At 35.2% G+C, this 57,671-nt stretch carries 47 protein-coding genes and 1 pseudogene (1 of these 48 only partly in view); 26 read left to right on the top strand and 22 right to left on the bottom strand.

Going from position 1 to position 57,671, the window contains the following annotated elements; all coding sequences use genetic code 11:
* Window positions 1-38: 38 nt before the first annotated feature.
* The 4 genes from ACY9Z2_RS01245 (at window position 39) to ACY9Z2_RS01230 (ending at window position 3,431) form a co-directional block, all read left to right on the top strand.
* The gene (locus ACY9Z2_RS01245; RefSeq protein ID WP_463607777.1) at window positions 39-1,040 is read left to right on the top strand and encodes a rod shape-determining protein; all 1,002 of its coding nucleotides are present in this window, start codon (window positions 39-41) and stop codon (window positions 1,038-1,040) included.
* A 344-nt stretch (window positions 1,041-1,384) separates the two neighbouring features.
* Window positions 1,385-2,188 carry a flagellar hook-basal body protein gene (locus ACY9Z2_RS01240; RefSeq protein ID WP_463607776.1) on the top strand — a complete coding sequence of 268 codons (804 nt, stop codon included), beginning with the start codon at window positions 1,385-1,387 and terminating at the stop codon, window positions 2,186-2,188.
* A 10-nt stretch (window positions 2,189-2,198) separates the two neighbouring features.
* The gene (locus ACY9Z2_RS01235) at window positions 2,199-3,029 is read left to right on the top strand and encodes a flagellar hook-basal body protein (RefSeq protein ID WP_463607775.1); all 831 of its coding nucleotides are present in this window, start codon (window positions 2,199-2,201) and stop codon (window positions 3,027-3,029) included.
* A 36-nt stretch (window positions 3,030-3,065) separates the two neighbouring features.
* Entirely contained in the window at window positions 3,066-3,431 is a 366-nt protein-coding gene (locus tag ACY9Z2_RS01230; protein ID WP_463607774.1) for a DNA-directed RNA polymerase subunit beta, read from the top strand.
* A gap of 392 nt (window positions 3,432-3,823) precedes the next feature.
* Here ACY9Z2_RS01230 and ACY9Z2_RS01225 read toward each other — a convergent pair whose 3' ends face one another.
* Both ACY9Z2_RS01225 and ACY9Z2_RS01220 read right to left on the bottom strand, forming a co-directional pair.
* Entirely contained in the window at window positions 3,824-4,468 is a 645-nt protein-coding gene (locus ACY9Z2_RS01225; RefSeq protein WP_463607773.1) for a transcriptional regulator, read from the bottom strand.
* Window positions 4,469-4,810: 342 nt separating this feature from the next.
* Complete coding sequence (locus tag ACY9Z2_RS01220; RefSeq protein WP_463607772.1) at window positions 4,811-5,620, bottom strand: YihY/virulence factor BrkB family protein; 810 nt, start codon at window positions 5,618-5,620, stop codon at window positions 4,811-4,813.
* A gap of 130 nt (window positions 5,621-5,750) precedes the next feature.
* Here ACY9Z2_RS01220 and fabZ point away from each other — a divergent pair, with 130 nt between their 5' ends.
* Both fabZ and ACY9Z2_RS01210 read left to right on the top strand, forming a co-directional pair.
* Window positions 5,751-6,170 carry a 3-hydroxyacyl-ACP dehydratase FabZ gene (fabZ, locus tag ACY9Z2_RS01215; RefSeq protein ID WP_463607771.1) on the top strand — a complete coding sequence of 140 codons (420 nt, stop codon included), beginning with the start codon at window positions 5,751-5,753 and terminating at the stop codon, window positions 6,168-6,170.
* 187 nt (window positions 6,171-6,357) lie between these two features.
* Entirely contained in the window at window positions 6,358-6,681 is a 324-nt protein-coding gene (locus ACY9Z2_RS01210; RefSeq protein WP_463607770.1) for a hypothetical protein, read from the top strand.
* A 79-nt stretch (window positions 6,682-6,760) separates the two neighbouring features.
* Here ACY9Z2_RS01210 and ACY9Z2_RS01205 read toward each other — a convergent pair whose 3' ends face one another.
* Both ACY9Z2_RS01205 and ACY9Z2_RS01200 read right to left on the bottom strand, forming a co-directional pair.
* Window positions 6,761-6,949: a YjfB family protein gene (locus tag ACY9Z2_RS01205; protein WP_463607769.1), complete on the bottom strand. Its 189-nt coding sequence runs from the start codon at window positions 6,947-6,949 to the stop codon at window positions 6,761-6,763.
* Window positions 6,950-7,009: 60 nt separating this feature from the next.
* Complete coding sequence (locus ACY9Z2_RS01200; RefSeq protein ID WP_463607768.1) at window positions 7,010-7,138, bottom strand: hypothetical protein; 129 nt, start codon at window positions 7,136-7,138, stop codon at window positions 7,010-7,012.
* Between the two features lie 222 nt (window positions 7,139-7,360).
* Between ACY9Z2_RS01200 and ACY9Z2_RS01195 the strand changes: the two genes are divergently transcribed.
* The 3 genes from ACY9Z2_RS01195 to ACY9Z2_RS01185 all read left to right on the top strand — a co-directional run bounded on the left by ACY9Z2_RS01195 (window position 7,361) and on the right by ACY9Z2_RS01185 (window position 12,162).
* Window positions 7,361-7,867, top strand: coding sequence for a competence protein ComK (locus ACY9Z2_RS01195; protein WP_463607767.1), 507 nt, complete (start codon window positions 7,361-7,363; stop codon window positions 7,865-7,867).
* Between the two features lie 365 nt (window positions 7,868-8,232).
* Window positions 8,233-9,090, top strand: coding sequence for an efflux RND transporter periplasmic adaptor subunit (locus ACY9Z2_RS01190; protein WP_463607766.1), 858 nt, complete (start codon window positions 8,233-8,235; stop codon window positions 9,088-9,090).
* 6 nt (window positions 9,091-9,096) lie between these two features.
* Window positions 9,097-12,162, top strand: coding sequence for an efflux RND transporter permease subunit (locus ACY9Z2_RS01185; RefSeq protein WP_463607765.1), 3,066 nt, complete (start codon window positions 9,097-9,099; stop codon window positions 12,160-12,162).
* A 44-nt stretch (window positions 12,163-12,206) separates the two neighbouring features.
* On the opposite strand, the gene ACY9Z2_RS01180 is transcribed toward ACY9Z2_RS01185, so the two are convergent.
* Window positions 12,207-12,530, bottom strand: a complete 324-nt coding sequence (locus ACY9Z2_RS01180; protein WP_463607764.1) for a type II toxin-antitoxin system PemK/MazF family toxin — start codon at window positions 12,528-12,530, stop codon at window positions 12,207-12,209.
* A complete protein-coding gene (locus ACY9Z2_RS01175) occupies window positions 12,527-12,739 on the bottom strand; it encodes a hypothetical protein (RefSeq protein ID WP_463607763.1) in 213 nt (70 codons plus the stop codon). Before ACY9Z2_RS01175 ends, ACY9Z2_RS01180 begins: the two co-directional genes overlap by 4 nt.
* A gap of 221 nt (window positions 12,740-12,960) precedes the next feature.
* Between ACY9Z2_RS01175 and ACY9Z2_RS01170 the strand changes: the two genes are divergently transcribed.
* Window positions 12,961-13,269, top strand: coding sequence for a hypothetical protein (locus ACY9Z2_RS01170; protein ID WP_463607762.1), 309 nt, complete (start codon window positions 12,961-12,963; stop codon window positions 13,267-13,269).
* A 41-nt stretch (window positions 13,270-13,310) separates the two neighbouring features.
* Here ACY9Z2_RS01170 and ACY9Z2_RS01165 read toward each other — a convergent pair whose 3' ends face one another.
* From ACY9Z2_RS01165 to ACY9Z2_RS01155, 3 genes are all read right to left on the bottom strand, one after another.
* Window positions 13,311-13,757, bottom strand: a complete 447-nt coding sequence (locus ACY9Z2_RS01165; RefSeq protein WP_463607761.1) for a threonine/serine exporter family protein — start codon at window positions 13,755-13,757, stop codon at window positions 13,311-13,313.
* A gap of 15 nt (window positions 13,758-13,772) precedes the next feature.
* Window positions 13,773-14,516 carry a threonine/serine exporter family protein gene (locus ACY9Z2_RS01160; protein WP_463607760.1) on the bottom strand — a complete coding sequence of 248 codons (744 nt, stop codon included), beginning with the start codon at window positions 14,514-14,516 and terminating at the stop codon, window positions 13,773-13,775.
* Between the two features lie 314 nt (window positions 14,517-14,830).
* Window positions 14,831-15,256, bottom strand: a complete 426-nt coding sequence (locus ACY9Z2_RS01155) for a DUF2935 domain-containing protein (protein ID WP_463607759.1) — start codon at window positions 15,254-15,256, stop codon at window positions 14,831-14,833.
* 139 nt (window positions 15,257-15,395) lie between these two features.
* Between ACY9Z2_RS01155 and ACY9Z2_RS01150 the strand changes: the two genes are divergently transcribed.
* The 7 genes from ACY9Z2_RS01150 to ACY9Z2_RS01120 all read left to right on the top strand — a co-directional run bounded on the left by ACY9Z2_RS01150 (window position 15,396) and on the right by ACY9Z2_RS01120 (window position 25,384).
* Window positions 15,396-16,121 (top strand): ABC transporter ATP-binding protein, encoded by a 726-nt coding sequence (locus ACY9Z2_RS01150; RefSeq protein ID WP_463607758.1) that lies wholly within the window; start codon window positions 15,396-15,398, stop codon window positions 16,119-16,121.
* A gap of 3 nt (window positions 16,122-16,124) precedes the next feature.
* Entirely contained in the window at window positions 16,125-17,141 is a 1,017-nt protein-coding gene (locus tag ACY9Z2_RS01145) for an ABC transporter permease (RefSeq protein WP_463607757.1), read from the top strand.
* Between the two features lie 14 nt (window positions 17,142-17,155).
* The gene (locus ACY9Z2_RS01140; RefSeq protein ID WP_463607756.1) at window positions 17,156-17,752 is read left to right on the top strand and encodes a TetR/AcrR family transcriptional regulator; all 597 of its coding nucleotides are present in this window, start codon (window positions 17,156-17,158) and stop codon (window positions 17,750-17,752) included.
* Window positions 17,753-17,980: 228 nt separating this feature from the next.
* Window positions 17,981-18,670, top strand: coding sequence for a hypothetical protein (locus ACY9Z2_RS01135; protein ID WP_463607755.1), 690 nt, complete (start codon window positions 17,981-17,983; stop codon window positions 18,668-18,670).
* A gap of 318 nt (window positions 18,671-18,988) precedes the next feature.
* Window positions 18,989-19,981, top strand: a complete 993-nt coding sequence (locus ACY9Z2_RS01130) for a sulfotransferase family protein (RefSeq protein ID WP_463607754.1) — start codon at window positions 18,989-18,991, stop codon at window positions 19,979-19,981.
* Window positions 19,982-20,129: 148 nt separating this feature from the next.
* Window positions 20,130-23,756, top strand: coding sequence for a CDP-glycerol glycerophosphotransferase family protein (locus ACY9Z2_RS01125; protein WP_463607753.1), 3,627 nt, complete (start codon window positions 20,130-20,132; stop codon window positions 23,754-23,756).
* 170 nt (window positions 23,757-23,926) lie between these two features.
* A complete protein-coding gene (locus tag ACY9Z2_RS01120) occupies window positions 23,927-25,384 on the top strand; it encodes an APC family permease (protein ID WP_463607752.1) in 1,458 nt (485 codons plus the stop codon).
* Between the two features lie 38 nt (window positions 25,385-25,422).
* Here ACY9Z2_RS01120 and ACY9Z2_RS01115 read toward each other — a convergent pair whose 3' ends face one another.
* Complete coding sequence (locus ACY9Z2_RS01115; RefSeq protein ID WP_463607751.1) at window positions 25,423-25,596, bottom strand: hypothetical protein; 174 nt, start codon at window positions 25,594-25,596, stop codon at window positions 25,423-25,425.
* 238 nt (window positions 25,597-25,834) lie between these two features.
* Between ACY9Z2_RS01115 and ACY9Z2_RS01110 the strand changes: the two genes are divergently transcribed.
* Entirely contained in the window at window positions 25,835-26,887 is a 1,053-nt protein-coding gene (locus ACY9Z2_RS01110; RefSeq protein WP_463607750.1) for a glycosyltransferase family 4 protein, read from the top strand.
* 27 nt (window positions 26,888-26,914) lie between these two features.
* Here the strand turns inward: ACY9Z2_RS01110 and ACY9Z2_RS01105 are convergent, their stop codons facing one another.
* Together ACY9Z2_RS01105 and ACY9Z2_RS01100 are read right to left on the bottom strand one after the other, a co-directional pair.
* On the bottom strand, window positions 26,915-27,961 hold the full coding sequence (locus ACY9Z2_RS01105) for a hypothetical protein (RefSeq protein WP_463607749.1): 1,047 nt from the start codon (window positions 27,959-27,961) through the stop codon (window positions 26,915-26,917).
* Window positions 27,962-27,972: 11 nt separating this feature from the next.
* On the bottom strand, window positions 27,973-29,421 hold the full coding sequence (locus ACY9Z2_RS01100) for an MBOAT family O-acyltransferase (protein ID WP_463607748.1): 1,449 nt from the start codon (window positions 29,419-29,421) through the stop codon (window positions 27,973-27,975).
* A gap of 234 nt (window positions 29,422-29,655) precedes the next feature.
* Here ACY9Z2_RS01100 and ACY9Z2_RS01095 point away from each other — a divergent pair, with 234 nt between their 5' ends.
* Window positions 29,656-30,843: an acyltransferase gene (locus ACY9Z2_RS01095; protein WP_463608268.1), complete on the top strand. Its 1,188-nt coding sequence runs from the start codon at window positions 29,656-29,658 to the stop codon at window positions 30,841-30,843.
* 24 nt (window positions 30,844-30,867) lie between these two features.
* On the opposite strand, the gene ACY9Z2_RS01090 is transcribed toward ACY9Z2_RS01095, so the two are convergent.
* From ACY9Z2_RS01090 to ACY9Z2_RS01065, 6 genes are all read right to left on the bottom strand, one after another.
* The gene (locus ACY9Z2_RS01090) at window positions 30,868-32,679 is read right to left on the bottom strand and encodes an FAD-dependent oxidoreductase (protein WP_463607747.1); all 1,812 of its coding nucleotides are present in this window, start codon (window positions 32,677-32,679) and stop codon (window positions 30,868-30,870) included.
* 88 nt (window positions 32,680-32,767) lie between these two features.
* Entirely contained in the window at window positions 32,768-33,865 is a 1,098-nt protein-coding gene (csaB, locus tag ACY9Z2_RS01085) for a polysaccharide pyruvyl transferase CsaB (RefSeq protein ID WP_463607746.1), read from the bottom strand.
* The gene (locus ACY9Z2_RS01080) at window positions 33,865-35,760 is read right to left on the bottom strand and encodes a DUF5693 family protein (protein ID WP_463607745.1); all 1,896 of its coding nucleotides are present in this window, start codon (window positions 35,758-35,760) and stop codon (window positions 33,865-33,867) included. The genes csaB and ACY9Z2_RS01080 overlap by 1 nt, the downstream gene beginning before the upstream one ends.
* A 15-nt stretch (window positions 35,761-35,775) precedes the next feature.
* Window positions 35,776-37,332 (bottom strand): putative polysaccharide biosynthesis protein, encoded by a 1,557-nt coding sequence (locus ACY9Z2_RS01075; RefSeq protein WP_463607744.1) that lies wholly within the window; start codon window positions 37,330-37,332, stop codon window positions 35,776-35,778.
* On the bottom strand, window positions 37,329-38,060 hold the full coding sequence (locus ACY9Z2_RS01070) for a WecB/TagA/CpsF family glycosyltransferase (protein ID WP_463607743.1): 732 nt from the start codon (window positions 38,058-38,060) through the stop codon (window positions 37,329-37,331). The genes ACY9Z2_RS01075 and ACY9Z2_RS01070 overlap by 4 nt, the downstream gene beginning before the upstream one ends.
* Window positions 38,061-38,152: 92 nt before the next feature.
* On the bottom strand, window positions 38,153-40,507 hold the full coding sequence (locus ACY9Z2_RS01065) for an SH3 domain-containing protein (RefSeq protein ID WP_463607742.1): 2,355 nt from the start codon (window positions 40,505-40,507) through the stop codon (window positions 38,153-38,155).
* Between the two features lie 430 nt (window positions 40,508-40,937).
* Here ACY9Z2_RS01065 and ACY9Z2_RS01060 point away from each other — a divergent pair, with 430 nt between their 5' ends.
* The 3 genes from ACY9Z2_RS01060 to ACY9Z2_RS01050 all read left to right on the top strand — a co-directional run bounded on the left by ACY9Z2_RS01060 (window position 40,938) and on the right by ACY9Z2_RS01050 (window position 47,874).
* Window positions 40,938-42,329 (top strand): N-acetylmuramoyl-L-alanine amidase, encoded by a 1,392-nt coding sequence (locus tag ACY9Z2_RS01060; protein WP_463607741.1) that lies wholly within the window; start codon window positions 40,938-40,940, stop codon window positions 42,327-42,329.
* A gap of 67 nt (window positions 42,330-42,396) precedes the next feature.
* Window positions 42,397-44,040: a S8 family peptidase gene (locus ACY9Z2_RS01055; RefSeq protein ID WP_463607740.1), complete on the top strand. Its 1,644-nt coding sequence runs from the start codon at window positions 42,397-42,399 to the stop codon at window positions 44,038-44,040.
* A gap of 648 nt (window positions 44,041-44,688) precedes the next feature.
* Window positions 44,689-47,874 carry an S-layer homology domain-containing protein gene (locus ACY9Z2_RS01050; RefSeq protein ID WP_463607739.1) on the top strand — a complete coding sequence of 1,062 codons (3,186 nt, stop codon included), beginning with the start codon at window positions 44,689-44,691 and terminating at the stop codon, window positions 47,872-47,874.
* A 198-nt stretch (window positions 47,875-48,072) separates the two neighbouring features.
* Here the strand turns inward: ACY9Z2_RS01050 and ACY9Z2_RS01045 are convergent, their stop codons facing one another.
* The 4 genes from ACY9Z2_RS01045 to tagD all read right to left on the bottom strand — a co-directional run bounded on the left by ACY9Z2_RS01045 (window position 48,073) and on the right by tagD (window position 53,057).
* Complete coding sequence (locus tag ACY9Z2_RS01045; protein ID WP_463607738.1) at window positions 48,073-48,954, bottom strand: accessory Sec system S-layer assembly protein; 882 nt, start codon at window positions 48,952-48,954, stop codon at window positions 48,073-48,075.
* A gap of 17 nt (window positions 48,955-48,971) precedes the next feature.
* Window positions 48,972-51,356, bottom strand: coding sequence for an accessory Sec system translocase SecA2 (gene secA2, locus ACY9Z2_RS01040; RefSeq protein ID WP_463607737.1), 2,385 nt, complete (start codon window positions 51,354-51,356; stop codon window positions 48,972-48,974).
* 122 nt (window positions 51,357-51,478) lie between these two features.
* Complete coding sequence (locus tag ACY9Z2_RS01035) at window positions 51,479-52,546, bottom strand: CDP-glycerol glycerophosphotransferase family protein (RefSeq protein WP_463607736.1); 1,068 nt, start codon at window positions 52,544-52,546, stop codon at window positions 51,479-51,481.
* 112 nt (window positions 52,547-52,658) lie between these two features.
* Window positions 52,659-53,057, bottom strand: coding sequence for a glycerol-3-phosphate cytidylyltransferase (gene tagD / locus ACY9Z2_RS01030; RefSeq protein WP_463607735.1), 399 nt, complete (start codon window positions 53,055-53,057; stop codon window positions 52,659-52,661).
* A gap of 278 nt (window positions 53,058-53,335) precedes the next feature.
* Here tagD and ACY9Z2_RS01025 point away from each other — a divergent pair, with 278 nt between their 5' ends.
* The 4 genes and pseudogenes from ACY9Z2_RS01025 to tagH all read left to right on the top strand — a co-directional run.
* Window positions 53,336-55,297, top strand: a complete 1,962-nt coding sequence (locus ACY9Z2_RS01025) for a glycosyltransferase (protein WP_463607734.1) — start codon at window positions 53,336-53,338, stop codon at window positions 55,295-55,297.
* Window positions 55,298-55,336: 39 nt separating this feature from the next.
* Window positions 55,337-56,509 (top strand): annotated as a pseudogene (locus ACY9Z2_RS01020) (CDP-glycerol glycerophosphotransferase family protein); the annotation flags it as partial.
* 101 nt (window positions 56,510-56,610) lie between these two features.
* Window positions 56,611-57,435 carry an ABC transporter permease gene (locus ACY9Z2_RS01015; RefSeq protein WP_463607733.1) on the top strand — a complete coding sequence of 275 codons (825 nt, stop codon included), beginning with the start codon at window positions 56,611-56,613 and terminating at the stop codon, window positions 57,433-57,435.
* A gap of 15 nt (window positions 57,436-57,450) precedes the next feature.
* Window positions 57,451-57,671, top strand: the 5' portion of a protein-coding gene (tagH, locus tag ACY9Z2_RS01010) for a teichoic acids export ABC transporter ATP-binding subunit TagH (RefSeq protein WP_463607732.1). It continues 583 nt past the right edge of the window; 221 of the gene's 804 nt are visible here — the first part of the coding sequence; it begins with the start codon at window positions 57,451-57,453; the stop codon falls past the right edge of the window.

Here is a 57,671-nt window from a genome sequence, read left to right as displayed (position 1 = left end):
ATGTGAGAAAGTAATTGTGATAGGGAGGATCTTATGTAATGTTTTCTCGTGATATTGGAATTGACCTTGGAACTGCCAATGTTTTAATTCATGTAAAAGGTAAAGGAATTGTGTTAAATGAACCATCTGTTGTAGCGATGGACAAAAACACAGGAAAAGTTTTGGAAGTAGGGGAAGCGGCACGACGTATGGTTGGTCGTACACCTGGAAATATAGAAGCTATTCGTCCATTAAAGGATGGCGTTATCGCTGATTTTGACGTTACGGAAGCTATGCTGAAGCATTTTATTAATAAAATTAATGTTCGTGGACTTTTATCTAAGCCGAGAATGCTAATTTGCTGCCCGACAAATATTACGAAAGTGGAGCAAAAAGCAATTCGCGAAGCTGCTGAAAAATCAGGCGGCAAAAAGGTTTATTTAGAAGAAGAACCAAAAGTTGCAGCTATTGGCGCGGGTATGGAAATTTTTCAACCAAGCGGAAATATGGTAGTAGACATTGGTGGCGGAACGACAGATATCGCAGTACTTTCGATGGGTGATATCGTTACATCTGAATCGATTAAAATGGCTGGCGATAAGTTTGACGCGGAAATTCTTCAATACATAAAAAAGAAATACAAGCTGCTTATCGGTGAACGTACTGCCGAAGACATTAAGATTAATGTAGCAACTGTATTTAGAGATGCACGTAAAGAAGAAATGGATATCCGTGGTCGTGACATGGTATCAGGACTTCCTCGTACAATTACAGTGAAATCAGATGAAATTGCTGAAGCGTTGTATGAATCTGCTTCACTTATTACGCAAGGTGCAAAACGAGTGCTCGAGCGCACACCACCAGAATTATCAGCGGACATTATTGACCGTGGAGTAATTTTGACAGGTGGCGGCGCATTGATTCACGGAATCGATCAATTGCTTGCCGAAGAACTAAAAGTACCTGTATTTATTGCAGAAGAACCAATGAACTGTGTTGCAAGAGGCACAGGCATCATGCTTGAAAATATCGATAAAATCGAACGTAAGAAAGTAATTTAACTTTATTTGGCGGCGATTTTTGAAAACCTATAAAAAGTAGGACCCAACTAGCGGAAGAAATACACGAAGACTCCTTGAAAAAGAAAAGCACTTTTTCTGCGTGCGATGCCTTCCAGGGAAGCATTTCTTGTCCTGCGGGAAAGCGAAGTGTTGAGACCCCGCAGTGAGTGTTCTTTGATCACGAGGAGGCTCAGCGCAAGCCCGCGGAAAGCGTAGTGTATTTCTGGAGCGGTAGTTCAGGCGCTATAAGAATATAAAGCAACATTTTTCAAGAATAACCAAATCAAAAACTGATTTTTTAAAGATATTCGAACTTTTCTAGTCTAATAAGGGGGTTGAACGTTTTGCTTCGAGGATTTTATACTGCCGCAAGTGGAATGATTGCACAGCAACGACGTCAGGAAGCATTGGCGAACAATATTGCGAACGTGAACACACCAGGGTATAAGGCAGATCAACCAACACTACGCGCATTTCCTGAACTATTAATGAAACAAATGGGATCATCCGAACTACCGACAACTCGTGGATTTAACGTTCCAGGAAATAATACAATAGGAACAATGCATACGGGCGTTTACGTACAAGAGTTGGTACCCAAATTTGTTCAAGGAGATCTGCGGGAGACCGGTATTTCAACCGATTTTGCATTAATAAATGGTGTTATTCCTGACGAAAGTGGAGCACTATTTTTCACCGTGCAAAATGAAGCTGGTGAGCAACGCTATACTCGAAATGGTAACTTTACTGTTGATGGTCAAGGCTTTTTAGTGACGAATCAGGGGTATTATGTACTCGATCAAGCGGGAAACCCAATTCAGACTAACGGACTTGATTTTGCTGTAACGCAAGATGGAAACGTTCAAATAGACGGACAAAACATTCCCCTTGGCATTGCATACACTGCGGATGCTGCTCAAATGGCCAAGGAAGGTAATGGGCTATTTTCAGGTGAAGCAGGAGCAGTGCCAGCCGGAGCTACATACACGATCCAACAAGGCTTTTTAGAGCGTTCGAATGTTGATTCATTAGAAGCGATGACTCAAATGATGGAGTCATATCGAATGTTTGAAACAAACCAACGCGTACTAAAAGCTTACGATGAGAGCATGAGTAAAGCAGTAAACGAAGTCGGTCGATTACGCTAGGAGGGTTTACATGTCTAGAACAATGATACAAGCAGCAGTAACGATGAATCAGCTACAAAATAAGCTCGATATGATTGGAAATAACTTAGCTAACAGTCAGACAACAGGCTATAAAAGTCGTGAAGCGAATTTTTCATCCTTATTGTTTCAACAAATCAACAACATGACAGACCCTGCCAATGCAGAAGGTCGATTAACACCTGATGGGATACGAATTGGTACAGGTGCTAGACTTGGTGCGACGAACATCAATCTAGCGTTAGGTGCTATTACCGAAACTGGTCGTGGACTTGATACAGCACTGCTTGAAAAAAACCATCTATTTCAAATACAGGTGACGGAAAATGGTGTAGCTGAAACACGGTATACAAGATCTGGTGCATTTTATTTATCTCCAGTCAACAATAATCAAGATGTCATGCTAACAACAAATGATGGGAATCCAGTACTTGGTGAAAACGGTCCGATTGTAATACCAGCAGGTTTTGATAGTATTTCTATCCGTGATAATGGAGAAATTGTTGTCACTCGTGGTAACAATACACAGGTAGCGGGGCAACTAGCTATCGTTGAAGCAGTCCGACCGAGATTGCTTGAAGCAACTGGACAAAATGCATTTCGTTTACCAGATTTAGATGCTTTAGGTTATAATCAAAATGAGATTATACAAGCAACAGGACCTAATGATACACTAGTAAAGAGTGGAGCATTGGAACAATCCAATGTTGATATATCGAAAGAAATGACGGACTTAATTATGACACAGCGTTCGTATCAATTTAATGCTCGTACGATTTCTATGAGCGATCAAATGATGGGACTCGTCAATCAATTGCGATAACGTGAATTTTTGCAAGATAGTAAGGAGCAACAAATAATGCCTAACAGCCAACCAGTAAGAAAAGAAGCGAAAGAATCGCGGTCTAAGACTAATTGGAAAAACAAAATAAAGGAAAAGCTTCCGAAAAAGAAAGCGAAACCGGAACAAACATCCTCTGACAAGTTAACCCGTAAAGAGCAGAAGGCGAAACAAAAGGCAGAAAAACGAAAAGGTAAAAAACCAAGACGTCGCGCTTTTCCAATCTGGTTACGGATCATTGTAGTTCTACTTCTTTCTGCTATAGCCCTGATCGTAGGGGCAATGGTTGGATACGGTGTAATCGGTGACGGCAAACCGACCGACGCACTTGAAATGGATACATGGCGTCATATATTGGAAATTGTAACAAAAACACAAGAATAGAATGCCACATTCGGCATTCTATTATTTTTTGTATTTTTTCTACTAGCCAAGCCCTCATTGGCGTTCAGAGTTTAGCTAACGGACTGAGGATTCGCTATTTGCCCCAAAATGGGCTATTTGTATAGGGAAGTGGACTCAGGATCCGTTATTGCCATGAAAACACGTTTTTGTACGTGATTTTTGGCTAATAAGGTATCCTGAGTCCGCTAATGGCAGTTTAACATGGATTTTTTGGCTAATAAGGTATTCTGAGTCCGATGAGAGTGGTTGGGAATGGATTTTTGCCAAATAATGTAACGTGAATTTGATAACACGGGCTTTGGTTTTTGATAACAAGGTCTTTCCAAATAATGACAGTAATCAGGAGACCAGATGTCAGTCCAAAATTATCCTCAACGTAACACGTAAGATCTCGCGCGCTCACTTCCGCCGGCAATTCTTAAATAGTTTGAATCAACCAGATTATGTAAGACGCGTCTTGCATGACGATCACTTACTTTTAGATGTAAAGCAGTTTCTTGGGGAGTGATTGGACGAAGTAGACGACGAGCAAATCGTACAACTTCTGCTTCAATCCAAGGTAATTCAGCAGGTGTAGTGGTTGAGGAAAATTTTCCGATGAAGGCTAAAACGAGCTGTTGGCACATTTTTGGCTCATCATTTATAGACAAATAGGCAATTGGTAATAGTGTCCAGCCGTCGAGTGCCAGTAGTGAGTGGCGCCAACATAAATCTTTAAATCGTCTTACATCAAGATCTCTCGCATGCGGTCCGTAGCCCTGAATTTCAATACAGCCTTTCGCACCACCACGTCTATAAGCAAGGTCGAGGTACCGATAACCATTATTGAAATCCCGAACCTCCCATTCTGCGTACAAATCGTCAAAGTTCCCTACAGTTGGGAACCAAATTCTACGGAGGAATTCAACTGTACCGTGACCAATTTCCTTTTCTAATAAGTCGCGCCTCCTCGAATTCTTTTCTTCTTCCAGTTGATCTACTATCCATTTTTCGTATGCTTGGTCAAATTTGTGCATGATTTTTCTCCAATCTTTTTGTATGTTCCTTCTCCTTGAAGAAGCGCACTGGCATTATCGGACTTAGGGTTCTCTATTTGCTAAAAAAGATGGTAAAAATGCATTGTTGCGGACACAGAAGCCGTTATTCGGTGATATGACAGTTAAATTTTAGAGAATTAGGCTAATAACGAATCTGGTGTCCGATAAGGGTTGGAAAATGGTCTTTTTAGAGGAAATAACGGATCGTGTGTCCACAATATGCAGATGAAACATAGAGGAACCTCAGTTTGCCTGAATGCTCTCCAAGGCGAGGGGTACGTCCAGTATATCATCGATTATGCTTTTTCATCCACTAAAAAATTACCCTCGATTCTTCACAATCGCGTTAATTTCCCCACCAATTAAAATCATCAACGACGACAAATAAAACCAAATCATTAAAATGACAATTGTACCGAGGTTTCCATAAATTATGGAGTAATCACTAATTCCAACGTAATAGGAAAAACCAAGTGATGCTAGCTGCCAGCCGATCGTGGCAAAGACAGTGCCTGGGATAATATCACGAAACCGCAATTTTTCGTTGGGTGCAACGTAATATAAGCAAGCAAAAATCACCGCTAGAATGAAAAAACTCAATGACCAGCGTAGTGCGTTCCAATCCTGCAGAAAAGATGCTGCCAAGCTAAATTTTGAATAGGTGAACAGTCCGATTGAACGACCAAAAACAGATAATAGCATAGATGCGATGACACCAATAATAATACTGACGGTAAGCAAAATTGAAACACCAAGCGCTTTAAATAATGGTCTGCTTTCTTCCACACGATAAGCGCTATTAAGTGTACGAATAAGAGCGCTTGTCCCCATTGCAGAAAGCCAAACAGTGATCACCATACTTATGGATAATAAATCCCCACGCGTAACCTCTAGTACATGATAGAGATTTGTTTCAATTAACTCCATGGATCCCTGAGGTGCGTATGGTCTAACCAAATCCATAACAGACTCCGCTGATATCGGAAGAAAGCTTAATAAGCTGAACATTAAAATTAAAAATGGAAATAATGCGAGTAGTAAATAATAAGAAAGCTGTGCAGCCATATCAAATACTTTGTCATGTAATGATCGATATACTAATGTTTTAAAAAATCCATCTGATTGACTCATTGATTATCCCCGCCGGTTATAGGTTTACCTTCTTTAAATTCCTTTGTGTTGCCAAAACCAAACATAACTTTGATATAATACTATTACTATGTGCAATCATTAGATAAAATAACAAAGGAGCGGACAAGTAATGGATATACAAGAAATTAAAGAAACGATTCCACACCGATACCCTTTCCTATTAGTGGACAAAGTTATTGAAATAGAAGAAGGAAAAAGTGTTACTGGAATAAAAAATGTATCAATTAATGAACCATTTTTCCAAGGACATTTTCCTGATTACCCAGTAATGCCAGGTGTTCTAATTCTTGAAGCACTTGCCCAAGTGGGAGCAATTGCAGTGCTTGGAATTGAAGAAAATAAAGGGAAAATTGGGTTCCTAGCTGGAATTGATAAATGTCGATTTAAGCGCCAGGTTAAGCCTGGAGACCAATTGAAACTTCAGGTGGAGATTATGCGATTGAAAGGGCCGATCGGAAAAGGAAAAGCTGTAGCAACTGTTGATGGGGAATTGGCATGCGAAGCGGAAATTATGTTTGCCATTAAGTAATTATTGATGGAGTATTTCTGAAGGATAACATTGGTTAAAAAAATTCAATCTAATGCTCACAGCAAATGCTCTGAGCATTTTTTTATCCAACTCAAGACTACTCAATTTTTTTCTTCAAAAGGTGTATCACTTTTAGAAATATGGATAAGCTAATGGCGAAAGTGACATCTAAAGGAGGAAATTTATCATGAGAAGAAAGCTTTTAATAAAATTTGGTGCTCCAGTTTTGGCTTTGTCCCTTGTTACAGCTTGTGGTACTGATGATGGTGGAGATCCAGTAGAAGAAGAAGCTCCACTAAATCAAGAAGAAGAAGATGGCGGTAATGACACCGACATGGGAGAAAATAACGATGGTCAAATGCAGGAAGACCAAAACGGTACGAATGGTAATGGCAACGGCACCAATGGTAATGGAAATGGTGAAGGTGGCATGAATGGAAACGATAATGGCACTGGAACTGGTGACGATGGAGTAATCGAAAATGGCGATGAAGAGGACCAAAATCAGTAGTACTGATTAACCTTCTTTAATGCAAACTTTCTAAACAAAAAATGACAGGACGCTATTGCGTTACCTGTCATTTTTGTGTCTACGCCTGTAGATCGATTGATTTCCCAAGTGTTGGGTGTGGTGCTTGTGGAGCGCTTCCTTTTAGCATATCCAACAATTGTTGGTTTTGCTGTTCAGCTACGCCCATTGTTTTGTCCATAATTGCGAGACTTGCGCTTGAGCGAACGTGCTGGTTCGCCATTGCAATAGATAGTGCGGCAATATCCATAACGATGCCTCCAATTTTCAATCTTTTTAGCTAGTATAGCACAGATTATGGCAATACTATCTATTTATTTTTTGATTTTTCCTTCTTTGATTCATTTTTCTCTTCCTCTTTTTCTTGTCCCTGAGCCTTTTCCATTTCATCAGAATGAAGCTCCGAATGATAATTTTTCTTTTTATCGTTATCAGTCATACAAACATTCCTCCTTCGTGTATCTCCAGTACCCTTTTTTGGAGTAAAGTATGTGTGACAAGGGGGGGATTTTTGCTGTGAGCTATCGAGCTCAGTGCAAGCCCGCGGGATGTTGCAGTTTATACATTTTCACGCCAAAACATAAATTAAAATAAAAGAATGATAGAAAATAGTTGTGCGGCATAGTACAATAGTCATAAATTGGTATTTACGAGGTGTGCGATGGTACGAGTTATGACGTCGGTATTTATTATTACACAAGCAACAAAAGCAATCATATCAAAGGAAACTCCGTATTATCGATCACTAATCTTAGAAGGATCACATGAACGGCATTCCTTACATAAAGCTGAGCAAATTCTTGATAATAGTTGCTTACTGTATGGCTCTACACTTAATGGACGTAGAGCAGCAGTGAAGGATATTTTAAAAATAAACAATAAAATTCCAGTCCCAGTAATACCGGATAACGGTGTATACATGATGCCAACCGCTTCCGCCAAAAGCAAGGAATGTGTCTGGCTTTCCTATTATCACATTGACTTTTACGAACAGCGCGATGATAAGACGTACATTGCTTTTAATGACGGAACTGGTTTATATGTGAACGCATCCGAAAGTACCATTGATATGCAATATAAACGAACGAGTCAATTGATCGTCAGGCTAAACAGGTCTATTTTATTCGGACGAAAATCTGTACCGTTTTATCAAAATTTACATGGGTGAGAATTAGAGCAAAACCAAGTGGACACAGGATACCTTATTTATAGAAAAAAGGATCATTTTAGGGTGAATGCGGACACAGGATCCCTTATTCAACAAAAATGACTCTTTTTTCGACCATTTCGAGCAAATAAGGTATCTGGTGTCCGCAACCCAACCCAAAACCGATGTTTCGACTAAAATAAGGTCATCTGTGTCCGCAAAACAACACCTGGATTTTATCCAGGTGTTTTGTCATTTCAAGCGATGCACTTTTGCTTACGGCAACCATTACAGTTAAAATATAGTAACAACTAGATGAATCTTTTACATAGTAAATTACGTATAGAATAAAAATGAATATACTTGCCCGGGAGGAACTTTACATAATGAAAAAATTAATCGTTTTCGTGACGGTATTACTTAGCATCATTGTGCTCGCAGCATGCACAGGAGAGGAAGAAAAAAATGCGGATAAAAAAGATACCGTTACACCGGTTGAAACCGCAACGATAAAGCAAGGGGATATGGTGATCAACCATACCATTTATGGACACACAGCACCTTCAGAAACAACACCAATCCTAATCCAAGCACCTAGTGAAATTACATCACTTGAAGTAGAAAATGGAGAAAAGGTGGAAGAGGATGAGGCAATCGCAACAATCCAGTCTCCACAAGGAACACGAACCCTATATGCAGAAACATCTGGACAAATCGCACAATTAAATGCAACAGAAGGCTCTATCGCAACAAACGAAAAGCCGCTTGCTGTCATTGTCGATTTAGAAGAACTTGCACTCAATCTATCGGTAACAGCTGAATCAACGTCTTTATTTGAAGAAGGCGAAACATATCCCGTTACGATCAATGAAACTGAAGTTGAAGCAGAAATCACATCAATTGGTACACTACCAAACGACACAGGATTGTATCCAATTGAAGCAATTATTAATAATGACAAAAACAACTTCAAGCCAGGTGTGGTCGCAGAAATGAACGTCCCTGAGAACACAATTGCGGACGCACTAATTGTTCCAACCGAAGCTATTGTGGAAGAAGGCGGTAAAACGTTTATTTACACAATTAAAAACAACGAAGCAATGGAAAAAGAAATCACAGTCCTTGAAACGCAATCAAATCAAACTGCCATTAAGGGCGATGTGAAAAAGGGAGACACGGTTGTCACAAGTGGAAAGCTAACACTAACTGACGGCGCCAAAGTCGACGTGGTGAAAGAGGGGTAATGCATTTTGAAGTTAGTTAATACATCTGTCAAACGCCCAGTTGGCGTCATAATGATTGTGCTCGCTATTCTCGCATTGGGTGTCGTTTCACTACGCAGTTTAACGATTGATCTATTTCCAGAAATAGAATTACCGATTGCTGTTGTAGCAACCTCATACGAAGACGCCGCGCCACAGGAAGTAGAAAATTTAATATCTAGACCGATCGAATCAGCGATCAGTTCGGTGGAAGGCGTTGAGACGATACAATCGCAATCCCAATCTGGATCATCACTCGTCGTCATGATGTTCGCTAATGGCATAAATATGGATCAAGCACTGATCGACGTTAGGGAAAAAATTGACCAAGTAAAAAACGTACTACCACAAGATGCAGGGGACCCAAGTGTACTTCGTTTTAGTCCTGATCAATTGCCTGTCATGTGGATTGGTTTAACGGGAAAAGACCCTGCAGCACTTACGGCAATTGCAGATGATCAAATTGTACCTTACTTAGAACGACAAGGTGGGGTTGCATCCGTAACAGTTGAAGGTGGAAAAGAACGCGAAATTCAGCTTGTTCTTGATCAAGCAAAAATGCGTCAATACGGAGTTACTGCACAAACAATTGTACAGTCGTTGAACAGTACGAACCAGTCAGTATCGGCCGGTACCGTTGATAAGGGAAATCAGGACTTACAAATCCGGATTACCGGTGAATTAGAATCTGTTGAAGATATTAATCAAACGATTGTTCAAACGGAAACTGGTGCGACAATCCATATCGAAGACGTTGCTGAAGTGAAGGATACGTTTAAAAAATCAAATTCACTCACGCTCGTAAATGGCGAACCTTCCATAGTTTTATCCGTAATGAAAAAGTCAGACGGTAATACAGTTGACGTTGCAACGAATATTAAAGATGCAATGGCTGAACTAAACGAAAAACTACCAGATGACGTTGACTTAAACGTCATCATCGATACATCCGAATTTATCGAGCTTTCGATTAGCTCAGTTGTACAAAATATTATTATCGGAGGAGTTATTTCCTTCTTCGTATTACTTGTATTTTTGAAGAGCTTCCGTGCAACGATTGTTATTGGCTTATCCATTCCAATTGCCATCATTGCAACGTTTACACTAATGTATTTTACCGGTGAAACACTTAACGTGTTAACCCTCGGTGGTCTAGCACTTGGAATCGGTATGATGGTCGATAGCTCCATCGTTATTTTAGAAAACATTTATGCTTACAGGCAAAAAGGCTATAGTCTGTTTGAATCGGCTACAAAAGGCGCATCCGAGCTTGCGCCAGCAGTTATCGCATCGACTACAACTACACTGGTTGTATTTTTGCCAATTGTATTCGTAGAAGGAATTGCATCCGATTTATTCACGCCACTCGCACTCGCGGTATCCTTTTCATTAATCGCATCGCTTGTCGTGGCCGTAACACTTGTGCCAATGCTTTCATCAAAATTATTATCGAAAGCGATGGCAGACCAAGGAAGACGCTACTGGTTTGATCGTCTTATGGAACGCGTTTATAACAGTTATCGAAGTGTACTGAAGTGGGTATTAAAGCATCGTAAAACAACTGTTGCAGGAACGTTCATTGCGATTGTAGCAAGCTTAGCGCTTTTCCCATTAATCGGTGCTGAATTTATCCCATCATCTGACCAAGGTCAAATTGAAATCAAAGTGGAAACAGAAGCAGGTAGCTCGCTTGAGCATACGAGTGCAATCGTAGAACAAACAAACGAGACACTTGCAACATATCGTGATGTAATCGAAACGAACTATGTCAGCGTTGGTGGTGGAGGGTTCGATCCAACAAGCACCAACGTCAATACCGGTACGTTCACAATTCAATTAATACCATCAACCGAACGGGAAAAATCAACCGAGGATATCGTACAGGAAATTGATCAAGATCTGAAAGGTATCGCTGGAGCAGAAATCACCGTAAGTGCTGTCGGTGGTGGACTTGGTACGGGTGACCCAGTACAAATTCAGTTGAACGGTCCAGAGCATGAAGTATTAGCTGATTTGTCCAAACAAGTGGTTGGTGTTATCGAAGAAGTAGATGGGGTCTATAACCCAACGACATCCGCATCTGAAGGCGTTCCACAAATGAACCTTCATATTAACGAGGATAAAGCAGCAGTATATGGATTGTCCGAACAACAAATTATTAGCCAAATACAACTACATTTTACTGGCCAAATTGCCACTCAGTTCCGAGAGAACGGCAATGAAATGAACGTTGTTTTAATGTACCCAGAAGATGAACGAAGTACCATTAATGACTTACAGGATATGAAAATTCAATCACCGACAGGCGCGGCAATTCCGCTTGAAACAGTTGCGACATTCAAACAAGTCCAAGGGCCTGTCACGCTACTTCGCGAGAATCAACAGGCACAAATGAATGTAACAAGTGAAGTAGTGGATCGTGACCTGGCAAGTGTTGTCGATGACATAGAAGCAGAACTAAGTGGATTAAGTTTACCTGAGGGCTATAGCTATGAGATTGGCGGGCAGGCGCAAGATATGGCCGAATCGTTCCGCGACCTATCCATTGCCTTGATTTTTTCGATATTCTTAGTGTACGCAGTAATGGCTGTGCAGTTTGAGAACTTCCTATTCCCATTGATTATTATGTTTTCAATGCCAGCAACCGTTGTCGGTGTCATGGTTGGTCTGTTTATTACCGGTATACCACTAAGTATTCCAGCCTTCATTGGAATCATCATGCTCGCCGGAATTGTCGTCAACAACTCGATCGTGCTCGTTGACTATATTAATATATTGCGACGAAAAGGCGTTGATCGCTACGAGGCAATTCTAGAAGCGGGGCCAAGTCGTCTCCGTCCAATATTAATGACAACGTTGACTACTGTTCTAGCAATGATTCCTCTAGCACTAGCGCTTGGTGAAGGTGCAGAAACACAACAGCCGCTTGCTGTCACAATTATATTCGGTCTGAGTATTTCAAGTTTATTTACACTGTTACTAATTCCAGTTGTTTACACATTGCTGGATGATTTAACAGCGAAACTGAAACGGAAAAAGAAAGCTGTAGAATAATGAAAAATTGCCCACTCTCAGGTGAGGGTGGGCAATTATGTATATTACAATTGATGATAGTTTTGAAAAGCATTGACTATTCTCCTAAAATCATCATCACTAACAGTTCCTCTTGATTTTATATCTACATTATCAAAGAAATCAAACCGATCAACTTGGACATAGGATGTATGTTTTAAGTTAGAGTTAGGACTATCAATAATTTCAACTCGATGTGGATGGTGTTCTGTTGGACCGGTTTTGGTTACTTTTAAGCCAATTGCTTGGTTATATTCATTATTTATTACAATAATAAGGACAGGGCGATTTTTCGAGCCCTGCCCATCTTCATAAGGAAATGATAGTTCATAAAGGTTTCCAGGTTTCATTCATCATTATCATCCTCAGTCCAATACCGATAATTTGGATGGTTAGAATTAATGTCTACACGACCAAATCGATCTACACGAAGAGGATCCTTTTTTATTAATTTATTCATATCAATTGAAGAAGAAATGACATTCAATTTTCGTTGTCTAACATCTTCTTGCGTTTTTTTTGCAGATTCATGGCGATGACGGTTTTGAGTTATATGCATTTTTTCATCCCCTTTATCGCACATACATAACACCACTCTCTAAATTGTTGTGTTAATTAGTATATGCAATGTATTAAGAAAAGATAAGCTTTCTTATTTTAATGTTACCTAAAGTATATGGAACTTGTCAATTTCTAGAAAACAAAATTGTACATTATTTACACATTTATACCCTAATAATATAATGAGCATAACAGTATGAATGAACGGGAGGTAATACGATGTCAACTGCTAGAATTATGCGCCTCGTTACAGGGGCATTTGAAGGGTTTCTTGCTATTCCGCTTTTCGGGGGACTATTTATCGTGAGTCAGTTATATGTTCCACTTGTAGTAATGTTTATCCTTCATTTAGTAACCTATATTTTGTCCAAAAATGATGACAGTCCAACAATCGGGAGCATACTTGGAATGGTTACATCACTCATTGCTTGGATTCCGTTTGTAGGATTTACCATGCACGTTGTCAGCGCAATTGCTCTGTTGATTACAGGTGCGAAGTCAGATGATAATAGAGTAGAACGAAATTAGTAGCTAGAGAGGGCGGAACTTTTTCGCAATCTCTGGCTTTTTTATGAGCGTACCTTTCGCACCAGGTGTTTTCGAATAATCTGATTCGCCACCTCAGAAAACATTAAACCAATTGCGATTCCACCTGACAATAGCATCACTTTTGCCGACAATTGGACAGCGGTAAAATAATCGTTTTCTATAAAATTACGCATCGCATCATATGCAATTCCGCCTGGTACAAGTGGGATGATTCCTGAAACGATAAAAATAATAATCGGCGTTTTATAAACACGGGCACAAATTTGACTGAGTACCGCCACGAGCATAGATGCTAAAACGGTTGCCGGGACAACATCCATTCCATAATCAACAAGTACATAATATAAAATCCAACCAAACATACCGACTAATCCGCATTGTACCAATGATTTTCTTGGAGCATTAAACAACACACCGAATCCGGCTGCCGCGATAAAACTAGTAACAAGCTGTGCTACAATCATCATGATCATCATCCCTCCCTATATAAACGCAAATACAATCGCTATCCCGGCTCCAATCGCAACTGCAGTGAGAATCGCCTCAACGCCTTTTGATACACCAGCTACTAAATGCCCAGCCATAAGATCACGAACCGCATTGGTGATGTGCAATCCAGGGACTAGTGGCATAACAGCCCCAATAATAATTTTATCCAGCTCTACACCCGCACCAGTTTTGATAAAAATAAATGCGAGTATCCCGATCACTACCGATCCGATGAATTCAGCGATGAAGCGGGTTTCGACTAATCGATCAAACCAAATGGTTGCAGCATATCCGACTCCACCTGCAATTAATGCTGGAAGAAAGTCAGTCCACATTCCACCAAACATAATCGTAAAACAACCAGCCACAAATGCTGCAGCAATAACTTGTATCCATTCAGGAAACTCCAGTCGAGCTTGTTCAACTTCCTCTAATAACTCCAATGCTTCAGATAAAACAAGTTCATCACCAGTTAATCTCCGGGAGATACTATTTACCTCAGCTATTTTATGTAGGTCAGTCGAACGCTTGGAAATCCGAATAAAGTTTGTTTTCTCCACACGGTCAACGGAAAAAATAATTCCAGTCGGCGTCGCATAACTTTGCGCATTGGATAAACCATACGACAGAGCAATCCGATTCATCGTATCCTCCACCCGATATGTCTCCGCACCACTTTCCAGCATAATCTTGCCTGCAAGCATGCAAACCTTTGCAATCGAAACATCCATATTCATCCGCCACACCACCTTCTCCGAACAATTTGCTATTCCATATTATAAGGGTAAAGCGCTGGGAAAGAAAGTGCGGGAAGTTTCTTGCTTGTGGGGAGTGATAGACAGGTGGATATGCCGAACTTGGCTATATTAATGCTGGACCAGCATCACAAAATGCCGAACGGAACATAAAAATGCGACCAGCATCACAAAACACCGAACAGAGCACTAAAAATGCCGGACCCACACCATAAAATACCGAATCTCCATCCTAAGCTCTCCAACACTGCCATTGCATTTAAAAAGTGCCCCCACAAACGTAGCGGCACTCCAGCTTATTGTTCATATAGAATTGTTTGGGCAATGCCGATAAAGTATTCCGATTCATCGATGATATGATTTATCACGGTTTTCGCCATTGGATTATCGACCACTGTACTGCTTTCCGCTTTAATTTTCCGGCAAAATTGAATAAACGCGACGCTTTCTTGTAAACAAAAGGATACTAATTCGAGTACTTGTTGAATCAACTGTTGCGAGATTTGGTTTTTGCTCCGAATTACAGATTCGATAAAACGCTTCACATGCTGCTGGGTCGTTGTCAAAACCTCCTCCCAGCGCTTTAAGCTTTCAACAAAATCCTCCTCCAAATTTGGTAATAACTCCCGAATTACTACCGTGTGCTCAGCCTCCTGCTCCTTCCAAAATTCCGCCTCATCCAGTACCCGCAATGGCCATTGATTCCCATAATAAAATTGCACGCTGCCCACTCCTCGTATGTAAAATGTACATCAATAAAATGTATGTTAATAAATTGACTTTCATGTTTACAAAAGTGAGTACATAACATAAGATAAAAGTGAGTAATCACTCATTTTATATTTAAAAGGAGGTCATACCATGTCTGCCTTTATTGAATTAAGCAATATTCAACACCATTATGGCAAAGAAATCGTCTTAGAAAAAATTAACCTTTCGATTCCGCGTGGGCAGTTATTCGGCTTACTCGGGCCATCTGGATCTGGGAAAACAACCTTAGTCAAAATCATAATTGGACTATTGAATCCACCGAGTGGAACAGTTACCATCGACGGCACCCCAATGCCATCACTGAAACAAATGCAGAACATCGGCTATATGGCACAGTCAGACGCACTGTATAGTGAGCTAACTGCAAAGGAAAATCTAGAATTTTTTGCTAGTATTTATGGCATTCCGAAGAAAGAACGTAAAGAACGTGTTACCGAAGTGGCAAGCGTCGTGAACTTGACTGATCATCTAAAGAAACCACTCGATAATTTTTCTGGTGGTATGAAGAGACGTATGTCACTTGCGGCTGCATTACTCCATAAACCGACCTTACTCATATTAGACGAACCAACAGTGGGGATAGACCCAGTGCTTCGTGCGTCGATTTGGAATGATCTAAGAGAGCTGCAAAAGCAGGGGACGACCATTGTCTTAACAACACATGTAATGGACGAAGCGGAAAAGTGCGATAATCTCGCATTATTACGGGATGGATACATCATCGCGCAAGGAAGTCCGGAAGATCTTAAGCAGAAAAGTGAAACGAAAACACTAGAGGAAGCTTTTCTATACTACGGAATCAAAGAGGAGGTTTAAGGTATGCGAATCCGTGCTATTATTAAACGCATTGTTCAGCAATTTTTAAAAGATAAACGAAGCATCGCCCTCATGATGATTGCGCCATTATTTGTCATGACTTTGTTATGGCTTGTGCTTGATCTGGAAGAATACCACCCAACTATCGCTGTAGCGGACGTACCTGACCAAATGCAAAACATAATGGAAGACCAGGATGCAACGATGAAAGAAATGACTAAACCTGAAGCAGTCGAAGCAATGGAGGATAAGGAGGTTGATGCATTCATCCATCGGGAAAATAAAACGTTGAGCATCTTAATGGAAGGGAGCGATCCAAATGCAACTACTGCAACAAAGCATGTTCTCGATCAAACTTCCAAGCAATTAAATCCGAACACGTTAAATCCAAATATCTCCTTTTTACACGGTTCGCCTGAGTTAAATCTCTTTGACAATATCGGACCAGTATTAATCGGATTCTTCGTCTTCTTTTTTGTCTTTCTAATTGGTGGCGTGACATTTCTTCGTGAACGAACTCAAGGCACACTCGAACGCCTTCTTGCAACACCGTTAAAACGATGGGAAATTGTTGTTGGCTATATCATTGGATTTGGTATTTTCATTATCATACAATCAATCGTAATTACAACGTTTTCCATATATGTACTAGACATTTATATGGCTGGATCGTTTATTGCTGTATTAATCATCGCATTTTTATTAGCATTAACAGCATTAAGTCTTGGAACACTATTATCCGCCTTTGCCAAGACTGAATTCCAAATGATTCAGTTCATTCCGATTGTTATTGTTCCACAAGTATTTTTCTCTGGAATCTTTCATATTGAAGCAGGAAGTTGGCTTGCTTACATCGGTAAAATTATGCCGTTAACATATGGAGCAGATGCATTACGGGAAGTCATGATTCGCGGACAGGAACTCAGTACCATCATGTTAGATATCACGGTTTTGATAGCATTTTTACTCGTATTTATTATATTAAATATTACGGCCTTGAAAAAACATCGGAAACTTTAAAGGAGGCATCCAGCATGACACCTAAACAAGAAAAAATCATCGACGCAGCAATCAAAATTATTGCGGAAAAAGGCTATCACAATACCTCTACCAGTGAAATAGCGAAACGAGCAGGCGTAGCGGAAGGAACCATCTTCCGGCATTACAAAACAAAAAAAGATCTTCTCGTGTCGATTGTCACACCAGTGATTGTAAAGATGTCAGCACCAGTTTTCGCCGAAAAATTTGTAGATCAAGTATTTGACCAGAAGCATGTACATTTTGAGGACTTTTTGTATGCGATTATTAAAAACCGATATGAATTCGTAAAATCAAACGTAGAATTGGTAAAAATTTTAGCGCAAGAACTAGCATTTCACCCTGAAATCCAAGCGACGTATAAGCAAGTTTTCACCGAAAAAGTCTATCCAAACATCACCAAATCGTTGGATTACTATAAGGAAAAAGGCGAAATCAAGGACATCCCGAACGAAAGCATTATTCGCATGCTCCTATCAACGATCATTGGATTGATCGGAACGAGGTTTATTATTCAGCCGAATAGTAATTGGGAAATAGATGTGGAAATTAAACGGACGGTAGATTATATATTGAATGGGGTGGGGGTCTAGCATTTCTTCGTGAATTCGCACGAGATAACCAATTAAGCAAAGCCTGTCAATAAAATGACCCTTAGGAAAACTAAATTAAGAAGCGTAGAAATTTCCAAGAGATCATTCATTATCTCGATACCTTAAAAAATAAGTTGGAAAACTAAAGAAAGACCATTGACTTAATATTTTTGGGATTAGTGCCGATGTTTTTAATATACCAAAGAAACGTTTAACGGGAGGTGTAGTATGGAGAACCAATCAAATTGGAAAAAGGTATTAATTATCGCTAACGTCATAAGTGTAATTGCTATCATCTCAATAATTTTTTTACATAACGGTCAAAAAAATACCGTGCAAAAAGAACCTGTTGAAACAAAAAATGAAAAGATAACAAAAGATATATCGGATAATAAAAATTCCTCAAAAACAAACGATATAGCAAAATATAAGCTTTCTACCGAAAAAGGAGAAGAGGACTCTCTTGAAACGATGAATATAGAGGTTGAGGAGAAAGAACCTACAATAGAAATTTCAGAAGAAGACACAACAACAAATCACGAGACCTCAAATGACCCAACTAACGAAACTGTATATGATTACTATTCAGATGAGGAAGAGTCATATACAGATAGTAAACCAAAACAAACTACTGTAGATGAACATAAAGAACAGCAGGAAGATCAACAAAAAGAGGAAACGCAAAATAAAAAATCTGATACAAAGGATCAGGAAAAAACAGAAGATACAAAAATCGAACAGGAGTCTGATTCCGAGCCTCAGACCGAACCTGAAACAGAACCACAACCTGAACAAGAACCGGAGCCAGAATCAGAACCTGAATCTGATACTGATAGTGAGCAAGTAGATGAACCAGTAGTAGAACAACCTGAACCACCAACACAACCAACTAATCCAGAAATTGAAAAAAATGCTTAAAGTCATATTCCTTTAATATGGCTTTCTTTGTTATCACCCTCAAACTCTTACACCCTTTATCGAATAATTATCATAGCGGAGATTTTCAATTTGTCCAATTACAGAGCATCTGCTATGCGGGCTATATTAGAAACTGTTATACTACTTTAGAATCTCCCCAATCAAATAAAAGATTGATTAGAGGCACTAGTTATAAACACAGTGTTTATTTGAAATTATATAGTGACTGTGTATAATGAAGTAAGTATTTGGTTTCATAGGTAAAATGCTTCTCAAAATTAATTATTGAATAATGAAAATGAGAAAGGACGAGTTCTATTGGCCGTTAATGAAAAAAGTAACAAATCACATAAAAGATTTAAAACAACGTTAATAACAGTTAGTTCTTTGGCAGGGTTGTTCAGTTCATTACTAATTAATAAAAATAAGAAAATTAATATTAAAAATGAGACTAAAATAGATAGTAAAGCAGTTGTTATTCTAGGTTCTGGGCGTTCTGGTACATCCGTCCTTGCACGTGCTGTTAATATTGCGGGGGTAGACCTTGGTTCTGGGTTTATAAGAACAAATCAGACTAATCCAAAGGGCTTCTTTGAGAATAAAAAAATAGTTAATACACATAAAAAAATCGGTTCCATATTAACATACAGACCATTTCCAAAGGGATTTCCATATTTTAAAGAAGTTCTACCTTTTAGAAATGAACTCAAAGATTATGTGCAAAAAGAATTTTTCAATAGAAAAGTTTGGGGTTGGAAAGATCCACGTAATAATGAATTCCTAGAAATGTGGAAAGGAATCTTGAGTGATATAAACGCAGAAGGCCACTATTTGATAATAATACGCAATCCTGTTGATGTTATTGCATCATATAAAAGAGCATACGATAGAGACGAAGAATGGGCCAAAAGGCAGTGGCAGCTAAGAACGCTACTTGCATTGAAGGACACAAATAAAGAAAAGCGTATCATTATTGAGTATGATGAACTTTTTAATAAAAGTCTTCAATGTATGAGAAGGGTTGCAAATACTTTTGATTTGCCATGGCCACAAGATGAAACAAAGATAAAAGAAGATTTGGATGAATTTATTGATCCGAGCTTACAACATAGTAATAGTGGAACAGACTTAGAAGAATTTAAAAAACGTCAAGATGTTGAAGAAGAAATCAAGGACCTGTATATTCTTTCTTTAGAAGGTGCGCGATCTCAAGAGTATTTACAATCAAAATCATTTCAATCCCGTGTTGATAAGTTATACAAAGCATATTTAAAAAAGTTTGGAAAATTAAATGTTATGCCACCAAAATGAGATTTAAAACGTATTAAATAGCCAATGTAACAGGCTATTTAATACGTTTTAAACTATTGTTTTGGCATGTATTTTTATTGAAAAATAAAAAATTTGAATGTGTGAATACTATTAATTAGATGATTATACAATTAGGTGGGATTTCTTAATGAATAAAAAAGTATTAAAAAGAAGAATAAATTTTATAAAACAACCAATTACCAATTACTTATTTAAAAAAAATCATAGAATCGTCAATCAATATGCTAAATTTCATGAAAAAATGCAGGTGGAGAAAAACACAATTCTTTATGAGAGTAGAGATGGTAATAGTATTACGGATAGCCCTTATGCAATGTTTAAATATATGTTAAATAATCCTAGTTATAAAGATTACATCCATATTTGGGTTGTGAGTGATTTTGATGCATTATCGTCAGTAGTATCAAAATATAAAGGCATACCTAATGTTAAATTTGTAGAAAGGAATTCAAGAGACTATCTAAAATGCTTAGCGAGTTGCGAATATTTAATTAATAACTCTACATTTCAGTCATTCTTTATTCCCAAAAAAGATCAAGTTTATATTAATACGTGGCACGGAACTCCACTGAAAAACATGGGTTTTGATATCCCTGGAAACCCATCCCAATCCCAAAATGTTATTCGTAATTTCCTTAGTACAAGTTATATTCTAAGTCCTAATACGTATACAACAAACATTTTTAAAGATAGCTACAAATTAAATGGCTTATATTCAGGATCAATTGTAGAAGAAGGTTATCCTAGAATTGATTTAACGTTAAACACGAATCCTGACCAAGTAATTTCTGAGTTGAAATCATTAGAAATAAAAATTGACAAAGAAAAAAAGAATGTTCTATATGCGCCTACATGGAAAGGTACGGATATTTCCAAAGTTAATAATGATATTAATCAAATAATTGCCGACATGAAATATCTAGAAAATAAAATTGGTGATCAGTATAACTTTTTAATTAAAGTTCATCCATTTCTTTACAAAGAAGCAATTAAGCATAGAGATATAAATGATAAGTTGATTCCAGATTTTATTGATACGAATGAATTATTATCTACAATTGATGTGTTAGTGACCGATTACTCTAGTATTTTCTTTGACTATTTAGTGACAAATAAACCAATTATTTTTTACACGTGGGATAGTGATGTCTACGGAGAGGAAAGAGGAAAATACATTAACGATGAAGATCTGCCAGGACCGCTTGTTTATAATTGTAGCGAATTACTTGATGCAATTCAGAAAATCGATACCGTATCAAAAAATTATCGTAACAAATATGTAAATATGCAACAGAAGTTTACAAATTATGAGGATGGTAAAGTTACAAAAAGAGTTGTAGAAAATATATTTAATCAAACTACAGAAAAGTTAAACAAAGTAGATGAATTAAGTAACAATAAGAAAAAGATACTAATATACTCTGGTGGTATGAAAGATAACGGTATTACAACCTCATTTATCAATTTAATGAGTAACATTGATTATAACAAGTATGATGTTACCTGCTTTACTGGGACTCCTCATCACAAAGAAGCTCTGAAAAATATTTCGAAAGTTGATCCCAACGTTCGTTTCTTATTTAAACCTGGTTTACCTAGTTATAAAGTAACCGAAGTATATAAAGATAAATTTATCCATAATAGAGGAGTAAGGGGTAACTTTGCCAAAAAAGTTTTTCCTGAAAAAGCCTATAACAGAGAGCACGCCCGTCTGTTTGGTAAAACTAAGTTCGATTATGTAATTGATTTTAGTGGGTATAGTTTATTCTGGGCAAAATTACTTGTTGTAGCTGATGCAGAAAGAAAAATCTGTTTTATGCATAATGATCTACTTAGTGATAGCGAAAGGACAATTAAAGGAAGAAGACCTCATCGCATTAATTTGAGAGGGTTATTTTCGATTTATGATCGTTTTGATGTATTGGTTAGTGTTTCAAAAGGAACAATGGAGCTAAATAGAGAAAATTTAGCTAAATATGCGGACTATAGTAAGTTTGATTATGTAATGAACTCTATAAATCCTGATAAAATCTTAGATATGGCATACGAAGATGAGAAAGAAAATACAGAAGAAGTATCAACTAATCTTGACTTGAAGGTTGAAAATTATAAAGCGAGAGCAGTTATAACAAATTTTCAAAACCATATTGTATGGAATGTACTTGGTAAAGAAAATAATTCATCTAAAATAGTTTTAGATGAAAAGTTTGATAATCAGGAAGTTATTATTTCAAGGAAAGCATTTTTTGAAAACACAACGTACTATAAGTTTAGTTATAATGACCAAATTATAGGATGGATAAATGAAGAATCCATAACCATCATGCCAGACAGTATTATTTCTCTGAAAGAGGTTAATAAAATCGCAAGATTAAATAGACCTAAAGGGAATTATATATTTTCTAAACCTTATAAAGTAGAAGGCTATGAGAAGGTATCAAACAGCTGGGATTACAAAAATGTAATTGTTGATATTGATAAAGAAGCGGAAACGCAACATAGTGTATACAGTCGAATTTCTATTAACAAGACTATTATAGGATGGATAGATAATAGGGCATTACATTTTTATGAGAAATATACAATTGATGATAGTGCAGATAAAACATCTCAAGTTATGATCAGCTTTAGAAGATCGCTAATTAAGCTCTTGAAAAATAAGAACAAGAAAACATTTATAAATAATCTTGAGAACCGTACACTTAGAGAAATATATATTGAGGATAGGATTTATGCAAAGATAACGGATGTTGAAGATAAAGTAGTATGGTCAAAAGCTTATCCAAATGTAAATGTAAAAAAAGTTGGTGAGGCAAGCACCTATGAAGGTAATTTAGTTAGAATTAAGGCGATTCACGAAACGAGAACCGGGACGTATTATTTGTTTTATATTGATAATAATAAAATTGGCTGGTTAGATGAGGACGCATTTGAAATTTTGGATCAACCTACTAAAATTGAAGAAAAGAAAGTTTCGAGAGTAGGAAAAATTAATTTAAGAGATACTGATGGAATTTGGACTAAGCCTTATGGGTTAAAAGATGCAGTTCAAATTAGCAGTAATCCTTCTGAATATGAAGGAATTAGTGTAAATATCGATAAAGAAGTAACAACACAAAAAGGGGTATATTCCCATATTACAATAGATGATCAATCAATAGGTTGGTTAAATAATCAATCTTTAATCATTATCAAAGAATACGGCTTTGTAATAGATAATGAATATATCCCTGAACCTGATGAAAGTAATATCAATTTTGTAAACATGGGAAGATTATCACCTGAAAAAGGCCAGGATAATCTTATACAAGCTTTTGCTATGTTTCATAAGAAACACAGTAACAGTAAACTTTACTTCTTAGGGCAAGGTCCATTAAAAAATGATTTACAACAATTAATTAATGAATTGAATCTAAATGACTCTGTTCATCTCTTAGGGCAACTTGAAAACCCATTCTCATTTATGAATAAATGTGATTGTTTTGTACTTTCTTCACATTATGAAGGCCAACCAATGGTACTATTAGAGGCAATGACACTTGGGATGAAAATTATTGCAACTGATATTATCGCAAATCGAACTGTATTACAGGATGGTAGATATGGTTTACTTGTCGAAAACAGTATTAATGGTCTGGAAAAAGGATTAATTTATATGGCTGATAACGAGTCTACAAAAGTCCATGAACCTTTTGATTATAATGATTATAATTCTCAGGCAATGGGTACGTTCTATCAAACTTTAGGGGAATAACGAAATAAATAAGTGCCTTTCCATACGGATTGGCACTTATATTTGTATAATGGTCTAGAATCATTTGAGCGATTAACAATTAAATCAATGAGTGATAAATTCCCTTTGATGTTTAATTTGATCGAGTTAGGGAATAAAACTTAAATTAACTAAATAAAAGGAGACGAATCATGGAAGAACGAACGAAACTAAAGAAATCATTAAAGCCACATTGGGTATGGGCAATTGCCCTTGGATCATCAATCGGTTGGGGTGCATTTGTACAACCAACTGTTTGGATGGATGGCGGTGGACCACTTGGGGTTATTATCGGTTTCTTAATCGGTGCTGCGCTCATGATGTTAATTGCCGTGAGTTACGGATTTTTAATCAAAAGCTTCCCAGTATCAGGAGGGGAATTTGCCTACGCATTTGTTAGTCTTGGCCGAACCCACGCATTTATTTGTGGTTGGTTCTTAACTCTTGGATACATATGTATTGTTGCATTAAACGCATCAGCATTTGCGCTTATGTTTAAATTTATTTTCCCAAATATTATCGAAAACTTACATTTATACGAAGTTGCAGGTTGGGACGTTTATGGAATGGAAGTGTTAATTGCGTCGCTTGCACTTATCATTTTTGGATATTTAAATGTCCGTGGAACGGGCCTTTCGGGAAGAATGCAGTTTGTTTTTTGCGTCATCATGCTTGGAGGCGTTGCACTAATCACAACATTAGTTGGTGTAAACCCAGGAACATCTTTCGCGGATATCAAGCCATATTTCCCAACAGACACAACGACATTTGCAGCAATTATTTCGATTGTCGCGATTGCACCGTGGGCTTACGTGGGATTTGATAACGTTCCACAGGCAGCAGAAGAATTCAATTTTTCATCAAAAAAAGCATTTTCTTTAATCATATTAGCTATTTTATTCTCAGGTCTTTTATATAGCCTTATGATTATTGCAACCGCCATGGCGAGCCCTTGGCAAGCGATGGCAGATGCAGGTCATATTTGGGGGACTGCAGTAGCAATTCAGGAAGTACTTGGAACTTTTGGCTTGGTTGCTCTGGCAATCGCGCTAAGCATGGGTATCTTCACAGGACTAAATGGATTTATCATTTCAGCAAGTCGTCTACTGTTCGCCATGTCACGTGCGAAGATTTTACCGGAAGTGTTTTCAAAGGTTCATCCAAAATATAAAACACCGTATGTCGGAATCATATTTGCATCAATAGTGGCTATGTTTGCTCCTTGGTTCGGGCGAGAAGCACTACTTTGGGTAGTGGACATGTCATCAATTGGTGTATCGATTGCATACTTCTATACATGTTACACAGCATTTAGTATTTTTAAATGGAACATGTCTGGTGATTTTAATCCAGCCAAGCACGTTGTAGCACCTGGTAAAAAGTTTACTTCTATAGTTGGTATGTTAGCAGCTCTAACATTTGTCGGCCTATTATTAATTCCAGGTTCTCCAGCATTTCTTGGAATAGAGTCAAGAATTGCTCTTGTAGCATGGATCGTTCTTGGTTTTATATTCTATCTAGTAAAACGAACTGAGTTCAATAAAATACCGAAAGAAGAACTCAACTATTTGATACTAGGTAATAAAAAAATAAACGTTGAAGAAGAATAATAAAAATCCTTCGCCCCAATATTAGGGTGAAGGATTTTTTAGAATCCAGTATCTTCTCGTGCATCACACATATTATCGATTTCTTCCTGTGTTAAGTTACTGTTTCGATCATAATCTGGATCTGGTGTGATGATCATTGTCGTTAATCCAATGATTGCTAATGTATAAACAAAAAGAGCAATTCCCATGACAGTGTATTTGAACTTGTTCATGATGCGCCTCCTCAATTAATTTATTGTATTTCAAAGTTACCATAAGGTAGTTTAAATGAACAATTTTTCTTGGGCTAGTGAATTTGTAAAGAATGTAAAATTACTATGAATTTGTTGGAAAATCCTCTAAATTTGTCTTGTTTTTTCTATATAAATATTTATAATTAGGTAGAATGAAAAAATAAAACAATAGATTTGATTTTATATATTATTTTTAAATAGCAATAGGAGGATCTAAATGGAATACATCGCTCTACTAGTTTGCTTTGTCTTAGCTATTGTAATAACTCCGTTTGTTAAAAAATTGGCATTAAAAATTGGAGCAGTTGATCAACCTAATAATAGAAAAGTCCATACAAAAGTAATGCCAAGATTAGGTGGACTGGCAATTTTCTTGAGTTTTTTAATTGGTTTTCTAATTTTTCTTCCGAATACAATTGAAGCTTGGTCTATTCTATTAGGAGCCTTGATTATTGTTACAACTGGAATTATTGATGATTTAATAGAACTTTCAGCCAAAACGAAACTCGGTGGTCAATTAACTGCGGCTATTGTTACCGTAAGTGGTGGGGTACAGATTGAATTTATTACACTCCCGACTGGAGATAGAATAGAGTTTGGATATCTTGCAATTCCACTAACAATTATTTGGATAGTAGCAATCACTAATGCTATTAATCTATTAGATGGTCTAGATGGATTAGCAGCAGGAGTATCATCCATAGCATTAATGACAATATCTGGACTTGCTTTAACAATGGGTAATCCATTAATTGCGTTAATTGGATTTATTATGTTAGGAAGTACTTTAGGTTTCCTATTCTATAATTTTTATCCTGCAAAGATTTTTATGGGTGACACAGGTTCTTTGTTTTTGGGTTTCATGATAAGTACCCTAGCGATAACCGGTTTATTTAAAAACGTTGCAATCTTTTCTTTAATAGTTCCAATTATTATACTTGGTGTTCCAATTTTGGATACAGTGTTTGCGATAATTAGAAGAATTATTCATAAAAAACCGTTGTCATCCCCAGATAAATTGCACTTACACCACTGCTTAATTCGATTGGGTTTTTCACATCGCCAGACAGTAATTATGATATATGCAATGAGTGGATTATTCAGTATAGCGGCAGTAGTCTTTACCAGGGCTACAATGTGGGGATCTACATTAATTATACTTGGATTATTAATAATCGTGGAGCTAACAGTAGAAATAACTGGATTGATTAGTGATAATTATCGACCCGTTCTTCGTGTACTGCAAGGTTCAAAACAAAAAAACAAGTGATTTACCAAATTCGGTAGATCACTTTTTTTAATATTTATCGATTTGTTTTTGAATCATTTTTATATGTTCTTCAAACGATTCTTTCGTAACATAAACTCCGAAATCCTTAGGAATGTATTTTTCATCTGATTTGCTAATTTTTACGGCAATCATATCCCCAACATTAGGGTAGAAATGGTGGCCATCTAAGTAATTAGATAGATTATTGGTGACCGTATTGGGATACATAAAATTATAAACACCGCCAAAAACATCTACCATATCTGTTAGCCATGTTACGTATGAATCAAAATTTCCTTCCTGAACCATGGCTTCAAATAAATTTGTTGAAATGGGTGTAGTAAAAAGTATGAAGTTAGTATTTGGATAAGAACTTTTTAGTTCTAACAAGGTTTTTTTAAATTCGGGATTATAGGTGAATTTTTCGCCATAGAACACTTTTTTAAATTTTTCTATCTTATTTTGTGTCTGTTTAATTTTTAAAGATTTAGGGATGCTTTTAGCAAATGCTACATTTCTTCTATTATAATTCCTAAGCTCTTTTATTACATTCTGTTTTGATAACCGGAAATTTTTAAGTGAGTAGTCAAGCACATCTAAAGAAATTAGATTTTTTAACCGATAAAATGGTTCATTTATCTTTTGAATATAGGCATCTAAATCTAGTTCTTTTTTGCTTTCCTGATAACTACTTTTAAAAAAGTCAACACCAATAATTATTTGGTCAAAATCATGTCCATTCTCTTTTGTTGCAAAGGTGATTAAATCGTCGTACTCTTTAAACGATAAATCACTCGTGGCAAAGTTATATACGTCCATCTCTGAAAATGCATATTGATTAATATACGTTGTTCTACTGCTTCCGATTAATAAAGTATCATGCTTGAAATCCCCGTAGTAGATGTCATTTATTTTCTGTTGACGCTCATCAATCACAGTTTGAACATCATTATAGTTGTTCGCGTGGTCAAAAGTCCACAATGGATCAATATAATAATTTATTGATCCAACAACTATGATCGGTATTCCTATAAAAACAAAAAAAATAATAACTGAAAACTTATATGATCGCATATACTCTCATCCTAAAAATTAAAATATAAAAACTCTGACACATTTTGTAAATGGAAAGCGGCGTATATAAATAAAGATGCTGCATAAACAGAATAAATAGGATTCGGTTTCAATTGTTTTGTAAGTTGAACCGAATTTTTCAGAAATATACTAATGATAAATGCTAACAATAGATAAACTACAGTTTTTGATAAATCCTCTGACAAATGAAATGAATAAAGTAATGTCGAGGAAATGTTCCAATCAAAAAATAATAAAATTTGATTGGGGATTTTAATTGAATTAAACCCAAACATAGCTGATAACACTTCTATGGCGCTTTCGAGATTAGTAGCTCGAAAAATTACCCATGTAGCATTTACAAACTGGAATGTTATAAACCAACTAATAATGGTTGGGATTTTAAACGTACTATTTATTGTCCACCATCGCTGTATCATTGAAGCTACACCATGCAAAGAGCCCCAAATTATGAACGTCCAACCAGCACCATGCCAAAAGCCACTTACTACAAAAATAATAAGTATATTTATATAGGTTCTCATCTTACCTTTTCTATTACCACCCAAAGGAATATATATATATGTTAATAGAAACCTAGATAAAGTTATGTGCCATCGTCTCCAAAAATCCTGTATTGAAAGTGCTTTATATGGTGAGTTGAAGTTAATTGGTAGCGTTATATTAAATAATAATGCCGCACCAATAGCCATATCAGTGTACCCGCTAAAATCAAAGTATAATTGAAAGGTGTATGATAATGATGTAATCCAACCATCTACAAATGTCAATTGTTCGGATGATTTAAAGCCATTATTTGCCCAAATAGCAAAGGTATCCGCAATACCTACCTTTTTAAACAAGCCTATAGAAAATATAAATAAACCTTTTGAAATGTTTTCCCAGCTTATACTTTTTTTGGCTGTGTCTTGATATTGGTGAATCACCTCACTATGATGTACAATTGGTCCTGCAATTAGCTGTGGAAAAAAAGTGATGAACAGTGCATAGTTTAAAAAGTTGTATTCCTTTGTTTCGTTTCGATAGGAATCTACAAGATATGCTATTTGTTGAAATGTATAGAAACTAATAGCAAGCGGTAGTACCAAATGGACTAGATTAAAATCTTGTTGAAATACAATGTTAGTATTCGTTATAAAAAAATCAGCGTATTTAAAATATCCTAATAACAATACATTAAATGCTATGCCAGCAACTAAGGTGATTTTTTTAACTACTACTTCATTGTTTTTAACAATTATTAAGCCAGTAAAATAGTTTACCACTAGTGACGCAAGGAGTAATGGTAGATAGATAGGATTCCACCAACTGTAAAATAATAAGGATGCAAGTAATAGCCAAACAAGAGCAAGTGAAAAATTCCATTTATTCAGTATGAAATATAAAATAAAGACAATAGGAAGAAATACAAATATAAATTCAAAAGAGTTGAAAAGCATGATGATCCTCCTAAAAAAATTAAGCCACCCCTAGTGGATGACATAATAATCATACAACATAAATCTATAGTCAACAATATTTTGTAGAATAATACACCAATTTTCGTACATTATTTACAATTATTTTACCATGAGAAGAGGGAAGGGTGTTATAATAAGTAACGTCATTCATTATTATCGAAGATATATGAGAAGGATCGATATTAAGAGAAACTTACAGAACTGGTGATAAATATGATAGACAACCAAAAGAGGAAAAGCTTAGATGAAATTCAGTTAGCGAGGGCATTTGCGATTCTTGCTGTATTAATTGTTCATTCAACATCGAGTGGGGTTACAAGTATTCCAACAGATTCTTTTTTATTTCCACTGTACAACTTTTTGAACATTGCCGGAAAACTAGGTACACCCACATTTATTATGTTGAGTAGCTTTGTTTTGTTTTATAATTACTATCCACGTGAGACAAATTGGTCACTAATGAAAAGGTTTTATGTAAAACGGCTAAAATTTATTTTAATCCCTTACATTCTTTTTTCTGTATTATATTTTGTTATTAAGTGGTATATTTATTATGATTATCCAAGTATTTCCTTTATCATTCAAAAATTCTTAACACTACTGGCTCTAGGAAAAGCTCACCCACATCTCTATTTCGTGTTTATCAGTGTTCAACTCTATATCCTTTTTCCATTGGTTTTAACGATATTTAAAAAGTATCCGTTTCTAAGGAAAAATGCGATTTGGATTGGAATACTACTTCAATGGGTATGGGTAATCCTTAACAAAAATTATTTCCATATTACATTGAAAGGATCAATTTCATTATCCTATCTTTCATTTTATTTTATAGGAGCTTTTTTAGGTATTTATTATAATGAGATTAGGCAAAAAATGAAAAATCCAGCCTATAGAGAAAAAATAATACTGCCATTAAGTGTTGGTTACGGGATAATAGTAACCTTATACACGGGGTTTATGTATTTAATAAGGATTGGTGCTTATTCAAAGGTATCAGACCAATTACCGCAAGTTATAACAAGCTATATCTATGAATTCACTTGGGCAACTAACGCTCTATTGGCAGGCTTAGTCCTATTTTATCTTTCACATATTGCAAACAAAAAATTTACGAATAGAACAAAAATGTTATTTATGGAAATAGGTGCAACTTCATTTGGTATTTATCTAATTCATCCTTTGTTTTTAATGCTTTTTAGAGGTATTTTATCTTCCGGAAGTCCATTAGTTTATCATAGTTGGCAAATCTTAACGTTTATTTTAATTGGAACATTGAGCTGGGTTATTGTTAGGTTTACTTTTCATTATATTCCACATTATTGGATCATTTTCGGAAAGCTTCCAGAACAACAGAAGTTTCCAATTAAAAAAGTTGAATATGAAAAAAGACAAGCTAATTAAGGGGAAGGGTCACACCCATCCTCATTAGCTTGTCTTTTTCTTTTTACTTATATATTTCCCAACAATATAATATCCTTCCGATCCTTTCAATACCCTATTGTTAGGAATTAGCTTATATATCCTTTCATCAATTAATTCCAATTTTTTAGCTGTATTCCAAACTTTTTTTTCGTCGTGTGAAATATCATTAAGTGAAAGTAACATTTTAGCGGCTTTATCTCTAGTTAGTTTTGCTTGAGGGTTTACCATTGACCTATAAGTAAAGTTAAACTTCGGAATCGTTGCTTGCTTTTTACTAAACACTCTTTTTATACCATTATTCAATAAGTTTGCAAAAGTTTGCTCTGAAATTGCTTTTTCGATAGGTAATGAGTTTTCGTACCCTCCAACTACTAAACCATAATTCAAAAGTGTTTTTATACTTGGATAAAACCATTTACCTTCATAAGGATACGCAATATTAAAGTCATAAAGATTCGCACCTTGGTTAATAAGCTTTATTTTTAAGGTATTAATCAATTCTCTATGATGAGACATTTTTCTAAAGCTGATATTATTCTTAATTGAAATAGCCGCGGCAACGCCAGCAGCTTGCCCAGTTGTCATCCCAACTGGTAATACCCTAGCACTTCCTGCTGCAAGGGAGCTGTAACCTGATGCTTTACTTGTAACCAATAGTCCATCCACTTTAAGAGGGACTATTGAGCGAAACGGAATTGCATACTGAACTGGATTACATAATACATATCCATAATCATTAATAGATGTTGCCTGAACATCTACAGGGTACGATCCAAAACCAATGCTGTCCCAATGATTCTTATTTTCCCATATGTCACTTAGGGGTAGCTGGTATTCTGTTTTTATATGTCTTGTTTCCCTTATATAAAGTTCTTCAGGATAACTTGCAATCTTAGCATGTTCAAAGCCTGGAAAATTTGACTGCAGAAACTTCAGAACATATTTAGTTTCTTCTTTCCCAATATTTATTGCCATTTCTCTAGAGTCTTCATTAAGCCCATTAATACCAAATATCTGAAGTGCGTTAATAACTACACTTCCATTTTTTTGTCTTACGATGTTTAATCCTCTTAGCCTAGTAGATTCACTATTATGGGGTGTGTATTTTTCATGTAACTCTGTAAAGCCCCATGCCACATTTTCTTTAACCATTCCACCCCCAAAGATTCCATTTTTTGCGGCAGTTTTAATTTTGTTCCAGTTAATATTTTCGAAATGCATCATCAAGGTTACTGCCATTTTCTTTTCTTTCAGACCAATATCTTCACCACCTACAAAGTAAGGTGCACCTGCTTTAACTGCAATCGAGGCGTTTTGAGTGGCGTCAATAAAACGCTTTGCGTAAAAAGTTTTAGTCTTTGAATCGTTACTAAGTATTGCGCCAACTAGTTGGTCCCCATTTTTAATCAAATCTTTCACTACTGTATTCTTGACAACAGTAAGGTTAGGTTCATCAACTAATTTGCGAAAAGCGCGCTTGGCATCTTGTATATCGAATCCAATTTTACCACCTACCATTTCATGCCACTCTTCAAAAATTCCGGTATTGGTTGGTTTTCCTTTTAAATCATGACTAAGATCCAAGAAGTTTAGCATCCCATAAGTCATAATCCCGCCTAGTCCTTCTCGATGCACAACTAATAACGTACGATTTCCATTTCTTGAAGAGGAGACAGCAGCTGAAATGCCCGCTGGCTCTCCACCGAAAACAATTACTTCATATTGTTGAGTTTCTGATGGGTAATTTAAATTTTCATTTGAAACTGGTAGTAATAAGACTAAAATAGTAGCTATTCCGATTAAATTGTTAACCATTGTAATCATCCTTGAATAAAGATATATATTACTATTCGCTTATTCTACTCGTTTGATTCATACACTATAAATGAAAAGAACGAGCAATTTATGCCCGTTCTTTTATATAAGGTTTTTCAAAGAATTGTATGGCTATTTTTGATGTATTATACGCTTCTATTTGCTTCTCTGTTACTATATTTTTAATTATATCCTGTTGAATAGGTAAACTAGAATAAGCGTGCCTCACTAAATTATAAAGACTATGGGCATCCCAATTATTTTTTGTAACATGCCCAACCACTGGTTGGTTACATATAGAAGCAAAAGCATCAATTTTTGGATCATATGAAATAGCAACGAATGGTGTATAGGTTACTGCTGAAAATATTAAAGAATGTAACCTCATACCAATAAGTAAATCAGATTTACCAATAATAGCGATTTTTTCTTCTATTGAAGCATCAGAAGGTGCAATATAACTTTTTTTAGCCATTAATTGAACAATATCGTTTGACGTAATTTCATCATGTTTCCCATGCATCGGAACAAAAACAATGGTCTTTCCTTCATGTGCAAGTTGGTCTAAGCATTTTGCGATTTTTTCTTTATAAATTGTTGTAGTTGGCCAGTCTCTCACACTTACAGTAATAATTGGTTTAGAAAAATTTTGATTTTCTATCCATTCATTAATAAATGCACTTCCATCTAATGCGAGTACTGGATCAGGTACGATACTCGAGTTTTTTTCTACACCAATTCTGTGCAATAAATTTTTCGAGTGTTCGTCTCTTACAGTAATGGTATCAACTTTATTCATAGTAGCCTTAAAAATCCATTTACTTAACTTATGATTTATTGGTCCCATACCTTGTGCATAAATAAATACGGGCTTCTTTTGCCATTTTGCTAAGGCTATTATACCTGAATAATAGGGTATAGACTTCATTCCAGTTTCATCTTGAAATAAGCTGCCCCCGCCACTTATAAGTCCATCTGAGTGCTTAATTGCTTTCTTAACCTCAAAAAGCTTCCATCTATTTACTGCGTTAACATTATAAGTTTTCTTGGTGGATGGGGGATCATTGGACAATACAGTAATTGAAACATTAGGTTTTAATTTTCGTAGGGCTTGAATAATGGAAAATAATATTGCTTCATCCCCAACATTCTCAAAGCCATAATATCCTGATATGACAATACGCATTATGACCACCTCGATTTGCGTAAATCAGTATAAAGTTTGAAACCAATTTTAAATATATAGATAAAAATCCATCCTATAATAAAACCAAAAACAATACTATATAAGGTTCGTAGTAGCGATATCGTTATTGGAATATGATAGTGTGTAAATGTATTAACAATGGATAAAAATCCTATGACTCCAGGAATTAGTAAGAGTTTCCCCAATGTTCTGTGAGACTTCAGAACATAAAGCGCCAAAATAAACATTGGAAAACCTATCAAGAATTCCTTCGTACGCGGTCTAACATATAGGAGTTCTTCCAAACCATAACGAATCATCATTTCAATTTCAGTAACCGAACCTCCATTACCAGATCGCATCAAGTAGTAATATCCAACAAGACCAAGTACAGCAAACAGAAGTACATGCCAATACTTTACCTGCATGTTTAAAATGGTAATACCATCACGCCAGAATAAGTAAACAAGTACAAACAAAATTGGAACGAGATAAACTAATTTTACTCCTCTAAATAATTCGAAACCAGTAATGAAGGCAGTACTGTTTAACAACCCAAGTATAATAATAATACCGATAAAACTTAGTCCCAGTGCTTTCAGGTATTGGATGAGTATGCGTTTGAAATTATGGAACCCGTTTCTAGATGAAGCTATAACTGCAAAAATTGGTGTTACTATTGCAATTATAAGCGCTAAACCTTGAAGGATAAAAAGTTTCTGGGTAACGGCATATGCTATTACTAGTAACATGACAAATGATGCACTAATTAAACTTACCTTTTGATTATCAAAAATTGTCCTAGAAGCAAGATAAGTAAAGAATACACTCGCTAACAAGACTGCAATTTTTGCCCATATAGGAGATGAAACAGTATCGAAAGGCTTAGGTATTCCAGGCTTAAAATGTTCAGGCATCTCAGCGTGAACACCTCTTATAAATTCAATTGTTTTAGTAAAGCTTTTCACTGAATCGTCAGGATTAGCTGAAGGTAAATGGAAGAAAATAGACCTAATATTACGTTCTTTAACTGCTCTAACGGCGCGGTCAATACTTTCCTCAAGAGTTTCATTTAGCGTCATACTGTGTAGGCGAATTACTTTATAATTATTTGTTCTAGCCAATAACTGTAAACCTTGTTGATCCGTGAATTCGATCGAATAAAAATTAAACCCAGCCTCAGTTAATCTTTTTGTAAATGACTTTATTTGTTCAAGATTTGGATATCCAATTACGTCTGAACCAGAAAATAACAAGTTGGTAAAATCACTATCCTTATACCGAAGCAGTTGTTGTACAATGTTTTGGTTCAACATTTGTTTTTTCTCGGCATCAGCGTTGTCAACGCGTAAGATATAATTTAAATTAAGTGATTTAATTTTTTCAATAACTTCATTGTTATAACCAATGCTAGTATACAATAAATTTAATTCTGATGAAGGTAGCAGTAGTAGTTCTTCGTCAGCTATGGAAATTGACCTTGTTTGTAAGTTTTCTTGAATAAAAGATTTTATATAATCATTCTCTGGTATGGTTATATAAATATTATCTTCTTCTTTTGGAAATCGATAATCAACTTCACTAAATTTCAGTGTTTCTTCAAGCTCATCCTGCGTATATATTTGGATAACATTTTGTTCCTCTAAACTATCCAATGAGATAGGACTGATACTAACAGTTGTCAGTCCAGCTTCTTTAAGAGTTGTAAGTGCTTTATTTACCGTCAGGTCATCATTTTCACTTAAATTCGCTAATTCTATAATTTCTTCATATGGAGTTACAATCTCATACGTATTATTCTGAGAAACGGATTGCCAGCGATCGTATAAGCCAGGCAAGGAAATCAGTATAAGTAGGATTGTAATACCCCATATTAAAGGTTGTTTTATTTTCAATTTGTGACTTCCTTTCTATTTTAAAAGCTTGCGAATTCCAGGTGATTTTTTAATCATTTCTTTATCGACAACTTTATATAATAATAATTGTACGAAATAGATAAATGCACCGAAAACAATTGCTATGGAGACGTAGCTTAGTGCTTGTAATCTAGACCATTCCGTAATCGGAAAATATAAAGTAGGTATACCAATAATTACCGCCATTAATAGAGATGAGAATATTATCTTCCATGTAGTTATCGTAACAAGACTAGGTTTCATTTGCTTATAGATTAATATGCTGTTGATTATAAATAATAGGATATAAACGAACAAAGTTGATATTGCTGCTCCTGATAAACCAAAGTACTGAATGAGTAAAATATTGGTGAAAACTTTAATTATTACTCCCGATATGATGATATAAGCAGCGTATTTAGCTAAATTCAGTCCTTGCAAAACACCTGTTCCTAGAACAGTTAGTGAAGTAAACACTGCACTAAATCCAATAATTGCTAAAACTATACTTCCCTCTATGTTAGTAAATAATGCAAGGTTAAGAGGAAGAGTCAAGCTTAAAAGACCGAATGCTGACGGCCATGAGATAAGGTGTGTAAGATTATGGGTTTTCTCAATAATACGTTGAGTTCCATTAATATTATTATTTGAAAGGTTTCTGGTAATTGCAGGAATTAATGGTAGAACAATTGAAGTAGCAAATACAGTTGCTATTTGTACTACAGAGAGTCCTCGAGCATAAATTCCATATAAATAATTAATGTCCTCGCTCGAATGGCCTAAATTTTCTAAGCCATACGAAATTGTAAAAGAATCTACAACATTTAAAAGAGCCATGGTTATTGTTCCTATAGCTATAGGAATTGAGGTTGTTAGGATTCGTTTTCCCCAATGAAAAAATATGGAAATAGAATAATTCTTTGCTGAAGTTATTTTTATATTTGAACTACTATACTTGTATCTTAAATAAATTAATGAAGATATAGCTCCAATAATTGATCCAGACATGACACCTCCAGCAATAATTGGGTTAGAATAATTATTAATCACAAGATAGTAAGCAATTCCAAGTATAATTGCTACCCGAATAAATTGTTCGAGTACCTGTGAGATTGCTGTCGGCCTCATATCGTCAAATCCTTGAAAAAAACCTCGATAAACAGCCATGTATGGTGCAACGAGTAGGGTGGAGGCAACCATTATTAATGCTGGTCTAGTACTTTGACCACCTAAGGAATTTGCAATAGGAACTGAAAATGCGTAGATTAATGAAAAACTTAAAATCCCAAACATTACTGCCAGTATACTTGCAGTAATGTAAATGTGATGAATGGAATTCTTCTCATTATTAACATGCGCTTCTGCAATTAATTTAGATATTGCAATAGGAATACCAGCCACTGATAAAATTAGTGCAACCATATATACAGGAAAAACCAAACTAAATATACCTAAGACTTCATCACCAGCAATGTTCTGGAGTGGAATTCGAAAAAAACTGCCAAGAAATTTTGAAAGTAAAGTGGCAATCGATAGTATTAATGTTCCTTTTATGAATGTCGACTGACTCATTTTGTGCCCTTGCCCTTCAACTTAATTATCTTCCAAGCGAAGTGAGGTAATGAAAGCATTCGCCGCCATCGACTAGGTTGTTTTATTAGGCGATAGAACCACTCCAAATTTATTTTTTGCCAAAAAAGGGGTGCACGCTGTACAGTGCCAGCGATTACATCAAAACTACCACCGACCCCTATGAATATACCTTGTTCAAAATTGCTAAGATTCTCTGAAATCCATTGCTCTTGTCTGGGAACACCTAAGGCTACAAAGACTAGGTCAGGTTTTAGTTTGGACATTTTTTCTGCAATAGTATTATCACTCCAGTCAAAATAACCATCTTGTGTTCCTACCAATTGGATTCCCGGATAGTCATTTTTAATATTTTTGCTTGTCTTTTCCAAGGTTTCACCTTTAGCCCCGAGTAAAAAGACCTTATATTTTTTTTTATTAGCAATCTGTAATAATTGAATCATTGTGTCGTATCCAGTTACTCTACCAGGCAAGGATTTATTTAATAGTTGTGCAGCTTTAACAACACCAATTCCGTCGGCGACTATGTAGGTTGCCTGTTCTAGAAGATACATAAAATTTTTATCTTCATTAGCCTTCATAACAACCTCTGGGTTTGCGGTTACTACGAATGTTTTTTCCCTATGTTGGATATGTTGATCTAACAGTGAAACAAAATCATCTTGATTCGTATGTAAAAACGGTACACCCATAATAGTTACGTGTTCCATCAATTAATCGGTCTCCTTTTAATGCGTAATTCTTCTAATAATATAACATAAAAGGAAGGAAACAAGTAGCTGTTCCCTTCCAAATATTTTTCTTATTTAGTTGTGAATAAAGGAAATGTTTCTTCACTGATTTTCAACTTATCAGCGTTTATCCAACCTGTTTTATTATCAACTAATACAATTTGATACCAATTATTAGAAGTTATAAGCTTTCCTTCTTTGTTCAGTGCAAAAATAACTATGTCGTCTTTCTCTAACTGAGTTACAAGTTCACTATCTTCATTAGCCTCGGCTTTAATGTTAATTGTTTCCTCAAGGTTACTAAGTTTATAAACGTTTACAAGGGTTATGGTATTACTTAATAACCAACCAGTCTGATCGTTTACTTTAACTTGGTACCATTCGTCCTTCTTTTCCAATACCTCAACTTTTGTTTCGGCATGTAAAGTTTCTAAAACAGTAGAAGGAGTATCAGTTCCTGGTTCACTTTGTAATTGTACCTTTTCCACTTTGACTTTTCCGATAACACCTTCATGTTTGGTAAAGTCAATTTGAGACTCAATATCACCTTTAGCTTGTGTGTTTTCTTGATTGTTATTAGTTTCTTGATTTTCTTCTGTATGATTTATAGATTCATCTACATTTTCTTCTTCAACCTTTTTAGGATCATCTACAGTAGTGGTTTCTTGTAGCTCTTTTTCAGAAGTAGAATTTTCTCTTTCTTCTTCTACCACTGAATTGGATTCAGTTTCTGTTGTTAATCCTTCATTTACTTTAGACTCTTTTTGTGTAGCGTCAGTTTGAGTTGTACTAGCTATACTAGCTTTCGTTGCACTTTCAAGTTTAACATATTCTCCATACACCCAACCTTTTTGTCCGTCTACAGTAATCTTATACCAACCACCGTTTTCTCCGATAAGCGTTACTTTAGTTTCATACGGTAACTTTTTAATAGCACTGAAATTTGTAGTAGGGCCAGTTCTAAAGTTTAGGCCAACTTTAGCAGTTGTAATTCCTTTTTCTCCTTCAAGTGTGCGGTCCACATTATATTGTGCTACACCAGTAGGTCTCTCCGTTGGACCAGGTTGATCATTAAAAGTTGGTACATCGAATTTCAGAACATATGTATCCAAAAGGTTATATATTCTCTGAATACTTGGTGTTTGCAATACTGCCCAGGCTGTATTGGTGGCATATTGATGGTTTGCATAACCTAGGTTTTCAAACCCTTGTGGGTTCCAACGCATTTTGAAAAGTGTATTTTGTCCAGCACGGATATAGTTTTCCCCAATAAATTGAGCGCCACCGATTATCGCTGCTTGCGGTGAAAACCACCCTTGCTTGTATGCATATTCAGAACCGCATCTGTCAGGACAAGCATCCTTTGCTCCGACCCCGTACATATTATAAGTAGTTTTAGGTGTAACTTCTTTACCGTCTACCTTAGTAACTAATATTCCTGTTGCAAGGTCTGATGTACCATTACCTGTTTCATGTAATGCATGGGATATCAGGTAAACTTCATTGATTCCGTATCGTTGACCTGCCTTAATAAATGCGGCAGCGTTGCCCTCCAGAATTCCTTTCCCTTTAAGTACCTTCTCATTTAGTTCTTGTTCTTTTAAGCCAGTTGATTGAGATAGTATAAGAAATTGTAAATATGACTCTGTTCCTCTTGTAAAATTATTTGGATTCAGATAATAAGCTACTAAGTCTCTACTAGCTGTATATATTCCAGCACCATCTACTTTAGGATTAACATCCATTTGCTCACTAACCATATTTTGGAAATCAATCGTGTAATTCGTATAGTCTACAATTTCTTTTGGATTTTCAATTACATTAATCATACGAAGTAATATTGCGGAAGTCTCTCCGCGTGTTGTACTATCTAAAGGTGCAAAGAAAACTTCGTCCCCGCTCTTCTTACCAGCAATAATATCAAGGTAAAGTAACTGTTGAATAGCACCACGGAAAATAGGATTTATTTTAGAATTATCCTCAAATTCAAGAGGTGCTTGTCCTGCACTTATCCCTTTGTAATTTAATGCTCTTACAATCATCGCCGACATTTCTTGCCGAGAAATCTTATTATTTGGTCTGAAAGTGTCGTCAGGGTACCCACCAATTAGCCCTGAACTAGTTGCGGCCACTACTGACCAATAATACCAATCTCCCTTTTTGACATCTGCAAATGAGCTTGCAGATGATGAGGGTGATAAGTCTAATGTTCTTACTAGAAATGTTGTAAACTCTGCTCTTGTTACATGTCGATCTGGTCTAAACGTCCCGTCGTTATATCCACCCATTATATCCATCTTAATTAAGGTTCGCATACTACTTTCAAAGTAATGACCAGTTAAGTCATCAGCAGCGAGCACATTCTTCGGGGTAAATATGGATAGTATAAAGACCAAAGCAATTATAACTGTCGAAACTTTTCTCATTATGCTTGTATTCCTCCTATAGTTTTGTGAATTCTCGGTGATGTCCGAGTAAAACGAATAGCTTTCGGATTGAAAGGTAGGTAGGATGTATACTTCGATAGATAGGTCAATCTTTAAAAAGTACTATCAATCTAGAAATTCTATTATAACTATTAATTTATCAAACTATCTGACAAAAATATAGTCGTTTTTGAATAAAAAATAAATCATTCTTTGTAACTATTTTTATATAAAACGGCAATAAAGTGGTGAAACTTGTCGAATTTTGTGAAATTGTACCTATTGGAAGTAAGTAAGATACATGGTATATTTTTAGAAATCATTGCAATCAAGTAATAAACTATCTAATAAACAATTAAAATATTTCTACTTTAAACCGATAATAAAACATATCATCAGCGTGATTAATACATAACAAAGGGGAATAGGGATGGGGAAGAAGTTAAATTTTATTTTGGTTTTATTATTTTTAGGAAGTAGCTTTTTAAATTCAGTAAAAGAGGTTTCTGCTGCTTCACTGCCTGATGTTCGTGATGCATATAAGGATGAGATTAATTATTTGATCAATGAAGGGATTATATCAGGTTATCCTGACGGTACATTCAAACCAGATCGAGATGTCACAAGAGAAGAAGCTGTCTTTATGATTGGGGAGGCGCTCCAGTTAAAAGAAGTGCATGGGCATTCTTCATTTACTGACGTAGATCCAGATTCATTTGGTGCAGGACATATTGAATCTACTTATCAAAAGGGTATTATATCTGGATATCCAAATGGTGAATTTAGACCTGAATCTTCTATTACACGTGGAGAAATGGCCGTTGTAATAGCGGAGGCATTTAATTTATCTACCAAAAGTAGTTATCAATTTATAGACGTAGATTCTGATTCTTTTTATGCAGATGAAGTAAAGATGCTAATATCTGCAGGTATCACTGCAGGTTCAGGCAATGGAAAGTTCCTTCCAAATCAACCAATTACCAGGGAACATTACGCGTTATTTTTAGCGCGTGCACTAAATCCGGCATTTGAGGTCAATGAAATTTCAATCCAATCTGTTAAAAGAATAGTAAAGCCAGATATTGGATTAAATGTTCGCAGTACTCCTGGGGGAAAAGATATCGGAAGTTTGGAAAAAAATGATGTTGTTACAGCATCCAAAAAATCCGGTGAATGGTACTTCGTTGAGAATGGAAGTGTTAAGGGCTATGTCCACGGGGATTATATTAAGCCTTTAAAGATTGCAATTGATCCTGGGCATGGAGGAAGTGACCCAGGTGCTATTGGGAATGATTTAGTTGAAAAAGAATTAACTTTAGATGTTGCAAAACGAGTAAAAAGATATTTTGATAGTGCAGGAATTCAAGTGGTTATGACACGGACAAATGATACTTTTATTGATCTGAATCCACGAATTGATTACGCTGTTAACCATGGTGCCGATACGTTCGTGAGTATACACGGTAATGCTTTTGGTGACTCAAGTGCTAACGGAACTGAGGTATTCTTCTCAAGTGCTGCATTCGATGGTTGTACTAGAGATAATGAAGGGGCATTCAATGCACGTACGACAGATAGTTGTCATCTATCGCAATTTATTCAAGATCGATTAGTTGATGCATTAAATACTTCGGATAGAGGAATAGATGAGAAAGATTTTCGCGTTGTTAATAATACACCATTAGTAGCATCTCTAGTTGAACTAGGTTTTATCACAAATGATGAAGATGCAAGAAAATTAAAGTCAGATTACTATAAACAGCTGGCTGCAAAAGCGATCTATCAAGGTGTTATGGATTATTATAGATGGCAGGAAAGATAAAATATATGAAATTATAAAAAGAAGCGGGCATTAGATGTTCGCTTCTTTTTGCTAGGAGGGCTTGAATGTGAAAACAAAATTAGTAATCTGTTTATCTGCTATCCTAATTTTGTTATTGGGTTTAGGTTACAGTATTACTGCCGATGAAACGAATAATAAACGAATAATTGTGGGATATGAAAAGGCAATTAACTTACAGGATTTGACCGGAATACCTTATGAATTACATCACATGATGGAGTCTATCAACGCTATCTCGGTTACAGTCCCTGAAGGTAAACTACAACAGATAAAAGAAATCCCTAGCGTTCAGTGGGTAGAAAGAGATCATGTGGTAACTACAGAAAAACAATTAGTTGGGTGGGGCTATAAAGAAACCATTATTGAGGAGACGAAAAGACTTGGTCTAACAGGGAATGGTGTAAAGGTTGGAATAATTGATACTGGAATAAATAGTAATCACCCTGATTTAAATGTTTTTGGTGGAAAAAGTTTCGTGGAGGAAGAACCAACTTTTCAAGACTTGAATGGCCATGGTACACATGTTGCAGGTATTCTTGCAGCTGAGAATAACTTGATTGGAACAATAGGGATAGCCCCCGATGCGGAAATTTATGCTATAAAAGCATTAAATCAATATGGAAAAGGTAGGCAAACTGATATAATTGCTGCTATTGAATGGGCAGTCCAACATAAGTTAGATATAGTTAATTTAAGTATTACATCACCATATTCTACTATAGCGTTGGAACTTGCAATTAGATCTGCAAATGATGCTGGTCTTCTAATGGTAGCTGCATCAGGGAATGATGAAACAGGATTAGGGCAATCCTCATTGGATATCATGTACCCTGCAAGATATCCAGAAGTAATTGGAGTGGGCTCAATCGGTAAAGATCTACAAAAGTCTAACTTTTCATATGGTGGACCATCATTATCCTATACTGCACCTGGAGAAGAGATTTATAGCACATACGTATTATTAGGATCTAATGAAAATGATTATAGTACATTAAGTGGGACCTCGATGGCTACACCTTATGTTTCAGGAGTATTTGCCTTATATAAAGAAGCCTATCCTTTTATGAACAATAATCAAATTAAGAAAATGGCTAGAGAAAGTGCTATTGACCTTGGTACGGCTGGTAAAGATTCAAAGTATGGATATGGTCTGATTCAGTCCCCGAATAAATATTATAGTGACATGAAAAGTAATGTATGGTATACAGAATCTGTGCAAAATTTAACAAAGCTAGGGTATATTAGTGGTTATAGCGATGGAACATTTCGCCCATATGCCTCAATTACGAGAGAAGAGGCAGTAACAATAATCGGAAGAATCTTAAATCTAAATGGAACTCAGCGGGAATCGACTTATCAAGATGTCAAAAAAGAGTATTTTGGTTCTGGCTATATAGTATCCGCTACAAATGAAAATATTATTACTGGTTATCCAAATAATACATTTAGACCGAAATCATATATTAATCGTGGGGATGTAGCGATTATTATTCAAAAAGCATTCGAGATACCATTATCAGCTGAACAGGTATTTTCGGATGTTAACAAAGGAGCCTATTATTTTAACGAAGTCAGCGCTTTATATAAAAAAAACATAATTACTGGGTATCCTGATCAAAATTTTAAGCCGGAAAATAATATAACGAGAGCAGAGTTTTCTGTTATTCTATCAAAAATAATAAATAGATAAGACATGAATCAAGCCATCTTTACTGGCTTGATTTTTTATTTGAAAAATATGTTAAGTGAATTGATTGAAATATTTAATACTCAAAATGAAATTAAAGAAACAATTAACATTAATGGTCAAATATATTTTTTATACTAATTCTATTTTCCTAGCAATTAGAAAAGTTTAACAAATATAAATGGATTTAATGGATTGCTATGAAATGTTAATGTAATACTAAACTAAAATTGTCGAAAAACATTTATTATTAACGGGTGCAAACCTATATCCACAATTTGGTTTTAGTGACGGTTAGAGTCATTGTTTTATAGGATTCTTAGATAATTTAACGAAAAATGTTTAAAAAGAGTCTTTCTCATCCGATATAATTTTTGGGCATAATTTTCCAGCAATATTACAGTTTGTAAAAAAAACGTAAAAAACATTACCATTGTTGTTGAATTTTGCTAATTTTGGTGTTATATTCTTAGAGTAAGTATTTCAAACTAGTTAAATATTAATCAAGCGTAAATAGTACTAGATTTACTCGTTTTTGCTTGGTTTATATTGTTATCTTTGGGAACTATTTACATAATATATGGATATGCACCATAGCCAAGGTTTCCGAGGTAATAAAAAATATTTAAGAAAAACAGGAGGAATCGATCAATGGCAAAGTCGAAGACAAGTCGTAAACTTTTTGTTACAACAGCATCTGCTGCAATGGTAGCTTCTGCTATTGCGCCTACAGCTACATTTGCTGCTGAGCAAGAACAAACTTTCCCTGATGTACCAACTGATCACAATTATTTTAATGTGATTAGTGATTTAGCTGAAGCAGGGGTAGTTACAGGTTATAAAGATGGCGAATTTAAAATGGGGAATTTGGTAACTCGTGCTGAAGCTTCAGTAATGATTTCAAAGATTCTTGGATTAAATACTAATGCACCTAGCACAGATTTCCCAGATGTAAAGGAAGACGTTTGGTATACAAACTCAATTAACGCACTTTATGATGCTGGTTATATCGTTGGTTTAGAAGATGGAACATTTGGTGTTAATAATCAAATGACACGTGCTCAATTTGCACAACTAGTTGTAGAAGCTTACAATATTCCTGGTGAAGAAGCAGACCTTCCATTCACGGATCTAAAAGATGGTGCTTGGTACCAATCTGCTATTCAAACTCTATACGCTAACGGATTAATCTCTGGTCAAGATGCAAATACGTTTGGACCAAATGATCCAATTAAACGAGGAGATTTCGCTTGGTTATTAGCTAACACTGATTACAAGTTTGGTACTACATTACCGAAGCCAGATGAAGGAATTCCTGGGTTCGCAATTGATAGCGTAAATGCAGTTGCAAACGCAGATTATACTGTTGATGTAACTGGTAAAGTATCAGGTGCAGAACGTGTTACTGTCACTATTGATGGACAAGAAAAAGCAGCTGACTTAAATGAAGATGGTACATTTACATTTAAATCAGATGTTCTTGAGATTGGAACATACGATGTTGTTGTAAAAGCTTATATTGGTGATAAATCAATCTCTAAAACTACTAAAGTTGCTGTAGTAGATGAAGCAACTTCAATTGCTGGATTTGTATTAAGCTCTCCAGATGCTGAAGGCAATGTGCATGGTGTATCAGGTGCAACTGTTGTAGTAGATGGTAAGGAATATACTACAAATGCACATGGTTTCTACCAAGTGAAAAATCTTGATACTGATAGTTATTACGATATCACTATCAAGAAAGCATCATTTGAAACACAAACTGAAAAAGTTCGTGTAAGCAATGACAAGGTTTCTTCTGTAGTTACTGAAGATTTCACACAAATCTTCCAAAAAGATATTGCTATTACTGGTGAGATTGTTAACAAAGTAACAGGAGAAGCGGTTAATGGGGCAACAGTATCATTTAAAGCATATAGCGAAGAATTAGGTGATTGGGTAACAATTCATGAAGAAGATGCTAATGGTTCTTTCTCAATTGACCAACTTGACACTGGTATCACTCCAGATAACTTTATTGAATTCGGTGGAGAATACGTAATTTCACTAGATGCACCTGGATACCACAGTCAATCTGTAGAAGTTACTGTTAATGATCACCGTCAAATCACTAAAATTGGTGCTACTGAGTTAGCTCCAGTTAAAGCAACTGATATTAGCGGTAAGATTACTAGAGATGGTGCAGCTGTTGCAAATGCAGAAGTTGTAATTGCTGGTAACACAGTAACTACCGATGCTAATGGTAATTATTCATTCAAAGATTTAAAATTAACTTCAGGTGAATATAACTTATCAGCAACATACCAACAAGGTGCTGGTATAAATACAATTACGACAAAATCAATCACTGTTGAAGAGGGTACAAACCTTTCTGGTCAAGATATTGAACTGGCACTAGGTACTGATTTCAATTTCACTTTAGGTGCACCAGTATCTAAAACAATTGATTCAACAGGACTTTGGGCTAATGTATACAACGTTGACGGGGCACTTGTTGCAAGTAGTTCAACCTTAACTACGGTAAATGGTGATGTTCAATTTGAATTCGACAATAATTTACCAGCTGGAGACTATACTGTAAGTGTTGCTGGAGACTATGTAGTTGCGAAGGATTACAATTTCACTGTAACCGAAGCTGAGGTTGCTAAATACGTTGATAGTGATACTGCTAAGCCAGTGAAAGAAGTAAAAGGTGAACAATATGAAGCTGTTCTTGGTGGGGCAATTCTAGGTGCAGACGTTGCTGTGAATATCACTAACCCAGAAGCTGCTTCAGACGAAACTGCTGCTAACACTGTAGTGGTAGTTAAAAACGATGCAGGTGATGTAGTTGCTCAAACAACTGTAGAAGCTGCTGGAAGCTTTGGCGGTCTTTTGCCAGGTAAATATACTCTTGAACTTTACAAGCCTGGATACAAATTCGATGCAGCAAACTCTAAAAATGTAGTAACTGTTTCTGAAGGTAAGTCAGTAACTGTAGAAGCTAACGGATTAGACTTAGTTATCCCTACTAAATCTGCAAGCGTTCAAGGTTTAGTACGTGATGCAGGTTCTTTAAGCAAAGTAACTGATGCAACTGTATCATTCTATCAAAATGGTAAGCTTGTTGAAACTGCAACTCAGGCAGATTATGAAGCTGGAGTAGACCTATGGCCAGGAGTCTTCACAGTTGTTGTTCGTGATAATGGATTAGCTACTGACACAAATGGTGGCGACGAACAATATAAAACATATGTGGAACAACTTACTTTAAATAACAAAGATAAGGTTGAAAATCACCATATTGGACTTGAAGAAGCTGCGGCTCAAATTGATGTATCTGTTGTAGATGGAGCTAACAAAGACCTTGATGCTGATACAATTACAATTTACGATGCTTGGGCAGACAGAAGTGCAGGTGTTGCTAACGAAGCTGGTGCTTACCAAGTTTCTGCTGATGCTCAGCATTTGTTTGACAACCTTTCAGTTGGAGAATATAGCGTTGTTGTAACTGAAGGAGGATATGACACTCAAACTCTTGGAATATCATTAGAAGATAATGAAGACTTCAAGACTAAAATTGTTATGAGTGAAACAGAAGCTACGTATCCTGTAACAGTTAATACGGTTATTGAAGGATCATCAACAAATGTTGGTTCTAAAGTGGTAGTTTTTGATGAAGCTGGAAACATCGTTCACATTGATGTTAATGGAAATCCATTTGAATTAGCGAATGGTGACTACAAAGTTGCTGCATATATTGACGGTTACTATGTAAGCTCTCAAGAATTAACTATCGACCGTGAAGGAAAAACAGTTCTTCTTGAGGTTCAAGAAGGTAACTGGACTTCTAAATAAACGAAACGTTACTTTATAAGCTAGATATCTAGTGAAATAAATAAAAAGATGCCTCTGGAAATTGATGTTGAATCAAATTTCTGGAGGCGTTTTTTTTAAACTATCATTTTCAATGATGGGTGATTTCAGGTCATTAACCGGTGTAATGTTGACAAAGGTAAAGAAACATAGAAAAAATAGGTTGAGTAAAACCCCAACCTATTTTTCTATAAAAACCTGCCATTTAGATAAATCAATTGTTTCTTTATTAGTTTTTGGAGATGGGAATATAAATGACCATGGCTTGCTTGTGTTTTTTTCTATAACAAAGTCCCCTAAAGTAAACCCACATTTCGCAACTTCTTTGTTACTTGCGTCTCTAATACCAAGTACAATCTTTTCTAAATAGAGTTTTTTATCTGTACCGTTTCGAATTAAAACTGTAACAACTAAATCATTTTTTTCGTTATATGTTGCTTCCAAACCTAAGAAATTTATTTCACCTTGTTTAACTGGTGTTTTAGCAACAATCTGTTCTAAGCGTTTTTTTGTTTGTCTTGAGAGTGATTCTTTCCATGAATCGGAAAGATCTAACTTATGATTTTTCGTTTTAGTAAAAACTAATGACCAAGTAGACAAATTGAAGTCTAAATCCTTTGAAATAATATCATTTGGTTGAAAGACAAATTTCCAAGGTCGGGCTGAGTTAGCTGGTATAGTTCCAAGTTTTTCGAGATCAAATAATTTGCTGGCAATCACTTCATTATTTTGATCGATTAATTGAATTTTGGTTTTGGTGAAATAAATACTGCGTTTCACTGTATTTTTTATAAGTGCAGTTACGATAAGGTTATTTTGTTTATTTTCTAAATCTATACCGTATAAGGAAATTTGATTCTTTTTTAATTTAGGGCTTTCGTTATTATGAAAAGCATAAACGTACTTATCTTCATTTGGAATGTTCCAATTCGGTGAAAATGAAAGATAAGTTTCAACCAATTCCTCTTCATATGAAGTAACATCTTCTGAGTTGATGAATTCTTGTCCATCAATTTGTTTTTGCTTATTGGTTGTTTTGTTGTTTTTTATAAAATCAAGCATGCTATCTTCCTTTCGTCCTAATTTTGAATCAGTTCCTCTTTTTGTTGCTTGTCGTTTATTGAAATTATGAGTTGTTTTAATCGAATGCTAAGTTCATGAATTATACTACGATACGTATTTTCAAAGAGTATATATCCTTCTCTTTGGAATAACTGGACAGGATCATCCTGTTGATACTGTCTAATACCAATGCCCTCTTTTAGTTGATTCATCGTATCTAAGTGTCGCTTCCACTGTGTATCCAGCACTAACAAGCCTAATTCTTTGGAAGTATGTAAAACCTCTTCTTGATCACTATTGGTGTGCATTACTCTCTCATGTTCCTTTATATACGGTTTTACAAATTGTTTAATATCGTCAATTGATTCAAAAGAGTAGTCTGTAAATGATAGTTTTGTAAGAAGTGTTTGATTTAGTTCAGTTTGCAGTTTTTGTAATTTCCGATCTTCTAGCATGATGTCTTCTTCCACATGTAGATGAGAATCTATAATCTGTTCTTGTATTCCTTTAGTTTGTTGGAGTAAAAATAATAGTGTATTCTCATTTTTTAAGATATGATCCCTTAAATTATAAATTACAGTACGTTGTTGATTAATGATATCTTCCAATTTTAGATTTGTTTCGCGTTGTTGATACTGTACTCCTTCACTAATTCTCTGGGCGGTATCAAATAGCTTTTGTACATTAGGAGATTCGATTAAACCATTTTGGTCGCTTTTTAATTTTGATTTTACCCTTTCTAGCTCCTCGCTCATAAAACGAACTGTTAATTCATCCTCTAAAGACACAATAAATTGTGTCTTACCTGGATCCCCTTGTCTTGCAGAACGTCCTTTTAATTGGTTATCAATTCGCCGGCTTTCATTTCGTTCCGTCCCTATTACAAATAAACCGCCAAGTTCTTTTACACCTTTACCAAGAATAATATCTGTTCCTCGCCCCGCCATATTCGTAGCAATAGTGATCTGACTATTCTGTCCAGCGTAAGCAATTAGTTGTGCTTCTTGTGCTACACTTTTAGCATTCAATAGTTTATAATTTAGGTTTGAATTGTCAAGATATTTGGCAACAGTTTCAGATTGCAATATTGAAGCCGTCCCGATAAGTACTGGTTGTCCGTGTGAATGACTCTTTTTTACTATTTCCACAAGTTTATTGTATTTTTGATCTTTCGTTAAAAACACCATATCGGGAAGATCTTTTCTCTTTTTTTCTTTATTGGTAGGTATAGCTAAAACATCCATACCATATACTTCTCGTATTTCAGTTTCCTCAGTTTTCGCTGTACCCGTCATCCCAGATAGAAGGGGATACATTCTGTAATAATTCTGAATTGTAATGGAAGCATGCGTTTTATTTTCATCTGTATTTTCAAGTCCTTCTTTTGATTCTATTGCTTGATGTAATCCATCGCTTAAACTACGTCCTTCCATCACACGTCCGGTGTTTAGGTCAATAAGTTGCACTTCACCTTTTTCAACTATATAATCTACATCACGTTCAAACAGGGTTCGAGCTCGTAATGCTTGTAATAAGGAGTGAAATAGAGTGCTATGCTCTAAATCAAAAAGGTTATCTACGCCAAACATTTTTTCGAATTTGTTTATTCCTGTATCTGTAAAATTAACTGATTTCAATTCTCGATCAAATAAATAGTCTACATCTTCTTTCAAGCCTTTGACGACAGTAGCACAGATACCGTATAATTTGTCACTTGGTTTATCCTTACCTGCAATAATTAGCGGTGTTCTTGCTTCATCGATTAAAACACTGTCAATTTCATCAATTATTGCATAATGATATGGGCGTTGTACTTTTTGTTTTTTTGCGCTTACCATATTATCGCGTAAATAATCGAAGCCAAATTCCGTACCAACTCCATATGTTATATCCGAATTATAGGCATCCTTTTTTTCATTATTACTTAACCCTGAAACATTAAGTCCGACTGTTAAGCCTAAAAATTCATGAATTTGACCAATTAATTCTTTATCTCGTTGTGCCAGATATTCATTTACTGTAATAATATGTACTCCTTTACCTTCGAGTGCTATAAGGTAACTCGGCAAAGAACCTACAAGAGTTTTCCCCTCACCAGTAGCCATTTCAGCTATGTTTCCGTTTAGAAGAACGAGGCCACCTAATAATTGTACATCGTAGTGCCTTAATCCTAGTACTCGTTTTGCAGCTTCCCGAACGGTAGCAAAAGCATCTATTTTTATATCGTTTATGGTTTTTCCTTCATTTAATTGCTTTTTAAAACTTATTGTCATTTCTACAAGTTGACTATCAGTTAAATTTTCATAATAGGACTCTCTATTATTGATTTGCTCAACTACTTTATAATAAGATTTTAACTCTTGTTTGTTCTTTGATTGATTAAATCTATCTATAATACTCATCTATTAAATACTCCTTAGTAGGTTAATAATCATGGTATTAGTATAACACGAATAATTCAATTAATGATTAATAAAAATGAAAAGCTGTCAATAAAAAGCGATCAACTGGAAAAGTTGATCGCTTAATTTACGATATTGACTTTTTCAAAAGCTTTTTCCTCTGAGTAAATAGACTCAATAAGCTTTTTGCTAGAGTTACCGTTCGAGTATTGATTCCATTGACTTGCAAACTGACCTACACGTTGTAAATCAAAATTGTTCTCTAAAACTAAACTTATAACACTTTCTGTACTTCGCACAACAGGTCCTGGTACTAACGCTTCGTAATTCTCCCAAAACCCAACAGATTTACTATACTCCTCTAGATCATAAGCTAAAAAAATCATGGGTTTATTTAGCATAGAAAACTCAAATGGAATAGAGGAGTAGTCGGTAATTAAAATATCTGTAATGGTCAAGAGATGATTCGTATCTGCAATGTCCGTCACATCATAAACAAAGTTTGATTGAGCAGCCTTGTATTTGTGTTTAATTGCCGGATGAAGACGTAAAAATAGAACATAATCATCAGAAAGTTGTTCTTCCATCTTTGCAATGTCTAATGCAATAGTTGCGTGATTTAATTCATGATCTCGATAAGTTGGAGCATAGAGAATGACTTTCTTTCTACTTATAATTGGAAAAGTTAATTGTAGTTCATTTTCTATTTCGTATATTCTACTTGTATCATAGAAAAAATCGGTACGTGGAATCCCACTCCGTAGGAAAACATCATTCCCAACGCCAAAACTTTGACGAAATATCGGGATCATTTTTTCCGAACCAACCACAATATCTGTAAATCTATTGTATACTTTATGAAAACGCTGAATCGCCCTATCAGACCTTCCTTCAACTGTGGGGTCTTTAAGACTAAATTGTTTTATTGCTCCAACTGCATGCCACAACTGAATACATCTTACATTTGGCTTGAAGTTTGTAACTGCAAGAAAACCAAAATAATTATCAACAAAAACTTTATCAGAAGTTGCTAAATGATAGATTGATTGAATCCAATCAACTATATTCGCTAACTCAAATGTTAGTTGCTTCTTACTATAGATTTGTCCAAAACCAATCTTACATTGAGATGTTTGTAGAATAACAACATCCGTGTCTACTTGCTTTTCTAATTCTTTTAATGTAAACAAAATATTATCCCCAAATGAAGCAACAAAGGTAGTTTTCTTCTTCTGGGGAAATAAATTGAATATATTAAAAAATATGCGAAAAACAAAGAGATACAAACTTATAGCTAATTCTCTAACCATTATTTGCCTTATTCAAGTCTTTTTTAATCTGAGTAGTTGATATTCCTACTGTACGAGGTAAATAGATTACTTCACAATGGTCTTTTAAGAAGTCAAATTTACCTTTCCAGTCATCTCCCATAACAAATACATCAACTTCGTGATTTTGGACGTCTAAAACTTTTTGTTCCCAATTATGCTCAGGAATTACTTCGTCTACAAAACGAACCGCTTCTAGAATTGCTTTACGTTGTTCGAAGCTGTAATAAGCTTTTTTATCTTTAAGTGTATTAAACTCATCAGAAGAAATAGCAACAATTAAATAGTCACCAAACTCTTTTGCACGTCGTAATAAATTTATATGTCCAACATGTAACAAATCAAAAGTTCCATAGGTAATAACTTTTTTCATATATAGTACCTCCAAATAAAGGTGAATATAAAGTTATTATAGCATATTCCCTTTACAACAATTTAACAAACACTTTTCAATTAGTTGAATTTACATCTACATTATACTAGTAATTGATTAAAAGATACACATGTATTTTTTTGCGGCAAATACAATATTTGCTATCGCTGAGGTTAAAGGGGAAAAGTAGTAGTTAGATACAATTAAATTTTGACAAAGGAAATGTAAGAAACTAATATCATTAGTAAAGTTGAATGAACAAGTAAGGGGAGACCAGAATGAATTTGAAAAAGTTTAAAGATATTACCAAAAGACGTTTGAAATTTATAATAAATCCTGTGATAAATTATTTTACGGATCAAGACGTCAAAAAACGAATGAAATACTCATTTTGGTATCGCTTTCTCCCTATCAATAATAAACTTATATTGTATGAATCGAATCATGGAGATTCTATGCGTGACAGTCCGTTTGACATATTTAATTATGTGGAAAATGACAATCGTTGGAAAGGTTTTATACATATTTGGGTAATATCAGATAGAAACTATTTGCAATCGTTACGCAAAAAATATAGAGGTCGTCGTAGCGTTAAATTTGTGTATAAAAATAGTTATCGTTATTATAAATACCTTGCTACATGTAAGTATTTGTTTAACAATGCGTTCTTTCCTAATATATATACGCCAAAAAAGAACCAGGTTTATACAAATACATTACTTCAAGCACCACTTAATCATATCAACAGCGTTATAGACTGCCAACCTTTCGGAACAAGTGACGTTTTGCGTAATTTTCTATGTGCTGACTATATAATAAGCTCAAATAAGTTAACGACAGAAATTTTAGAGGAAAAGATAAACGTAAAAAACATATATAGTGGTGAAGTGTTAGAAGGAGAAAGCCTGCAGAATATTGTTACGAAAATAGTTGATATAGATAAGTACAGCGTACCTAAAGAAGACGCGAGAAACAAAAAAGATACCATTATAATTTATCCTGGAGGGCTACAAAATAATGGTATAACGGGCGCTTTTTTAAACTTATTGGATAATATAAATTATAATCATTACGATGTTACAGTCTTAATTAATTACAAAGACACGAATCATATGAATGCTAATATAAAAAGGATTCATCCAGATGCTCGGCTGATATATAGAAATGGTCGAGTAAATCAAACATTACTTGAAAATTATCGGAATTATATTACCAAGCACAGGGGAATAACTTCTAAATTTGTAAAACGCATTAATCCTTCAAAGATGTTTAAAAGAGAGTACAAAAGAGCATTTGGTAATGCAAAATTTGACTATGCGATTGAATTCAGTGGTTATGCAATGTTCTGGCCAAACGTTTTTTTATCTGGAAATGCGAAAAAAAAGATGATTGTGATGCATAGTGATATGCTTTCTGATATGAATAGGAAGGTAAATGGAAGGAGACCACATTTTATAAATCTCCGAGGTGTATTTTCGTTATACAAACATTTTGATGAATTAATTAGTGTATCTCAAGCGACCATGGAGGTTAATAAAGAAAAGCTAAAACAGTATGTTGAAGGAACAAAAATAAGTTATTTAAATAACTCAATCAACTATAATAAAATACATTCACTATCGAAAAATGATAGTGATGTTTATTATAAAAATAATCAATCAGTATTAGTAAATAGTAATGGTAATGGTAATGCAATATTCGATGTACCAATCCCAACTGAACATGACGAAAATATCAACTTTATTAATATGGGAAGGTTGTCACCAGAAAAAGGACAAGATCAATTAATACAAGCATTTGCACTATTGCACAGAAAATATAAACATACACGGCTTTACATTATAGGTGATGGTCCATCAAGCGTACTATTAGAAAATGTAATTAAATCTAATGGACTTGAAAATGCCGTCTTTCTGACTGGATATAAATCAAATCCATTTTACTTAATGGGTTTATGTGACGCATTCGTACTGTCATCACATTATGAAGGTAATCCACTTGTATTATTGGAATCATTAGCACTTGGTCTTGATATTGTTTCTACTGATATCGTAGCAAGTCGATATATACTTGAAGATGGAAAATATGGTATATTAACTCCGAATTCTGTTGAAGGATTATATGAAGGTATGGAGAAGGTTGTTGTAGGAAACCGTAAAAATATTTCTTTTGATATTGTGGAATATAACAAGCAAGCGATGAAGAGTTTTTATAAAACCTTAAATAAAAATTATAGTTAGCAAAAAATAGCTAATGATCAAGCAGGGATTAACATGAAAAAAACAGTGAAGCAAGTAATTTTTAATGTATATAAGGTGTTATTTAAATACCTAGGATATATAGTACCAAAGAACGATAAGTTAATTATTTTTGAAAGCTTTTTGGGAAAACAATTTAGTGATAGCCCTCGCGCTATCTATGAATACTTATCGAAAAACCATCCAGATTACACGTTATATTGGAGTGTAGACAAAAAGCAAGTCAGTTACTTTTCTGACTTAGGTATAAATTACATTCAGCGCCTTTCCTTTCGATGGATGTTTTACATGATTCGAGCAAAGTACTGGGTTAATAACAGTCGATTACCAAACTGGATTCCAAAGCCAAATAAAACAACCTATTTACAATCATGGCATGGAACACCTTTAAAAAAGTTAGCGATTGACATGGATGAAGTTCATATGCCTGGAACAACTACAGAAACCTATAAAAAAAATTTTATAAATGAGTCTAGCAAATGGGATTACTTAATTTCACCAAATGCCTATTCAACTGAAATTTTTAGACGTGCATTCAACTATAATCAAACAATGTTAGAAACGGGCTATCCACGAAACGATTATTTAATTAACGCTAATAATCCGCAAACGATAAAGGGCATTAAGAAGCGTTGTAATTTACCTGAAGATAAAAAAGTCATATTGTATGCTCCAACATGGAGAGATAATCAATACCATGGAAAAGGAAAATATAAATTTTCTTTGAAATTAGATTTAGAGCGATTACAAAAAGAACTTAGTGATGATTATGTCCTATTATTACGTCTACATTATTTAGTTGCTGAAAATCTAGATTTAGCGATGTTTAACGGATTCGTATTTGATGTTACATTTCATGAAGATATCCGTGAATTATACCTTATATCGGATATTTTAATTACAGATTACTCATCTGTATTCTTTGACTATGCAAACTTAAAACGTCCTATTCTATTTTTTGCGTATGATATAGAGGACTATAGGGATAATTTACGAGGGTTTTATTTTGATTTTGAAGATCAAGCCCCGGGGCCAATAGTTAGAAATACGGAAGAAATTTTGCTTGAAATAAAGGAATTAGAGAGAAAAGATTTTATCCCGTCTGACAAAATAAGAACTTTTTATCAAAAGTATTGTTATTTGGAGGACGGATATGCTACTAAACGTGTGGTTAATCAAGTTTTTAAACAATAGACTTATTCCAGTATGGTGTAAGTCTTATTGTCATTTTATAAAGATACTTGTATAATTTAGTAATTAAAATTAATGATTAGATTTGAGAGGGAAAAATTTAAATGAAAGCTGCGTTTAATGTTATCAAAGAACAAATAGAACATTTTTACTTAATAAAAAGACTTTCCTTATATGAATTAAAAAGTAAAAATCAAAATAATTATCTTGGGATGGCTTGGGAAATATTTAATCCTTTAATTCAAATTATTATATATTGGTTTGTATTTGGTACAATTCGTCAACACAGTGGAGTAGAGGTAGGGCAAGGAGAGAGTGTATCATTTATTACGTGGTTAATAGCTGGTTTTATTTTATGGACATTCTTTTATCAATCCACTATACAAGGCTCTAAATCTATATACTCTAGATTGCGCATGCTTTCAAAGATGAACTTTCCAATGAGTATTATTCCGAACTTTGTCATTGTGTCGCAGTTCTATATACATTTGGTTATGCTTGGGATAGCAATTGTTATTTTTAACTTTTCTGGATACTACATTTCGATCTATTATGTACAATTGGTTTATTTCATGTTCGCAACCATTTGTTTGATATTTGCAATTGCGTTAATCACCTCGACTTTATCGACAATTATTCGTGATGTGCATATGTTATTAAATTCAACATTGCGAATGGGTCTATATCTTTCAGGTGTACTTTGGCCATTGTCGATACTCGCTAATATGCCTACTGTCATGAATATAATGAAGCTTAACCCATTGTACTATTTAATAGAAGGCTATAGAGCAGCATTGTTTGGAACAGAATGGTACTTTATTACGAACTGGGAATATACGTTAATATTCTGGGGCATCGTGATTGTTTTATTCTTATTTGGCGCTAAACTGCATGTCAAATTTAGACGACACTTTATTGATTATTTATAAAAGGCTTGTGATACTATGGAAAAATCAATCATCGTAAATGATATAACAAAAAAATATAAGTTATATAATGGGACAAAAGAACGCCTTTTGGATCTTATCTCTCCGAAGAGTTATGGTAAGGACTTTTATGCTTTAAAGAATGTAAATTTTGAAGCCGAGAAAGGAGATATAGTTGGATTTATTGGAGTGAATGGTTCTGGTAAATCAACATTATCCAATATCATAGCAGGAATTGT

This window comes from Virgibacillus sp. GM2-2 (genome assembly GCF_055329585.1).
This window is presented reverse-complemented; position numbering and strand designations above follow the sequence as displayed.

Excerpts from the sequence above, each read along its gene's own strand:
- ACY9Z2_RS01245 (WP_463607777.1), top strand. The coding sequence starts at position 39 with ATGTTTTCTCGTGATATTGGAATTGACCTTGGAACTGCCAATGTTTTA.
- ACY9Z2_RS01235 (WP_463607775.1), top strand. The coding sequence starts at position 2,199 with ATGTCTAGAACAATGATACAAGCAGCAGTAACGATGAATCAGCTACAA.
- ACY9Z2_RS01230 (WP_463607774.1), top strand. The coding sequence starts at position 3,066 with ATGCCTAACAGCCAACCAGTAAGAAAAGAAGCGAAAGAATCGCGGTCT.
- ACY9Z2_RS01225 (WP_463607773.1), bottom strand. The coding sequence starts at position 4,468 with ATGCACAAATTTGACCAAGCATACGAAAAATGGATAGTAGATCAACTG.
- ACY9Z2_RS01220 (WP_463607772.1), bottom strand. The coding sequence starts at position 5,620 with ATGAGTCAATCAGATGGATTTTTTAAAACATTAGTATATCGATCATTA.
- fabZ (WP_463607771.1), top strand. The coding sequence starts at position 5,751 with ATGGATATACAAGAAATTAAAGAAACGATTCCACACCGATACCCTTTC.
- ACY9Z2_RS01210 (WP_463607770.1), top strand. The coding sequence starts at position 6,358 with ATGAGAAGAAAGCTTTTAATAAAATTTGGTGCTCCAGTTTTGGCTTTG.
- ACY9Z2_RS01205 (WP_463607769.1), bottom strand. The coding sequence starts at position 6,949 with ATGGATATTGCCGCACTATCTATTGCAATGGCGAACCAGCACGTTCGC.
- ACY9Z2_RS01200 (WP_463607768.1), bottom strand. The coding sequence starts at position 7,138 with ATGACTGATAACGATAAAAAGAAAAATTATCATTCGGAGCTTCATTCT.
- ACY9Z2_RS01195 (WP_463607767.1), top strand. The coding sequence starts at position 7,361 with ATGGTACGAGTTATGACGTCGGTATTTATTATTACACAAGCAACAAAA.
- ACY9Z2_RS01190 (WP_463607766.1), top strand. The coding sequence starts at position 8,233 with ATGAAAAAATTAATCGTTTTCGTGACGGTATTACTTAGCATCATTGTG.
- ACY9Z2_RS01180 (WP_463607764.1), bottom strand. The coding sequence starts at position 12,530 with ATGAAACCTGGAAACCTTTATGAACTATCATTTCCTTATGAAGATGGG.
- ACY9Z2_RS01175 (WP_463607763.1), bottom strand. The coding sequence starts at position 12,739 with ATGCATATAACTCAAAACCGTCATCGCCATGAATCTGCAAAAAAAACG.
- ACY9Z2_RS01170 (WP_463607762.1), top strand. The coding sequence starts at position 12,961 with ATGTCAACTGCTAGAATTATGCGCCTCGTTACAGGGGCATTTGAAGGG.
- ACY9Z2_RS01165 (WP_463607761.1), bottom strand. The coding sequence starts at position 13,757 with ATGATGATTGTAGCACAGCTTGTTACTAGTTTTATCGCGGCAGCCGGA.
- ACY9Z2_RS01160 (WP_463607760.1), bottom strand. The coding sequence starts at position 14,516 with ATGAATATGGATGTTTCGATTGCAAAGGTTTGCATGCTTGCAGGCAAG.
- ACY9Z2_RS01150 (WP_463607758.1), top strand. The coding sequence starts at position 15,396 with ATGTCTGCCTTTATTGAATTAAGCAATATTCAACACCATTATGGCAAA.
- ACY9Z2_RS01145 (WP_463607757.1), top strand. The coding sequence starts at position 16,125 with ATGCGAATCCGTGCTATTATTAAACGCATTGTTCAGCAATTTTTAAAA.
- ACY9Z2_RS01140 (WP_463607756.1), top strand. The coding sequence starts at position 17,156 with ATGACACCTAAACAAGAAAAAATCATCGACGCAGCAATCAAAATTATT.
- ACY9Z2_RS01135 (WP_463607755.1), top strand. The coding sequence starts at position 17,981 with ATGGAGAACCAATCAAATTGGAAAAAGGTATTAATTATCGCTAACGTC.
- ACY9Z2_RS01125 (WP_463607753.1), top strand. The coding sequence starts at position 20,130 with ATGAATAAAAAAGTATTAAAAAGAAGAATAAATTTTATAAAACAACCA.
- ACY9Z2_RS01120 (WP_463607752.1), top strand. The coding sequence starts at position 23,927 with ATGGAAGAACGAACGAAACTAAAGAAATCATTAAAGCCACATTGGGTA.
- ACY9Z2_RS01115 (WP_463607751.1), bottom strand. The coding sequence starts at position 25,596 with ATGAACAAGTTCAAATACACTGTCATGGGAATTGCTCTTTTTGTTTAT.
- ACY9Z2_RS01110 (WP_463607750.1), top strand. The coding sequence starts at position 25,835 with ATGGAATACATCGCTCTACTAGTTTGCTTTGTCTTAGCTATTGTAATA.
- ACY9Z2_RS01105 (WP_463607749.1), bottom strand. The coding sequence starts at position 27,961 with ATGCGATCATATAAGTTTTCAGTTATTATTTTTTTTGTTTTTATAGGA.
- ACY9Z2_RS01100 (WP_463607748.1), bottom strand. The coding sequence starts at position 29,421 with ATGCTTTTCAACTCTTTTGAATTTATATTTGTATTTCTTCCTATTGTC.
- ACY9Z2_RS01095 (WP_463608268.1), top strand. The coding sequence starts at position 29,656 with ATGATAGACAACCAAAAGAGGAAAAGCTTAGATGAAATTCAGTTAGCG.
- ACY9Z2_RS01090 (WP_463607747.1), bottom strand. The coding sequence starts at position 32,679 with ATGGTTAACAATTTAATCGGAATAGCTACTATTTTAGTCTTATTACTA.
- csaB (WP_463607746.1), bottom strand. The coding sequence starts at position 33,865 with ATGCGTATTGTCATATCAGGATATTATGGCTTTGAGAATGTTGGGGAT.
- ACY9Z2_RS01075 (WP_463607744.1), bottom strand. The coding sequence starts at position 37,332 with ATGAGTCAGTCGACATTCATAAAAGGAACATTAATACTATCGATTGCC.
- ACY9Z2_RS01070 (WP_463607743.1), bottom strand. The coding sequence starts at position 38,060 with ATGGAACACGTAACTATTATGGGTGTACCGTTTTTACATACGAATCAA.
- ACY9Z2_RS01065 (WP_463607742.1), bottom strand. The coding sequence starts at position 40,507 with ATGAGAAAAGTTTCGACAGTTATAATTGCTTTGGTCTTTATACTATCC.
- ACY9Z2_RS01060 (WP_463607741.1), top strand. The coding sequence starts at position 40,938 with ATGGGGAAGAAGTTAAATTTTATTTTGGTTTTATTATTTTTAGGAAGT.
- ACY9Z2_RS01050 (WP_463607739.1), top strand. The coding sequence starts at position 44,689 with ATGGCAAAGTCGAAGACAAGTCGTAAACTTTTTGTTACAACAGCATCT.
- ACY9Z2_RS01045 (WP_463607738.1), bottom strand. The coding sequence starts at position 48,954 with ATGCTTGATTTTATAAAAAACAACAAAACAACCAATAAGCAAAAACAA.
- secA2 (WP_463607737.1), bottom strand. The coding sequence starts at position 51,356 with ATGAGTATTATAGATAGATTTAATCAATCAAAGAACAAACAAGAGTTA.
- tagD (WP_463607735.1), bottom strand. The coding sequence starts at position 53,057 with ATGAAAAAAGTTATTACCTATGGAACTTTTGATTTGTTACATGTTGGA.
- ACY9Z2_RS01025 (WP_463607734.1), top strand. The coding sequence starts at position 53,336 with ATGAATTTGAAAAAGTTTAAAGATATTACCAAAAGACGTTTGAAATTT.
- ACY9Z2_RS01015 (WP_463607733.1), top strand. The coding sequence starts at position 56,611 with ATGAAAGCTGCGTTTAATGTTATCAAAGAACAAATAGAACATTTTTAC.